At 43.2% G+C, this 56,245-nt stretch carries 62 protein-coding genes and 1 other annotated feature (1 of these 63 running past the window's edge); of the genes, 39 read left to right on the top strand and 23 right to left on the bottom strand.

Annotated features, from left to right (window positions below):
• The 4 genes from AR334_RS03830 to AR334_RS29830 all read left to right on the top strand — a co-directional run.
• Positions 1 to 1,126 carry the 3' portion of a hypothetical protein gene (locus tag AR334_RS03830; protein WP_066305082.1) on the top strand. The gene continues 179 nt to the left of window position 1, outside the view, so 1,126 of the gene's 1,305 nt are visible here — the last part of the coding sequence; its start codon lies off the left edge, out of view; its stop codon occupies positions 1,124 to 1,126.
• Between the two features lie 48 nt (positions 1,127 to 1,174).
• Entirely contained in the window at positions 1,175 to 1,558 is a 384-nt protein-coding gene (locus AR334_RS03825) for a VOC family protein (RefSeq protein WP_066305080.1), read from the top strand.
• A 181-nt stretch (positions 1,559 to 1,739) separates the two neighbouring features.
• Entirely contained in the window at positions 1,740 to 1,892 is a 153-nt protein-coding gene (locus tag AR334_RS29365; RefSeq protein WP_156431165.1) for a hypothetical protein, read from the top strand.
• 43 nt (positions 1,893 to 1,935) lie between these two features.
• A complete protein-coding gene (locus tag AR334_RS29830; protein WP_172799147.1) occupies positions 1,936 to 2,082 on the top strand; it encodes a hypothetical protein in 147 nt (48 codons plus the stop codon).
• A 429-nt stretch (positions 2,083 to 2,511) separates the two neighbouring features.
• Here AR334_RS29830 and AR334_RS03820 read toward each other — a convergent pair whose 3' ends face one another.
• Entirely contained in the window at positions 2,512 to 2,868 is a 357-nt protein-coding gene (locus AR334_RS03820) for a response regulator transcription factor (protein WP_066305078.1), read from the bottom strand.
• A 287-nt stretch (positions 2,869 to 3,155) separates the two neighbouring features.
• Complete coding sequence (locus tag AR334_RS03815) at positions 3,156 to 3,977, bottom strand: hypothetical protein (protein ID WP_066305074.1); 822 nt, start codon at positions 3,975 to 3,977, stop codon at positions 3,156 to 3,158.
• 195 nt (positions 3,978 to 4,172) lie between these two features.
• Between AR334_RS03815 and AR334_RS03810 the strand changes: the two genes are divergently transcribed.
• The 9 genes from AR334_RS03810 to AR334_RS03765 all read left to right on the top strand — a co-directional run bounded on the left by AR334_RS03810 (position 4,173) and on the right by AR334_RS03765 (position 14,009).
• Positions 4,173 to 4,928, top strand: coding sequence for an HAD family hydrolase (locus AR334_RS03810; RefSeq protein WP_066305073.1), 756 nt, complete (start codon positions 4,173 to 4,175; stop codon positions 4,926 to 4,928).
• A gap of 240 nt (positions 4,929 to 5,168) precedes the next feature.
• Positions 5,169 to 5,858 carry a Na-translocating system protein MpsC family protein gene (locus AR334_RS03805; protein ID WP_253701173.1) on the top strand — a complete coding sequence of 230 codons (690 nt, stop codon included), beginning with the start codon at positions 5,169 to 5,171 and terminating at the stop codon, positions 5,856 to 5,858.
• A gap of 122 nt (positions 5,859 to 5,980) precedes the next feature.
• Positions 5,981 to 7,819, top strand: coding sequence for a PAS domain S-box protein (locus AR334_RS03800; RefSeq protein ID WP_066305071.1), 1,839 nt, complete (start codon positions 5,981 to 5,983; stop codon positions 7,817 to 7,819).
• A 312-nt stretch (positions 7,820 to 8,131) separates the two neighbouring features.
• Positions 8,132 to 8,509 (top strand): fluoride efflux transporter CrcB, encoded by a 378-nt coding sequence (gene crcB / locus AR334_RS03790; RefSeq protein WP_066305063.1) that lies wholly within the window; start codon positions 8,132 to 8,134, stop codon positions 8,507 to 8,509.
• The gene (crcB, locus tag AR334_RS03785; protein WP_066305061.1) at positions 8,506 to 8,871 is read left to right on the top strand and encodes a fluoride efflux transporter CrcB; all 366 of its coding nucleotides are present in this window, start codon (positions 8,506 to 8,508) and stop codon (positions 8,869 to 8,871) included. Before crcB (AR334_RS03790) ends, crcB (AR334_RS03785) begins: the two co-directional genes overlap by 4 nt.
• Before the next feature lie 72 nt (positions 8,872 to 8,943).
• Positions 8,944 to 10,281 carry a glycosyltransferase gene (locus AR334_RS03780; protein WP_066305058.1) on the top strand — a complete coding sequence of 446 codons (1,338 nt, stop codon included), beginning with the start codon at positions 8,944 to 8,946 and terminating at the stop codon, positions 10,279 to 10,281.
• A gap of 90 nt (positions 10,282 to 10,371) precedes the next feature.
• A complete protein-coding gene (locus AR334_RS03775; RefSeq protein WP_066305056.1) occupies positions 10,372 to 11,538 on the top strand; it encodes an MFS transporter in 1,167 nt (388 codons plus the stop codon).
• Positions 11,539 to 11,651: 113 nt separating this feature from the next.
• Entirely contained in the window at positions 11,652 to 12,521 is an 870-nt protein-coding gene (locus AR334_RS03770; protein WP_066305053.1) for a proline iminopeptidase-family hydrolase, read from the top strand.
• A 234-nt stretch (positions 12,522 to 12,755) separates the two neighbouring features.
• Positions 12,756 to 14,009 (top strand): ATP-binding protein, encoded by a 1,254-nt coding sequence (locus tag AR334_RS03765; protein ID WP_172799146.1) that lies wholly within the window; start codon positions 12,756 to 12,758, stop codon positions 14,007 to 14,009.
• Positions 14,010 to 14,064: 55 nt separating this feature from the next.
• On the opposite strand, the gene AR334_RS03760 is transcribed toward AR334_RS03765, so the two are convergent.
• The gene (locus AR334_RS03760) at positions 14,065 to 14,328 is read right to left on the bottom strand and encodes a hypothetical protein (protein ID WP_066305048.1); all 264 of its coding nucleotides are present in this window, start codon (positions 14,326 to 14,328) and stop codon (positions 14,065 to 14,067) included.
• A gap of 267 nt (positions 14,329 to 14,595) precedes the next feature.
• Here AR334_RS03760 and AR334_RS03755 point away from each other — a divergent pair, with 267 nt between their 5' ends.
• Positions 14,596 to 15,930, top strand: coding sequence for an MDR family MFS transporter (locus tag AR334_RS03755; protein ID WP_066305046.1), 1,335 nt, complete (start codon positions 14,596 to 14,598; stop codon positions 15,928 to 15,930).
• A gap of 397 nt (positions 15,931 to 16,327) precedes the next feature.
• Here the strand turns inward: AR334_RS03755 and AR334_RS03750 are convergent, their stop codons facing one another.
• On the bottom strand, positions 16,328 to 16,783 hold the full coding sequence (locus AR334_RS03750; RefSeq protein ID WP_066305044.1) for a YndM family protein: 456 nt from the start codon (positions 16,781 to 16,783) through the stop codon (positions 16,328 to 16,330).
• Positions 16,784 to 17,000: 217 nt separating this feature from the next.
• Here AR334_RS03750 and AR334_RS03745 point away from each other — a divergent pair, with 217 nt between their 5' ends.
• The 4 genes from AR334_RS03745 to AR334_RS03730 are packed head-to-tail and all read left to right on the top strand — an operon-like array spanning position 17,001 to position 20,200.
• Positions 17,001 to 17,786, top strand: a complete 786-nt coding sequence (locus AR334_RS03745) for an ABC transporter ATP-binding protein (RefSeq protein WP_066305043.1) — start codon at positions 17,001 to 17,003, stop codon at positions 17,784 to 17,786.
• Positions 17,770 to 18,531 carry an ABC transporter permease gene (locus AR334_RS03740; RefSeq protein WP_066305038.1) on the top strand — a complete coding sequence of 254 codons (762 nt, stop codon included), beginning with the start codon at positions 17,770 to 17,772 and terminating at the stop codon, positions 18,529 to 18,531. The genes AR334_RS03745 and AR334_RS03740 overlap by 17 nt, the downstream gene beginning before the upstream one ends.
• Before the next feature lie 25 nt (positions 18,532 to 18,556).
• On the top strand, positions 18,557 to 19,567 hold the full coding sequence (locus AR334_RS03735) for an aliphatic sulfonate ABC transporter substrate-binding protein (protein WP_066305036.1): 1,011 nt from the start codon (positions 18,557 to 18,559) through the stop codon (positions 19,565 to 19,567).
• 60 nt (positions 19,568 to 19,627) lie between these two features.
• Positions 19,628 to 20,200, top strand: coding sequence for an SCO family protein (locus AR334_RS03730; RefSeq protein WP_066305032.1), 573 nt, complete (start codon positions 19,628 to 19,630; stop codon positions 20,198 to 20,200).
• A gap of 41 nt (positions 20,201 to 20,241) precedes the next feature.
• Here the strand turns inward: AR334_RS03730 and AR334_RS30565 are convergent, their stop codons facing one another.
• A complete protein-coding gene (locus AR334_RS30565; RefSeq protein WP_301337147.1) occupies positions 20,242 to 20,370 on the bottom strand; it encodes a hypothetical protein in 129 nt (42 codons plus the stop codon).
• Between the two features lie 268 nt (positions 20,371 to 20,638).
• On the opposite strand from AR334_RS30565, the gene AR334_RS03725 reads away from it, so the two are divergent.
• Positions 20,639 to 21,178 (top strand): dihydrofolate reductase family protein, encoded by a 540-nt coding sequence (locus AR334_RS03725; protein WP_066305031.1) that lies wholly within the window; start codon positions 20,639 to 20,641, stop codon positions 21,176 to 21,178.
• A 57-nt stretch (positions 21,179 to 21,235) separates the two neighbouring features.
• On the opposite strand, the gene AR334_RS03720 is transcribed toward AR334_RS03725, so the two are convergent.
• The gene (locus tag AR334_RS03720) at positions 21,236 to 21,748 is read right to left on the bottom strand and encodes a gamma carbonic anhydrase family protein (protein WP_066305028.1); all 513 of its coding nucleotides are present in this window, start codon (positions 21,746 to 21,748) and stop codon (positions 21,236 to 21,238) included.
• 114 nt (positions 21,749 to 21,862) lie between these two features.
• On the opposite strand from AR334_RS03720, the gene AR334_RS03715 reads away from it, so the two are divergent.
• The 3 genes from AR334_RS03715 to AR334_RS03705 all read left to right on the top strand — a co-directional run bounded on the left by AR334_RS03715 (position 21,863) and on the right by AR334_RS03705 (position 26,175).
• Positions 21,863 to 23,461: an amidohydrolase gene (locus AR334_RS03715; protein ID WP_066305026.1), complete on the top strand. Its 1,599-nt coding sequence runs from the start codon at positions 21,863 to 21,865 to the stop codon at positions 23,459 to 23,461.
• A 247-nt stretch (positions 23,462 to 23,708) separates the two neighbouring features.
• Positions 23,709 to 23,970 (top strand) — a binding site (T-box leader).
• 73 nt (positions 23,971 to 24,043) lie between these two features.
• Positions 24,044 to 25,309, top strand: a complete 1,266-nt coding sequence (gene ilvA, locus AR334_RS03710; protein WP_066305022.1) for a threonine ammonia-lyase IlvA — start codon at positions 24,044 to 24,046, stop codon at positions 25,307 to 25,309.
• Between the two features lie 146 nt (positions 25,310 to 25,455).
• Complete coding sequence (locus AR334_RS03705) at positions 25,456 to 26,175, top strand: YebC/PmpR family DNA-binding transcriptional regulator (protein WP_066305020.1); 720 nt, start codon at positions 25,456 to 25,458, stop codon at positions 26,173 to 26,175.
• A 35-nt stretch (positions 26,176 to 26,210) separates the two neighbouring features.
• Here AR334_RS03705 and AR334_RS03700 read toward each other — a convergent pair whose 3' ends face one another.
• Together AR334_RS03700 and AR334_RS03695 are read right to left on the bottom strand one after the other, a co-directional pair.
• The gene (locus AR334_RS03700; RefSeq protein WP_066305019.1) at positions 26,211 to 27,122 is read right to left on the bottom strand and encodes a DMT family transporter; all 912 of its coding nucleotides are present in this window, start codon (positions 27,120 to 27,122) and stop codon (positions 26,211 to 26,213) included.
• A gap of 42 nt (positions 27,123 to 27,164) precedes the next feature.
• Entirely contained in the window at positions 27,165 to 27,953 is a 789-nt protein-coding gene (locus AR334_RS03695) for a GNAT family N-acetyltransferase (RefSeq protein ID WP_066305018.1), read from the bottom strand.
• A gap of 288 nt (positions 27,954 to 28,241) precedes the next feature.
• Between AR334_RS03695 and AR334_RS03690 the strand changes: the two genes are divergently transcribed.
• Positions 28,242 to 28,745 (top strand): YbaK/EbsC family protein, encoded by a 504-nt coding sequence (locus AR334_RS03690; RefSeq protein WP_066305015.1) that lies wholly within the window; start codon positions 28,242 to 28,244, stop codon positions 28,743 to 28,745.
• A gap of 165 nt (positions 28,746 to 28,910) precedes the next feature.
• Positions 28,911 to 29,051 carry a YrzI family small protein gene (locus AR334_RS28700; protein WP_082692770.1) on the top strand — a complete coding sequence of 47 codons (141 nt, stop codon included), beginning with the start codon at positions 28,911 to 28,913 and terminating at the stop codon, positions 29,049 to 29,051.
• Between the two features lie 103 nt (positions 29,052 to 29,154).
• Here AR334_RS28700 and AR334_RS03685 read toward each other — a convergent pair whose 3' ends face one another.
• Complete coding sequence (locus AR334_RS03685; protein ID WP_066305013.1) at positions 29,155 to 29,580, bottom strand: GNAT family N-acetyltransferase; 426 nt, start codon at positions 29,578 to 29,580, stop codon at positions 29,155 to 29,157.
• A gap of 97 nt (positions 29,581 to 29,677) precedes the next feature.
• On the opposite strand from AR334_RS03685, the gene AR334_RS03680 reads away from it, so the two are divergent.
• Positions 29,678 to 31,084 carry a PLP-dependent aminotransferase family protein gene (locus AR334_RS03680; RefSeq protein WP_066305012.1) on the top strand — a complete coding sequence of 469 codons (1,407 nt, stop codon included), beginning with the start codon at positions 29,678 to 29,680 and terminating at the stop codon, positions 31,082 to 31,084.
• Between the two features lie 322 nt (positions 31,085 to 31,406).
• Here AR334_RS03680 and AR334_RS03675 read toward each other — a convergent pair whose 3' ends face one another.
• Complete coding sequence (locus AR334_RS03675) at positions 31,407 to 32,297, bottom strand: alpha/beta hydrolase (RefSeq protein WP_066305010.1); 891 nt, start codon at positions 32,295 to 32,297, stop codon at positions 31,407 to 31,409.
• 287 nt (positions 32,298 to 32,584) lie between these two features.
• On the opposite strand from AR334_RS03675, the gene AR334_RS29355 reads away from it, so the two are divergent.
• The gene (locus AR334_RS29355) at positions 32,585 to 32,863 is read left to right on the top strand and encodes a hypothetical protein (protein WP_156431163.1); all 279 of its coding nucleotides are present in this window, start codon (positions 32,585 to 32,587) and stop codon (positions 32,861 to 32,863) included.
• Between the two features lie 116 nt (positions 32,864 to 32,979).
• Here AR334_RS29355 and AR334_RS03670 read toward each other — a convergent pair whose 3' ends face one another.
• Positions 32,980 to 33,387, bottom strand: coding sequence for a hypothetical protein (locus tag AR334_RS03670; RefSeq protein ID WP_172799145.1), 408 nt, complete (start codon positions 33,385 to 33,387; stop codon positions 32,980 to 32,982).
• A 165-nt stretch (positions 33,388 to 33,552) separates the two neighbouring features.
• Here AR334_RS03670 and AR334_RS03665 point away from each other — a divergent pair, with 165 nt between their 5' ends.
• The 3 genes from AR334_RS03665 to AR334_RS03655 all read left to right on the top strand — a co-directional run bounded on the left by AR334_RS03665 (position 33,553) and on the right by AR334_RS03655 (position 36,913).
• Complete coding sequence (locus tag AR334_RS03665) at positions 33,553 to 35,145, top strand: long-chain-fatty-acid--CoA ligase (protein WP_066305007.1); 1,593 nt, start codon at positions 33,553 to 33,555, stop codon at positions 35,143 to 35,145.
• A gap of 109 nt (positions 35,146 to 35,254) precedes the next feature.
• Positions 35,255 to 36,391, top strand: a complete 1,137-nt coding sequence (locus AR334_RS03660; RefSeq protein ID WP_066305002.1) for an acyltransferase family protein — start codon at positions 35,255 to 35,257, stop codon at positions 36,389 to 36,391.
• A 3-nt stretch (positions 36,392 to 36,394) separates the two neighbouring features.
• A complete protein-coding gene (locus AR334_RS03655) occupies positions 36,395 to 36,913 on the top strand; it encodes a hypothetical protein (protein ID WP_066305001.1) in 519 nt (172 codons plus the stop codon).
• Between the two features lie 436 nt (positions 36,914 to 37,349).
• Here the strand turns inward: AR334_RS03655 and AR334_RS28695 are convergent, their stop codons facing one another.
• A complete protein-coding gene (locus AR334_RS28695) occupies positions 37,350 to 38,009 on the bottom strand; it encodes an IS200/IS605 family accessory protein TnpB-related protein (protein WP_172799144.1) in 660 nt (219 codons plus the stop codon).
• A 1,093-nt stretch (positions 38,010 to 39,102) separates the two neighbouring features.
• Here AR334_RS28695 and AR334_RS03640 point away from each other — a divergent pair.
• Positions 39,103 to 39,351: a hypothetical protein gene (locus tag AR334_RS03640; RefSeq protein WP_156431161.1), complete on the top strand. Its 249-nt coding sequence runs from the start codon at positions 39,103 to 39,105 to the stop codon at positions 39,349 to 39,351.
• A 271-nt stretch (positions 39,352 to 39,622) separates the two neighbouring features.
• Complete coding sequence (locus AR334_RS03635) at positions 39,623 to 40,060, top strand: GNAT family N-acetyltransferase (RefSeq protein WP_066304992.1); 438 nt, start codon at positions 39,623 to 39,625, stop codon at positions 40,058 to 40,060.
• A 13-nt stretch (positions 40,061 to 40,073) separates the two neighbouring features.
• Here AR334_RS03635 and AR334_RS03630 read toward each other — a convergent pair whose 3' ends face one another.
• Entirely contained in the window at positions 40,074 to 41,129 is a 1,056-nt protein-coding gene (locus AR334_RS03630) for a potassium channel family protein (RefSeq protein ID WP_253701180.1), read from the bottom strand.
• A 143-nt stretch (positions 41,130 to 41,272) separates the two neighbouring features.
• Between AR334_RS03630 and AR334_RS03625 the strand changes: the two genes are divergently transcribed.
• Both AR334_RS03625 and AR334_RS03620 read left to right on the top strand, forming a co-directional pair.
• Positions 41,273 to 41,731 carry a hypothetical protein gene (locus AR334_RS03625; RefSeq protein ID WP_066304987.1) on the top strand — a complete coding sequence of 153 codons (459 nt, stop codon included), beginning with the start codon at positions 41,273 to 41,275 and terminating at the stop codon, positions 41,729 to 41,731.
• Positions 41,732 to 41,885: 154 nt separating this feature from the next.
• Positions 41,886 to 42,383 carry a GNAT family N-acetyltransferase gene (locus AR334_RS03620; RefSeq protein ID WP_066304986.1) on the top strand — a complete coding sequence of 166 codons (498 nt, stop codon included), beginning with the start codon at positions 41,886 to 41,888 and terminating at the stop codon, positions 42,381 to 42,383.
• 210 nt (positions 42,384 to 42,593) lie between these two features.
• Here AR334_RS03620 and AR334_RS03615 read toward each other — a convergent pair whose 3' ends face one another.
• From AR334_RS03615 to AR334_RS03595, 5 genes are all read right to left on the bottom strand, one after another.
• Positions 42,594 to 43,211 carry an RraA family protein gene (locus AR334_RS03615; protein WP_066304982.1) on the bottom strand — a complete coding sequence of 206 codons (618 nt, stop codon included), beginning with the start codon at positions 43,209 to 43,211 and terminating at the stop codon, positions 42,594 to 42,596.
• 105 nt (positions 43,212 to 43,316) lie between these two features.
• A complete protein-coding gene (locus AR334_RS03610) occupies positions 43,317 to 43,550 on the bottom strand; it encodes a hypothetical protein (protein WP_066304978.1) in 234 nt (77 codons plus the stop codon).
• 23 nt (positions 43,551 to 43,573) lie between these two features.
• Positions 43,574 to 43,807, bottom strand: a complete 234-nt coding sequence (locus tag AR334_RS03605) for a hypothetical protein (RefSeq protein WP_156431160.1) — start codon at positions 43,805 to 43,807, stop codon at positions 43,574 to 43,576.
• Entirely contained in the window at positions 43,804 to 44,040 is a 237-nt protein-coding gene (locus AR334_RS03600; RefSeq protein WP_253701172.1) for a hypothetical protein, read from the bottom strand. Before AR334_RS03600 ends, AR334_RS03605 begins: the two co-directional genes overlap by 4 nt.
• 224 nt (positions 44,041 to 44,264) lie before the next feature.
• Positions 44,265 to 44,942: an SOS response-associated peptidase gene (locus AR334_RS03595; RefSeq protein ID WP_066304976.1), complete on the bottom strand. Its 678-nt coding sequence runs from the start codon at positions 44,940 to 44,942 to the stop codon at positions 44,265 to 44,267.
• Between the two features lie 63 nt (positions 44,943 to 45,005).
• Between AR334_RS03595 and AR334_RS03590 the strand changes: the two genes are divergently transcribed.
• Positions 45,006 to 45,791, top strand: coding sequence for an arylamine N-acetyltransferase (locus AR334_RS03590; protein ID WP_066304974.1), 786 nt, complete (start codon positions 45,006 to 45,008; stop codon positions 45,789 to 45,791).
• A gap of 262 nt (positions 45,792 to 46,053) precedes the next feature.
• On the opposite strand, the gene treR is transcribed toward AR334_RS03590, so the two are convergent.
• The 3 genes from treR to treP all read right to left on the bottom strand — a co-directional run bounded on the left by treR (position 46,054) and on the right by treP (position 49,934).
• Positions 46,054 to 46,767 carry a trehalose operon repressor gene (treR, locus tag AR334_RS03585; RefSeq protein WP_066305250.1) on the bottom strand — a complete coding sequence of 238 codons (714 nt, stop codon included), beginning with the start codon at positions 46,765 to 46,767 and terminating at the stop codon, positions 46,054 to 46,056.
• A gap of 13 nt (positions 46,768 to 46,780) precedes the next feature.
• Positions 46,781 to 48,448: an alpha,alpha-phosphotrehalase gene (gene treC, locus AR334_RS03580; RefSeq protein ID WP_066304972.1), complete on the bottom strand. Its 1,668-nt coding sequence runs from the start codon at positions 48,446 to 48,448 to the stop codon at positions 46,781 to 46,783.
• A gap of 61 nt (positions 48,449 to 48,509) precedes the next feature.
• Positions 48,510 to 49,934 carry a PTS system trehalose-specific EIIBC component gene (gene treP, locus AR334_RS03575; protein ID WP_066304970.1) on the bottom strand — a complete coding sequence of 475 codons (1,425 nt, stop codon included), beginning with the start codon at positions 49,932 to 49,934 and terminating at the stop codon, positions 48,510 to 48,512.
• Between the two features lie 573 nt (positions 49,935 to 50,507).
• Between treP and AR334_RS03570 the strand changes: the two genes are divergently transcribed.
• A complete protein-coding gene (locus AR334_RS03570) occupies positions 50,508 to 51,059 on the top strand; it encodes a GNAT family N-acetyltransferase (RefSeq protein ID WP_066304969.1) in 552 nt (183 codons plus the stop codon).
• 39 nt (positions 51,060 to 51,098) lie between these two features.
• Positions 51,099 to 51,506: a VOC family protein gene (locus AR334_RS03565; RefSeq protein WP_066304968.1), complete on the top strand. Its 408-nt coding sequence runs from the start codon at positions 51,099 to 51,101 to the stop codon at positions 51,504 to 51,506.
• Between the two features lie 184 nt (positions 51,507 to 51,690).
• Here the strand turns inward: AR334_RS03565 and AR334_RS03560 are convergent, their stop codons facing one another.
• Together AR334_RS03560 and AR334_RS03555 are read right to left on the bottom strand one after the other, a co-directional pair.
• Positions 51,691 to 52,083: a thiol-disulfide oxidoreductase DCC family protein gene (locus AR334_RS03560; RefSeq protein WP_066304966.1), complete on the bottom strand. Its 393-nt coding sequence runs from the start codon at positions 52,081 to 52,083 to the stop codon at positions 51,691 to 51,693.
• 241 nt (positions 52,084 to 52,324) lie between these two features.
• Entirely contained in the window at positions 52,325 to 53,425 is a 1,101-nt protein-coding gene (locus tag AR334_RS03555) for a DUF4236 domain-containing protein (RefSeq protein ID WP_066304962.1), read from the bottom strand.
• A 21-nt stretch (positions 53,426 to 53,446) separates the two neighbouring features.
• Between AR334_RS03555 and AR334_RS03550 the strand changes: the two genes are divergently transcribed.
• The 3 genes from AR334_RS03550 to AR334_RS03540 form a co-directional block, all read left to right on the top strand.
• A complete protein-coding gene (locus tag AR334_RS03550; RefSeq protein WP_367576350.1) occupies positions 53,447 to 54,643 on the top strand; it encodes an NAD(P)H-dependent flavin oxidoreductase in 1,197 nt (398 codons plus the stop codon).
• 32 nt (positions 54,644 to 54,675) lie between these two features.
• On the top strand, positions 54,676 to 55,323 hold the full coding sequence (locus AR334_RS03545) for a phosphatase PAP2 family protein (RefSeq protein WP_066304961.1): 648 nt from the start codon (positions 54,676 to 54,678) through the stop codon (positions 55,321 to 55,323).
• Positions 55,324 to 55,741: 418 nt separating this feature from the next.
• On the top strand, positions 55,742 to 56,245 hold a 504-nt coding region (locus AR334_RS03540), incomplete at its 3' end, for a transposase (protein ID WP_172799143.1).

Here is a 56,245-nt window from a genome sequence, read left to right as displayed (position 1 = left end):
ACCGGAAACGATTGCTTACCGAGTGTGGTTTGATTTTGTGAAAAGTTTAGAGCGTGAGGGAGCGATCGTTAATCCGGGCTTTACTAGATTTACGAAATTGTCGGGAGACGAGAATTCTTTTGTCGCAGCGGTTGTTTTTCAAGTAGAGATCCCGGAAGGAACACAAGAAATCGATTACGGTTGGGGAAAGATGGAGGAAAATAGAGTAGTTCCTAACATCGTTTGGAAACTGACGATCAATAAGGAAGAGGAATTAACGTACACCTTAACTAAGATTGAAAGAACAACGGATACGGAAATTGGTTTGCCGCCTGTTGAGTCTCTGGAAGAATATCGCAAACAGGCCGGTATGGAGAAACCTTCGAAAAATATTAGGTATGAAATGAAGGATGAAACGCTTAGGGTCACCTATGATAATGGAAAAAACTGGCGGGATGTTCCTGCTCATGTTGGGGAATTATTAGGCAGTGAATCCACTGTTACTAAACAACAGTTAATCGACGGCAGCTATGTGCTTAAACCGGAGATAACAGCGTTTGTATTGAACGGAGGGTCGCGGGTCCTGGTCAGTACGGATAAAGGGAAATCTTGGCATGATGCCGTCGTTTCGGATCAGCTGCCATTTTTACGCTTCCTTAAATTAGGGTTCACTTCTGCCCAGGATGGGTACCTCATAGTGACCGGCGATAAAACAATGAGCAGTGAGGCGCACTTTATTTTTAAAACCAACGACGGCGGGAAGTCCTGGGCAAACGCTGGCCCGGTGAAAGACGTCTATTCCTTAGTGACCGACGGCGGGTTTATTAACGCTCAGCTAGGCTTCATGTCCTTTGGTGAATTGCGCTATGAAGCTCAGCCCCCTGTTCCAAACCTATATCGGACTGCCGATGGCGGAGCGAACTGGGAACGCGTAGAGGTTCCGATACCCGAGGAGTATCAGGGCTATTTCACGATTGCGGAGGTTCCTATTTTTAATGGAAATGAAGGCACTTTGTTAGTTAAACAAGGACCAGATGGTGATTACTTGGGCGGAAAGGTATTGGCCAAGTTTACCTCGGCCGATCAAGGGAAAACATGGTCATTTGCTGGGTTGGTCGATCCGAATGGGGTGCTTCGAACGAAGTAGGGCGACTCAAAAGCCAAGTAGTATAAATATTAAAGGAGACAGAACAAAATGAATATCATTGTTACTAGTTTATTCGTACAAGACCAAGATAGGGCACTGGAGTTTTACACAGAAAAGCTCGGATTTGTAAAAAAACATGACGTTCCGATGGGGAAATTCAGATGGATTACGGTTGTTTCTCCTGATGCTCCTGAAGGTACCGAGCTTGTGCTGGAACCGAATGAGCATCCTGCCGCGCAGGAGTATCAAAAGAAGTTATTTGCTGATGGCATTCCCGCAACCATGTTTGGCGTTGCAGATCTCAATCAAGAATATAAACGATTATTGGAAAACGGCGTGAAGTTTACGAAGGAGCCAACCAAAATGGGCGAAGTCACAATAGCGGTCTTCGATGATACTTGCGGCAACCTTATTCAAATTATACAGAAATAACTGATGCACCAGACCCTTGATTTCGGATAATCAAGGGTATTGTTTTTTGCCTATTTAATTATGAGGTTTTTCAAAAAAAGTCTTAGAAAAAAGGATAGCCACCCAATATTTCTATACAAATGTTCGCATAGTTCCCCGCTGCTTAACGAATAATATGACAGTTAGAAAAGGGGAGATCAGAATGCCTAACGATGGGAAAAAACAGGATGTTGTCGAGCAGCCATTAATGTCAACCGGTACGACTGAGCCTGGGTTTAAAGTGGATCCTGAGAAATCAGAACCAGTCAACCAGCCTAAAATTGGTGACACGGTTATTGGAAACCAGGGTAAATGAAAGTTCATGATAGGACAAATTATTTTTTAGGAGATGAATGGCAATGGAAAAAAAGGATGATTTCTTAAAAGGGGCAAAAGTCACCAACGATAATCAAATTTACGGGACACCGAATAGCAAGAGTAAAAATGGAACTGGTGATTCGCCAAATGATAACGGGGGCAGGACAAAAGGGATTCCGAACAACTGATCCATCAACCAAGAGCTACTTGGTTGATTTTTTCTGCGGACATTTTGTGATGAATTTGGATGGGTTTTGTCCGCAGGAAGCGGTTCAGCATTAATCATCTTAAAATAATGGCTCCGTTATTATTAATTGCTGATTTTTGTGCAGATAAGAGAATTCATAAGCGGAGAATTTCCTGCTAATGTATATAGGGGAAGCCTAAGAAGCGGATTTAAACGGAGATATTCCGGTTAATGGCTCTAAATAAGGCGAAATTCAAAGATTTGAATAAGATAAGCGGAAAAACTCCCCTTATTTTTAAGGAAATATGGATATTTCCCAATTTAGCCGGAATTTCTCCGTTTATTTTTCAAACACGGTGAAATCAACACTCAGCTATAACAGATCTTAAATAATAGTAAAACAGAGCAGCCGCAATGGGTGCTCCGTTACCTAGGAATTTGACAATACTTCTTTAATTTTGGAAACCACCTCGCCAGGACTGAATGGTTTAGAGATAAACCCGCTAGCTCCTAATTCCAATGCACGCATTTGGTCTTCTTCTCCGCTTTGCGCCGTTAGCAAAATAACAGGAGTTTCTTTGAGTTTTCTGAGTTCTTCCAGCACCTGGAATCCATTCTTCCCAGGCATAAAAACATCTAAAAGGATCAAATCATAATCTTCGTTTAACGCATTATTTAAGCCGTCTTCGCCGTTATGTTCCACATTGACATGCCAGGATTCCCGTTGCAAATAAATCTTTAAAAGGTTACTGATTCTCGTCTCATCTTCTACAATCAAGATTTTCAATACTAGTAGTCCCTCCAAATTATTTCCTTATTTCTATAATAGCAAGGGTTTTCCCTTTGTGCATAGTGAAAAACACAGTTAGTTTTAATTTAATATATTTTTATATGGGTATTTTGGTAAATTATTATAAGGATACAAAATTTATTGATTTAGAAGCTCATCAAGAAGGAGACTTTTTAAATGAAAGAATTGCCAAAAACATCACGCCAAATGAAAAGGATTTTTTGGGTTAGTGACCTTCACTAATAAACGCCCAGGACTCTGGGCGTTTACCATTTACAAATGGGTTACGTATTAAACAGCGTCCCATTCAATGCCGCAATATACCTGTCCGCCGACTTTTGGACGGACAATTTCGCATTCTCTTTCACAATGCCGTGAAAAGCATTATATATTCGGTCAAACTGAAATCCGGCAGTGGTAGCTGCCATTTGACGCACTTTTGCTGCCGGCAGCGGGATCAAATTAGGGTAGCTATACATGAAACTGACCCATTTTTGGTCGGCGACCACCTGGATGATATCCCCTGTTAATAGAATGCCTTTTTGCTCATTTCCGTCTTTCCATTCTAAAACAGACCCGCCTTTAAAATGCCCGCCTAACCGATGGATCACTAGACCCTTATGCAATTCGAGAGACTCGCCAGACCAGAAAATGATTTTGTCACTTGGCCGCATGACCCATTCACGATCGTCTTCATGGATATAAATCGGCACATTGAAGGCCTCGGCCCATTCAACCTGCGTCGAGTAATAATGCGGGTGGGATAGTGCAATCGCTTGAATTCCGCCTAATTCGTTGATCCTGGCAACTGTCCGTTCATCAATATACGTAATGCAATCCCATAACAAATTGAAGCCGCCGCTCTGGACAAGATAAGCCGTTTGGCCAATTCCAAACTTTGGCGTGGTTTTTATGCTGAATAACCCTAGTTCTTCAAAATGAAAAATGTTCTTGTATTCGCCATTAACCAATTCCTCCAAGGTTGTCCAAGCCTGCCCGTTTGGGTTTATGTATTGGCGTTCTTCATCACAAATTAAACAATGTTCCGGTTCTTCCATCGCAAGTTCGTACTGGACCCCACAAGTCTCACAAATATAGTTCTCCATATATCCCCCAACCCTTCCAAAATATGTATACGGATGTTGTTATCATAACAAATGGAAAATAGATTTTAAACTTAAAAGTATTAGAGTTTTTTACTACAACTGGACTATTTTTAAAAAGGGATTGGCTGTTGTGGCATTGAAACAAGATTCATCCATATAATTGTTCTACACCATTATTGAAGGGGGATTGGTTTCATGAATCAACAAACCTTGATATTGGATTTGGATGATACGCTGATTCATTGCCATAAGTACTTTAAGGAGTCCCAGAACAAATTTGGACTATTAATGCAAAAGTGGTTTAAGAAATTATCGAAACAGGAATTGATCCAGAGGAAGACCGAAATTGACATTCGAAATGTGGAGGATTACGGTCTGCATTCCGTAAATTATCCTGTTTCGCTTGTCGAGACTTATTTATACTATTGTAAAAAATACAAAAAGAAGCTGGATGAAAAGAAAGTCGCGCAAATTCGGGAAATTGGCCAAAGTGTCTTTGAACGGAACGTGGAGCCCTTTCCCCATACCTTTAACGTGCTCCGCAGGCTACAAAGTGATGGACATCGATTGTGCCTGTTTACTGGCGGGGATATTGCTAATCAACTTCGGAAAATTACCCAATTAAACCTTGAACAGTTTTTCGATGGAGGGGTGTTTATTTTTGAAAAAAAGGATAAATATGCCTTAAGGAAAGTCTTGCACCAGTTGAATGGTGATAAAAAATCGACGTGGTTGATTGGGAATTCGTTGAGGTCAGATATCAAGCCGGCCATTGAGCTGGGCATCCATGCGGTTCATATACCGTCAGAGATCGAATGGTGTTATAACATTGTCGATGTTGAGATCGAGCCGAGCGGCACGTTTGCCGAACTTCCATCCCTTCAAGAACTCCCCGGCTATTTACAAGAACATTGCTTTCATTATAAAGTCATCAGGGCTGGCACCCAATAACCCTCCGCTTTAAAATAATTCCATCGTTATTGTAAAAAAACGACTAGTCACAAACGATTAGTCGTTTTACCATTCCCTTATGATAAAAGTCATAGAATATTCCCTTGATTCAAGGAATATTTTTTTAACATTTGTCAATGGTAAATAGTAGAAATGTGTTGATTATTTTTTCAGAAAAATATAAAATTAAAGCGGGATAAAAGAAATAACGCTTTTATCTTACTAAAGGATGGTCTTTTTTTGGAAAAGAAACAAGTTCAAATGGAACTGGCCAGCTATATTGGCCGGACACTCCGCGAAAATTTTGGCAAAGGTCCCGAATCTGTTTTTGTTTCATTGGGGGATTCGATATTAACGGTGTACCTAAGGAATTTTAGCACCCCAATGGAAAATGTTCTGCTAGGGCAGAAACAAGATATGTTGGTTCAGCGAACAAGGGACATTTTGATGGGGACATTGATTCCTGAATTTAAAGCGTACATTAAAGTTCTCACTGGAGTGGAAGTAAAAGAATTTTATTATGATTGGAGCTTGCAGAATAACAGCGGTGTTTTTGTCTGCATTGGGTCAAATTTCAATGATCGTGATTTTGACGAAGATTTTCAAGGCAAACAGGCTGTTGAGGAAGAGATTCGGCTTATTAGCATACAGGCTCAGAAGGAACCTGATAAGATATTCTCGTTCCGATTAAATGACAGAACACTGGTCGTCTTCCGAAAAGGGATTCTTGTCCCGATTGAAAAAGAACTAATCATGTTAGGAAACTCTGAAGCGTTAAAGTTGGCGAAGCGAAATCTGGAAAAACGGTTACTCCATAATAAAAGGACTTTTGAGGGGATTCTTCAATCAAAAGTGGTTGATATTTTTGTGGATTGGGATTTTCAGCTTGATAAAAGTGCCATCGTACTGATTTTGTCTCCAACAGCATAGAGGCGGAAGTGAGTTAGACAATTACTATTGAGCTAAACACAAGCCAAGATGGGATTTTTTGTCCTGTCTTGGCTTTTTTTATAGTGTTAGAAGATTATGGGGAAAGGAACTGAGATAGAGAGATGAACAGTCCTGTAGAGAATTTAAAGAGCGAGAAACAATTGTTATTAAAGAAATATGCTGATGAGAGGATTAGCAACAATGAAGTCCTAATTAATGAGAATAAGGATGCCATTTGCTATTTGGATTTGGAAGGGTATGTGGTGAAGGTTAATCCGACATTTGAAAAATTAACCGGGTATAGCGCTGCAGAAGCGCTGCATATGAAAAAGCAGCAGTTTTTTTCGCTGGATTGCCTTGATCGATTGTTCCATGCTTGTCATAAAGCGACGCTGGGCCGGGTGCAAAACTTTGATTGTCAAATGCAGACCAAAGACGGAGCATTTGTCGATGTCAATGTCACCAACATCCCCATCGGTGCCGATAATAAAATTATCGGAATTTGCTTGGTGGCTAGAGATATTAGCCATATAAAAAAGAAAAAGGCAGAGGTTAGGGAGATTGAAGAGTTCCATCGGGTATTAACCGAAAACGTGCTCGATGTAATCGTCTGTACGAACCTGCTGGGAAAGATCGTCTATATTTCACCCTCCTGTGAAATGATTTCTGGTTTCACGCCTGAGGAGGTTGTCGGCAAATCCTATTCCGAACTGATTTATCCTGAGGATTTGGACCTAGCTAACACGAATCATAATATTTCAATGACACTACTAGAAAACACTCGCGGCAACTACCGCGTCCGCAAGAAAGATGGAGAGCTTATTTGGATTGAGACACTAAGTAAGCCGATTGTCGATCCGGAAACGAACACTGTCGTTGAAGTCGTGTCTGTGTTTAGGGACATTACCGAAAGGATCAAGGCTGAGGAAGACCTATGGAGCCGAAAACGGGCGTTTCGCGACTTAGTCGAGCATTCACCCGATGCTGTCGTAATCACGGATTTTAATGATATCCTCTTTATTAACGAAACCGGATTTGAGTTATTAGGTGCGGAAACAAGTGACGAGATTTTGGCCAAAAGGTTCTTGGATTTTATACATCCTGTAGACCATCGAAAAGCCAGAGAGATGATTGAAACCGTTCATAACGGTGATACTATCGATTTTCAGGAATATAAGATTACCAGAATGGATGACACTTTTTTTGACGCAGAGATAAAAGGAATACCTACGTATTTTAATAATCAATCAGCCCAGCACATCATTATTCGCGATATCACCGAGCGGAAGAAAACTCAGGATCTTCTGCTTCATTCTGAAAAACTGTCGGTTGCCGGACAGTTAGCGGCGGGAATTGCCCATGAGGTTCGAAACCCATTAACCGCGATTAAGGGATTCCTCCAGCTAATGGAGGTGCAATTGGATAACAAAGCGTACGTGGAGATTATCCAGTCGGAGATAGAGCGAATTGAGCTGATTCTAAGTGAGCTTTTAGTTCTGTCAAAACCGCAGGAATCAAAAATAGAAACGGTCGACTTGATCTTGTTGATTGAAGAAATTAAAACGCTAATCGATACGCAGGCAATTATGAACAATGTGCTGATTTACATAGAAACAGATTTCAAACAACTGTTGGTTAACTGCGATAAAAACCAGCTTAAACAAGTATTTATCAATTTTTTTAAAAATTCGATTGAGGCGATGCCGGACGGTGGAACTGTTACCGTGGAATTAAAGAGAGTAGGTACGGACAAGGTGAAAATTTTCTTCAAGGATACCGGAGTCGGCATCCCGCCGCACGTATTAAAACGGATTGGGGAACCGTTCTTTACGACAAAGGAAGGCGGCACCGGTTTGGGGATTATGATTTCCAAGCAAATTATTGAAAACCATCACGGCAGCGTCCATTTCTGGAGCGACGACCAGGGCACGATTATTGAGGTCATTTTGCCGGTGGGATAAGGTATCTACTCGGGTGGAGTGGGGGAAATGGCGGGTTCGCGGATATATTTGATTTATCGCGGATATATCGAATTTATCGCGGATATATTTCAAATATCGCGGATAAAACCTTCAAACCCGCGGATATATTGGATTTTGCCGCGGATATCCTTAGGGTGTGACAATCAGATTCGCTTTTTGGCCAAAAAAATGCAACAGAAACATTCTTTTTTGAAAGTTTTAAAGGGTATAATATCTATAATGGAGTAATGTTTGAGCTCCTGCCGGCTTTTTTGCTGCCGGCAGGGTTTTTTTCGTTGGGGGAATGTTTCGATGGTGTACATCTATGTCGGGATTGCCGGTTTTTTGGGCGCTTTGTTAAGATATTTAATCGGTTTGGGACTGACGGGGGAGAGCAGCTTGTTCCCTGTGGCCACCTTGACCATCAACCTTGCCGGAAGTTTCCTTTTGGCTTGGTTGACGACTGTCGTTTTTAAAAAAATATCCTTGTCCGATTCAATTAAGACGGCGATTGCCACGGGCTTTGTCGGTTCGTTTACTACTTTTTCAACTTTTAGTGTCGAAACGGTCAATTTATTCAGGGAGGACGAGTTGTTTTTCGCGCTTGCATATGTTCTACTCAGTTTTTTCGGAGGCTTGGCGATGAGTCGGCTTGGATTTCGTTTTAGGAAAGGCGGGGCAAGCGAATGACATTTTTACATATGGTTTTGGTCGGTGTTGGCGGATTTTTTGGCGCGATTTCACGATTTTCCCTTAGCCGATTGCTTAACCGCTGGTTTCCATCCAAGATTCCGGTCGCCACTCTGACGATCAATCTGGCAGGTTCCTTTTTGCTGGGGATGATGATCGGGGCGGGCATGAACAAATTCGGATTCCTCTTGCTCGGCACCGGGTTCATGGGAGCGTTTACCACGTTTTCCACGTTCAAACTGGAGGGTGTCCAACTCTATGCGGACGGGAAACGCAAAGAATTTTACCTGTATAATGGATTGAGCTACGGATTTGGAATTTTATTGGCCTTCCTGGGCATGATGTTGGGCGGTACTTTTTAACATTGGATTTGGGGAATTTCGTGCTTGTTTTAGTAAACAATATGAATTAAAACATCTTGAAAGGCCTTTTTAATGGATAAAGAAACCGAATCTCCCTTCTACTCGAATAAAAGACGTTACATTCCGGTATTATGGAAATTTTGGCTCAGTCATGGCGTTGCCTTGATCTGGATGATCGTATCGATCGTGATATCGATTCCCTGGGTAAAAGAACTGGGGGAGCTGGTCACGGTTCCGCTTGCGATTGCGATCATTGCTGGTATCGCCTACATTCCAGGATATTTAAATGCCTTTCTTGTGGTAAGTCTGCTTTTTGACAGGCAGCCGAGCTTTAAAATTGATACCCCGACCGAACCAGTTTCGGTTTTAATCGCCTGCTGGAATGAAGAGAAAGGCATTGTCGAGACCCTAAAGCAAATTGCCAAACAGGATTACCGCGGTAACCTCCTTGTTTATGTGATTGATAATAATTCCACCGACCGAACGGCTCAAGTGGCAAAGCAGTTAGGCGCCGAACTGGGATTGAACGTGACGGTTCTTTTTGAAAAAACACCAGGGAAGAATTTTGCTTTAAATACGGGCCTGAGTCACGTTAAAACGAAATATGTCATTACGCTAGACGCCGATACATTGCTGCACCCGCAGGCGGTCCGCCGGTTGATGGCAAGGATGGCGTCTTCTCCTGATAACGTCTGCGCAATTGCCGGGGCCGTCCTCGTCCGCAACAGCCGGGAAAACTGGCTGGCCCACATTCAGGAATGGGATTATTTTTTGGGAATTGCCTCGATTAAACGGCTTCAGGGGCTGTATCAGGGAACGCTTGTGGCACAAGGAGCTTACAGCCTTTATCTCGCTGACGTGATTAGAGAAGTGGGGGGCTGGCCAGATGCAATCGGTGAGGACATTGTGCTAACATGGGCCTTCTTAGAAAAACACTATAAGGTTTATTTTGAGCCGACGGCTGTCGCTTTTACTGATGTTCCAATCAAAATCAAACACTTCGCCCGTCAGCGCAGCCGCTGGGCCCGGGGGATGATTGAAGCGTTGAAGCGAGTAAAGCCGTGGCAGCATCCGATGATTTTCACTCGCTACTTGACTGGGTCAAACCTATTGATGCCATATCTTGATGTCGTGTATACATTTGTTTGGATTCCAGGCCTCCTGTTATGCTTCTTCGGTTATTTCTGGATTGTCGGACCTCATACACTCTTTGTCCTGCCGCTAACTTTGCTGACCAACTATATTTTGCTGCGGTTCCAGAAAAATGTATTCAAGACTTTGAACTTGCGGATTCGAAAAAATTGGGCCGGGTTTATTCTGTATGTTTTGTGTTATCAAATCATAATGGCACCGATCTCTGTTTGGGGTTATGTTCAGGAATTAATGCACCTGCGCAGGGTGTGGAAGTAACTATGGGATTTTTCAAAAACTTTTTGAAAAATCCTTTTTTATTGAGCGGAAATTGCTGTAAAATTGAGAGGTCATAAGGAGGAATTTTACTTGCATAAACGACCAATCATCTATTTGTCTATTTTTCTATTTTTTTATCATTCATCCAATACCCTTATCGGGACATTTCTGCCGCTGTATTTTCAGGACAAAGCATTAACGGGGACTGAAATCGGCTGGATCATGGCGATCGGCCCGTTTACCTCGCTGTTTTTTCAGCCGTTTTTTGGGTATATGAGTGATAAATACAAAACGATTAAACGGATGTTATTTATTTGTTTAATCGGGGTCATCATCAGCAGCTTGGTCATGTTTCAGGTGCAGGGATTTTTGTTGCTGCTGTTAGTCTGCGGCGTTTTCTTTTCGCTGTTTATTCCAATCGGAGCGTTAGGGGATAGCCTCGCGCTAAGCACAGCCCTCACGGCTGGCGCTTCCTTCGGCAGAATCCGAATGTGGGGGTCGGCGGGCTTTGCCGTCACCTCGTTCCTTGGCGGGCAGATTCTTTTAAAAATCGGCATTGGAAATCTGATGTATCCATATTTATTATTTGCGCTACTCACGTTCGCGGTTTGCTGGAAATTGACGGATGTGAATGTCCCAGCCGATCCGGTCAATTTAAAAGGGGCTGTTTCGGTGGTGCTTCAGCCGCGGTTTGTTGCCTTTTTGGTGTTTATCATGTTTGTGACGATCGGCCACAGGACAAATGATATTTATTCTGGTTTGTACATAAAAGAGCTGGGCGGGAATGAGTCGTTGGTCGGCTTGTCGTGGTTTGTCGGTGTTACGTGTGAGGCGTTGATCTTTATGTTAAGCCCGGTTTGGATTCGGTGGTTTAATGAAATGACCTTTATGGTCATTGCCGCTGCCTTATACGGGCTGCGCTGGATTCTGATTTCGGCCGCCTCGGCGCCGCTTGAGGTAGTTTGGCTGCAGGCGTTGCACGGAATAACTTTTGGTGTTTTTTACTTATGCGCCTTCCAATATGCAACAAATTATTTTCCGGCTAAATTCCGTTCGACCGGCCAGCAGGTATTTATTTCAGTATTCTTCGGCCTCTCGGGGATCATCGGCTCATTAGCGGGTGGCATGATTTTCGATCATCTGAGTGGAGTAGCCCTGTACAAGTTGATTAGTTACAGCGCCTTCGCGGGCTGCGTAGGCCTGGTGTTGTATCATTCATTTGTGAATAAAAACAAGATTGGAATTACACATGGGTGATGTTTTTAGTTACCTTCTTTTGGGGAATTAGAGGGTAACTTCGGTCAAATTGGGATGAGAAAAAGGTAAAACTGTCCTCAACAAAAACAAAACCAACAAAGGGGAGAATAGATATGCTAGAAGAAGGACTTATCGAAGTAACTGGGGGAAGGGTTTATTATCAGAAGTACGATAAAGGAACGGGTAGGACGCCGGTAATTGTGCTCCACGGCGGACCGGGTTCATCCTGCTATTCACTCGAATGCTTGCAGGCACTTCAAGAAGAACGCCCTGTCATCCTGTATGACCAATTGGGATGTGGGCGGTCGGAACGTCCAACCGACCCATCATTATGGCAGATCGACCGCTTTGTCGAAGAGTTGGGCCAAATCAGACAGGCGCTAAGTCTTAATGAAGTGCATATTCTTGGCCACTCTTGGGGGACAACGCTTGCGGCGGCGTATTGCTTAACAAAACCGAGCGGCGTGAAGAGTGTTATTTTTTCAAGCCCTTGCTTAAGTGCACCAATATGGGAGCAGGATCAAAAGCGCAATCTGCAAAAGCTGCCGGCAGAGATTCAAGAAATTATCCAGCGCTGCGAAGAAAACGGCACAACCGATTCAGAGGAATTTGAAAAAGCAATAGAGGTATTCGGCAATGAATTCGTCTGCCGGATTCCAAGGCCAGAGCACCTCAAACTCAACCGACACTACCGAAATCCGGAGATTTACAATATTATGTGGGGGCCGTCGGAATTTACCGTAAAAGGTAACTTAAAAGAGTTTGATTGCACGTCACGATTAAACGAAATTACATGTCCGACGCTGTTCACTTGTGGCCGTTATGATGAAGCAACACCAGAATCGACGCAGTATTTCAGTTGTCTGGCACCAAACTCCAACTTCCACGTGTTTGAACAAAGTGCCCATCTGCCGTATATTGAAGAACCAGAAGAGTATTTGCAGGTGGTCAGCGAATTTTTGAAGTCAGTCGATAGCCGATAAGCGTTATAAAAAAGTCCATCTAAAAAGATGGATTTTTTTAATGGGGATGGCCCTTGCCGCACCGCCTAAAACTCCAAATCAGGGAAAATAAACGCCATTATCCATTGCAGAATAGGTAAAAGAAAGGGAAGTAAGTTTACATAATATAATTATCGGGTAATTATAATTTTTGAAGGAAATCGATAGTTTCTGTCGAACTAATAATTTAAATACTATTTCACAAGAGGGATTATTATGAAAATATGGGGTCAGATTGCCCTCGTGAGCATTTCGATACTGTTTACCGCTTATCAATGGCTAATCCATCAGGTTCCTATTTTTACTGTCGACTTTGTTATTTTTACGATCATTGCTTGGATTGTCGGCTGGCAGTATGACAGGGCCCGTCATTTCGAAAAAAAGGCAAGGGCCAGCGAGGACAGCTACAAACAATTGCTTGATGCGATGCCGGAAACGATTTTTATTTATCATGACGATAAGATTGTATATGCCAATCTTTCTACCTTGAGGATGATTGGCGCTGGCAGCTTGGATGAGGTGCTTGGCCGCTCTGTTTTTGAATTTCTGGACAACGAATATGAGGAACGCCTAAGAGAAAGAATCAAGTTGATCAAGAAGGAAAAACGTCCTTTGACTAATATTGAATATAAACTTAAGCGGCTTGACGGTTCAAAGTTTTTCTTTGAAGCATCTTCGTTGTTGATTGTTTTTGGGGGAAAAGAGTCTATTTTAACAGTTGGAAAAGATGTGACTGAAAGAAGGGAACAAACCGACAGGCTGCTGCAAAAATCGGAAAAATTAGCGCTGCTCGGGCAAATGGCGGCAGGGATTGCCCATGAAATTCGCAATCCGCTTACGTCAATCCGAGGGTTTATTCAGCTATTTAAACACAATCAACTTCAAGAAGATTATTATGATATTGTTTTGACGGAACTTGACCGCATCAATAACATTGTTGGCGAGTTTCTGGTTCTGGCCAAACCGACGGCAGCGGCCTTCACCGAATTGGATGTAAAGAATTTGATCAAGGATGTCGTGACCTTTTTTAATACGCAATCGATCATGAGCAATGCCCAAATTTTCGTAGAATTTGACAGCGAGTTACCCAAGGTAATGGGGGAAGAGAACCAGCTTAAACAGGTGTTTCTCAACCTTCTTAAAAATGCTGTCGAGGCAATGCCAAACGGTGGAAATATTGATGTGACGGTGACCGTGAAGGAAGAAGGAAAAATTTCAATCCAGGTCTGCGATCAAGGGGTCGGAATTCCGGTCGAACGGATTCCAACACTTGGGGAGCCGTTTTATACGACAAAGGAAAAGGGTACCGGCCTAGGGCTGATGACTTGTTTTAAAATCATTGAAAGCCACAGCGGTGAGCTAAAGATTCAAAGTGAAGAGGGATCAGGAACAACTGTTGAGGTGACCTTGCCAACAATAACGCAGCCGTTACTGAAGCCGCGGGAAATGAGCTATTCAGCGACGGATTAATATAGGGAAAATAGTCCGAACATGCTAATGCAGCATGTTCGGTTGTTTTTTGCAGTTAATTTGAAGGGCATTCACCCTTAAAGACTAATACATTAGATGTTTTTCCGTTGGCGATGCTAGGACTTCCATCTGAAATATGCACATTTTCATGGAACTTATGATACCCCCCATGATTTGGGTCAGCAATTGAAGTTTGTCCTTTAGCTATGTTACAGATGGTTTTCCCCGGGGTAACGAGATAATGTTCATGCGCGGCAAATGCCGGAGTTGCTGATACTAAACCTATGGCTGTACAAAGCACTAATATTTTCTTTTTCATGTTAATGCACCTCTTTAGGAAAATTTTCACACATCAATAAATGTATTTTATTGAGAACGGAAATATTTATAGATTTATTCGACAAATTTCTGGCCAAATTCAGACTTTGGTTGGAGAATTATACGATTAAAAAGTAATTAGTAGGTGGTAAATTCCGTTAAGACTATAAAAGAATAGTAGTTATATATGTAATTTGCTATAATGTTTAAGTGCTGAAAATCATATGTAAAAAATAGGAAATTATTAAAGGGTTTTGTGGGGGTTTTTATGGGGAAAAATCGATATGTATTATGGGGTCTCGTGATTACGACCCTTATTTCGGCTCTGGATGCCAATATTATGCAGACGGCCAGCCCGACAATCGTGAAGCAGCTTGGCGGCAGTGAACTGTTTGCTTGGATTTTCGTTGTCTATATGCTCGCGAGTACCGTCACGGTCCCGCTTTACGGGAAACTTGCGGATATGTACGGTCGGAAAAAGCTTCTGATGATTTCGGTGGCTATGTTTACTTTAGGATCGATCCTTTGCGGGATGGCGGATTCGATGGTACAGCTAGTCATTTATCGCGGCGTTCAAGGTCTGGGTGCCGGCGGAATGGCACCATTATCGATGATTATCGTCGGTGATTTGTTTTCAATTGAAAGGCGTGGAAAAATTCAAGCGGTGTTTAGCAGTATTTGGGCCATATCTTCGATTGTAGGCCCGGTATTGGGGGCTTTTTTCGTCGAGACATTGACCTGGGAATGGATTTTTTATATCAACATTCCAATCGGCATTGCCACTGTGCTTTGCTTGCTTCCTTATAAGGAACAGATGGAATTTAAAAAGACGTATATTGACTATAAAGGGTTCTTTTTGTTTGGGACTTCGATTACGCTGCTGTTGCTGGCGACCAACGTTAAACAGCCGTTATGGTATGTGGTTTTTGGCGTCATTGGCTTGATCGTGTTTGCATTGGTGGAACGAAGGGAAGCTCAGCCGTTCCTGTCCGTTTCGTTGTTTAAAAACAAAGGGATTTTTCGAGCAAACCTGTTTATGCTGTTCTATTGTTTGTCTTTCTTTGGGACCTCGAATTATATTCCATTGTTTTTGCAGGAAGGCTTCAATATGAGCATTTATAAAAGTGGCCTGATTCTGCTCAGTATTTCGGCCGGCTGGATGTTCGGCAGCACGCCGGCTGGGAAATGGATTATCAGGTTTGGCTATAGGAAACTGTTTGTTGTCGGCAGTTTTATCACGGCACTATCAGGTGTGGCGCTGTATGCATTTATTGAACATATTTCCTATATGAATTTGTTTATTATTTTGGCCGTTCAGGGGTTCTCATTTGGGCTTTTGTTTGCGGTGGGAACGATTGCCTCACAGGAGTTTGCTGAACCAGGCATCAAGGGCTTGTCGACGTCGCTGCAAATGTTTGTGCGTAACATCGGAACTTCGGTTGGCGTGACCATCATGGGGGTAATCATGAACCAGGCCGCCAATGTCGTGGTGGGGATGCAAAATGTGTTCCTATATGCGTTAATCCTAAGCTTTGTTACGGTAGGGTTAAGCTTTATTATCCCGGACGAATCGAAGGTTTTAGTTGCGGAGAATGCATCTTAGGGTTTAGCGGGGGAAGCTTTTGATGCGGCTATGGTGGTTATAATTATATTATGTAAACTTTTTGAGCCGGGCAGGATGATTCTTGCCCGGTTTTTTGTGTGATTTCTATTTTAGTTTCCTTTTTCTGGAATACTAAAGACAAAACGGTCCTCGAAAGGGGGAAAACTGTCTTTAGGACGGCCTCTTAAGGACAAAACTGCTTAAAAAACGGTGAAAATGTCTTTAGGATACCATTTTCTGGAATAACAAAGACAAACGGCCTTCCTAAAGGAGTAAAACTGTCTTTGATACCGCCTCTTAAGGGCCTCGAAAATGAAGAAACTGTCTTTGATATAGGACTTTCTGGAAGTATGAAGGCGAAACGCTTGCCAAGGCTAAAAAAAGCTACATTACCCGTTTATTCGTTCCTATCCTCCGGACTCCGCACATCTGGCCTAACCGGTGTCAACTCCTCAGATGCCTCAGTTTGAAATTGTGGGCGCGGCTGGATCTGGCTGCGGGTAGTAGTTTGTTTATGATCCTTGACGACCAGGAACTTATGGAAGAAGTATTCGAATCCTGCTACCGCCAATGCCGAAATCAACGAAGCTGAAAAGAGGTCATCCTCAATCGTCAGCGCCCGCCCCATAAACCATACCACCAAAAATGCTAAAGCAAAGTCTGCGGCAGTTGCCATCACATTATTGGTAGCTCGCAGCAGCATTAAATCACCCAAAATATAACTCACGATTCCCAACACAGCGGTGATCGCCAAAACATCTCCAAAACTAAAATCATAAAACATACCAAGAATAATACCGAGCGCCACGAGACAAGCAATGAATTTAATCACTAATCTCAATACATGCTGCATAGTAGCTCAACCTCCTTTTTTGGCTAGTTTGCCCAATTTCCACTATATATACATGGCAATGGGTGTCAGGCACCATGTGAAAATTTCACATACTCACGCACACAATCTTATCTAAAAAAGTAATTGACAATAACAGGATTAAATTTATAATAAATGTTATTAATACAATTAATCCGATAAAACTAATGTGAATTTAGGGGAATTAGGTGATAACAAAATGTTTCTTCACATTAACAATGTAAATAAGCAATTTTCCAATCAAAATTCGACGAGTACGGTTCTGTCAGATATTAATCTTGAAATTAAGGAAGGCGAGTTCGTTTCGATTCTCGGGCCATCGGGATGTGGGAAATCCACGTTGCTTTCCATTGTCGCAGGTCTCACCAAGCCATCAAAAGGAGAAATTCTGCTCAACGGACAGAAAATCACCAAGCCGGGCAAAGACCGCGGAATGGTTTTTCAACAGGCGGCCTTATTTCCATGGCTGAATGTCGAGGACAATGTGATGTTCCCGCTCCGAAAAGAGATGAAGAAAGCGGAAGCAAGGGAAGTCGCCCATCGCTACCTAAAAATGGTGCAGTTAAGCAACTACACCAAACATTCGGTCCACGAGCTTTCCGGCGGGATGCAGCAGCGGGTGGCCATCGCCCGGGCGCTATCAATGAACCCAAAGGTGTTATTAATGGATGAACCATTTGGAGCCCTCGATGAGCAAACCCGTTCCCGCTTGCATCATGAGCTTGAAAAAATATGGCTGGAAACCCGTAAAACGATTCTGTTTGTGACCCATAGCATCAGCGAATCTATCAAACTATCGGATCGCATTGTCGTAATGGGAACAAGGCCGGGAATCGTTCTGGAAGATATCCAAGTCAAGATTCCTCGACCACGGGCAAACCACCCGCAAGCTGTAACAAAGTTGGAAGAGAAAATCATGGGATTGCTGCAATCCGAGATTGATAAAGTTGTGAAAGAGGAACTGGCCTATGCAGCAAACAATTAAACGGATCATATTCTTTTCCTTGCTGATTATCGGCTGGCAGGCGGCAGTGAGAATCCTTGAAGTATCACCGGCGCTGATGCCGGCGCCAACTGACGTCATCGAGGAACTGGTTAAAGGTTTTTCTGATAAAACCTTAATCTATGACGTTCTGGCCAGCTTCAGAAGACTGGCGATTGGCCTGGGCGCTGCCATCATTATCGGCGTCGGGCTGGGCATTCTTTTAGCAAAAAATAAAACCGCCGATGAAACCTTGGGAACAATGGTGCTGGCGTTACAGAGTGTACCCAGTATCGTATGGCTGCCGATAGCTATTATGTGGTTTGGACTTAATGAAAAGGCGGTTACTTTTATAGTCATCCTGGGGGCAACCCTCGTGATCACCATCAATATGCGAATGGGGATCAAGAACGTTTCGCCGTTGTACATCAGGGCAGCACAAACGATGGGTTCTAAGGGGATTGACTTATTTGTGAAGGTTATTTTTCCGGCATCGATTCCATATGCTGTGACGGGAATCCGCCTGGGCTGGGCCTTTGCGTGGCGGGCACTGATGGCCGGGGAGATTCTAAGCACCGGTCCGGGGCTTGGTTATACGCTAAAGTATGCCTCCGATTTCGGAAACATGAAGATGGTTATTGGGATTATGATCATCATCGGAGTCATTGGAACCATTGTGGATATTCTTTTCTTCCAAAGGGTGGAGCGAAATGTTCTGCGCCGCTGGGGATTGGAAACAAATAATTAATTTTTTTAAAAGAGGAGAAAAAAAGATGAAGAAACAGGCTACAATTATTAGTTTCATATTCTTATTGGTAGTGGGGGCATTGGCAGGCTGCGGAACCGACAAAGCAAGTTCAGGCTCTGGCACTGAAAAGGCAACTGAAAAAGTGGTAATCGGCTATTTCCCGAACATTGATCACGCCCCAGCGATGGTCGCTCGTGAAAAAGGGCTTTATGAAAAAGCTTTAGGCAAAGATGTTAAAGTGGAATACAAAACATTCCCTGATGGCGGCGCGTTTATGACAGCGTTAAAAACGGGTGACATTGATGCCGGGTTGGTTGGACCTGGTCCTGTTATGAACAACTTTACCAATGGTGCTGATGTCAAGATTATTGCCGGCGCGTCTTCTGGTGGTACGGCGATTGTCGCGAGCAAAAAAAGCGGTGTGAATTCTATTGAAGATTTCAACGGAAAAACTTTCATTACACCAGGTGTCGGCTGCACACATGACGTTCAAATGGAAACATTTTTACAGGATTACGGTGTAACTTCTGCTCGTATTGGCGGCACCTTGAAGCACGTAACCGGCAACCCGGCGCAATATGGAAACATGTTTGAAACTGGCAAGGTGGATTTGGCTGCTGTTCCAGAGCCATGGGCATCTCAGTTAGTGAAGGATGTCGGCGCGAAGATTATCGTCGACAGCTCCAAGATCTCTTTTGGAAAAACATTGCCAAATACTATTCTGGTTTCAAGCGGCAAGAAAATTAAAGCGGACAAAGCAATTATTGAAAAAATCGTGAAAGCTCAGGAAGAAGCCATAGCGTTTATCGAGAAAAATCCTGAAGAGGCCAAGGAAATCACCATCAAGAGCATCAAGGATATTACGAAGCAAGAGCTTGATAAAGATGTCATCGACACTGCTTGGAAAAATATCCGTTTCACCACAGAAGTAAATAAAGATGTCATTCAAGAGTTTGCCAACTCTTCAGTTGAATTGAAATTCTTGAAAGAGCAGCCTGATTTTGCGGCGTTAATCGATTCTTCTTTTATCAACTAAATTAATAGATGGTGCTGGGCGAGTTGGCTCGGCACTTTTTTCATAAGGTGGGGTGGTTTAATGAAAAAAATTTTGTGGTTGCTGCTTTGTGTCGCAGTTCTAACGGCTTGTTCTGAAAAAAAGGAAGAGGTTGTCTTTCCGCTTGAGATGAAGGTGGAGAAGTTTGCGGGAGTTAACCAAGATGGAGTGCCCATTACTTTATCCAATTTGAAAGGGAAGGTTTGGGTAGCGGATTTTGTGTTTACTCATTGCGATACGGTTTGTTCGCCGATGACCGCGAATATGGTTCAGCTGCAGGAACGGTTGGCAGACGAAGGGGTTAAGGCACAGCTGGTATCGTTCAGCATTGATCCGGTACAAGATCAACCAGACGTATTGAAAGATTACGCTAGCATGTTTCAGGCTGATTTTTCAAACTGGGATTTAATCACAGGGTATGATCAGGAATTTATCGAAAGCTTCGCCAATAGGTCATTCATGGCCCCAGCAGCAAAACTTGAGGGCTCTAATCAATATGTTCACAGTACTTCATTCTATTTGGTCAATCAGGAAGGGGTTGTGGTCCAAAAGTATGAAGGGGCCGCTGAGCAGCCTTTCGACCAGATCATCAAGGATATTAAGTCTCTTCAGTAAATTTGTTAAGGGTAACCGATTAAACGGTTACCCTTAACATGTTATTTTCTAGCTTCTCGAGCTGCTTTCTTTCTTGCCTTCTTGGTTAAATTGGTTTCCGAACCGAATTCGGTGTCAGCTTTGCTGCTTCCCGTATGGGGCTGGTTTCGATTGTCATTGCGGTTTGTCATGCTCATTCGCCTCCTCAAATTTTTTTGATTTGCTACTTAATACATGCAAAAAGCCGCCAATTCTAGAACACCCTCATTCAACGTTTCGGGAGCATCTTCCAGCAGCTATTAATAGGATGTGTTAAATATGGGTTATTATTCCTAAGTGAATACCTTAACGCTTCATGGCCCCATGCAGGGACAAGAAGCTTTTCCAGTAATTGTTAAAATATGTTAAACTACCTATGTAATTTATTTATTTTGAAAAAAGGACGAGGAGGTAAGCATTATGGGCAACGATCGCAAATTGGCATTATTTATTGCTTCAAGTCTGGATGGATATATCGCAACAAAGGACGAGTCTCTAGAATGGCTTTTTCGTGTTGAAGGCGAAGGGGACAATGGCTATTTAGAGTTTTATGATACGATAGATACGGTTGTAATGGGAAGAAGGACATACGATTGGATCATGAACCAAGAAGAAAATAGACAGGAATTTCCTTATAAAAACAAAGACTGCTATGTGTTCACAAGGTCGTCTATTGAAGATACTGAAGATGTGAAATTTGTTAATGGTGATGTAACCAAGTTTGTAAAGGAAATAAAAAGGAAAGATGGCAAGAACATTTGGATAGTGGGCGGGGGAGAATTGTTACAACATTTTTTGCAAGAAAAATTGGTGGACGAAATCATCATAACAATAGCTCCAACTATACTCGGAAGCGGGATTCCAATGTTTCGGGCAGGGGACTATCAATTAGATCTTATATTAAAAAGAATGAGGAGCTTCAATCAGTTTGCAGAGCTGCATTATGAAGTGAAGAACTAAAGCAATACCGTAAACGAACCCCGTTCCATTCTTGGAACGGGGTATTTATTCGGATGCTTATTTAAGAATCTCCCTAAAGTCCTTCCCTTTTTGTACATAATGGGTGCTCGACATTTGCAGCATTTGTAGGTCTTTTTCCGTTAGTTCGCGGACGACTTTCCCAGGAGAACCAAGCACCAGCGAGCGCGGCGGGATTTTAATTCCTCCGGCCAGCAGCGTATTGGCACCGATAATGCATTCCTCGCCGACCTCCACGTTATCAAGCAGGGTGGAGCCCATGCCGACAATCGAGCGATTGCCGATTTTACAGCCGTGGAGAATCACGTTGTGGCCAACCGTGACATCGTCGCCAATGATGACTGGAAATCCCTCATATAAGTGAATAGTAGAGTTATCCTGAATACTGCATCTTTCGCCGACAATGATTGGGCCGTCATCTGCCCGAAGCACGGCGTTAAACCATACCGTCGAGTCTTTTCCGATTTGAACATCGCCAATTAAATAGGCACCGGGCGCGACAAAGACAGAATCATGAATTTCAGGGGATTTACCATTATAGGGAATTTTCATACATTTTCCTCTAATACTGTCAGATAATTTATATTATTATAACATTTATAAGAGGAAGATAGTGTATTAGAGTATTGGATTTTGCTATTATTGAAAAAAGGGAGGCAAAATAGAATGGCGAGAACAATTTTTACAAATGGAAAAATCTATACGTTTGATGCAGACCATCCGCTGGTTGAGGCGGTTGTGGTTGAGAATGGAAAAATCGTAGAAACAGGAAACCACAAGGATATGTTGCTGCAATGGGGGAGAGACGGTTCTAAAATCATTGATCTGGCTGGGAAAATGGTGACACCGGGACTAATTGATAGCCATTTGCACCTATCCGGGGTTGCCTTCAATTTCTTAGAATTGGATTTGATAGGGGTAAGTTCCAAGGGAGAAATGCTTGAAAAAATAAGGGGAAAAGCAGAGACCCTGGCACCGGGGACATGGCTGGTCGGCATGGGCTGGAATGAAAACCTGTTCACGGATGGAACCATTCCAACGATAGAAGAGTTGGATCACGTTGCCCCGCACTGCCCGGTATATTTGAAACGGGTTTGCCATCATGCGTTTTTGGTCAATTCAAAGGCGTTGGAGATTAGTCAATACCACCCTTCAATTGAAGTACCTGCGGGCGGAACGGTTGTGCTTAACACGGATACCGGCAAACCAACGGGTCTATTGCTCGAATCAGCCTCAAAACTGATTTCAACGCACATCCAGGACAGAACCTATGAGGAACTAAAGCACGGGTTGAAGCAGGCGATGGAGTTTTCTGTGAAAAAAGGGTTAACGAGTGTACATAGTAATGATCCAGCATGGCTGGGTGGTCTTGAGCAAACATACAGAATGTACGATGAACTGATCAATCAGGAAGGCCAAGGTTTGCGCTGTAATTTGCTTATTGATTATACATTTTTAAAAAATTTGAAGGAAATCGGCATGTACACCGGATACGGAAATGACCGGCTGCAAATTGGGGCGATTAAGGTTTTCGCTGACGGGGCATTCGGCAGAAGGACGGCACTTCTGTCAGAGCCATATTCGGACGCACCACGGCAATTTGGCGATGCGATGCTAGATCAGGAGAAATTATATGAGATTGTCAAACGAGCACGCGAACATTCCATGCCGATTGCGGTTCATACAATTGGCGATCAAGCGTTGGAGAATGTCTTAGATGTGTTGGATCAGTTCCCGTCAGTGGCGTACCGAGACCGTTTGATTCATGTTTCCTTGGTTCGGGAGGATCTGATTAAGCGGCTCCAGGATCCAAGCAGAGTTGCCGATATCCAGCCGCGATTTGTTGTCGGCGATTATCCGTGGATATTGGACAGGCTTGGGTCTGAGCGGGAATCCCACTTATACGCATGGAAAAAGATGCTCCATGCCGGCGTGTTGTGTGCCGGCGGTTCAGACGCACCTGTTGAACCGGTCGACCCATTGCTCGGCCTGCATGCGGCCGTCACTCGCAGGGCTCCTGGCGACAATCATGAGGGCTGGAATGCGAAGGAAAAGCTGTCGATGCTTGAGGCATTAAAGCTATTTACCGTTGGCGGTGCCTATGCCACGAACGAAGAACACCTAAAGGGCACGCTGACACCAGGCAAATTCGCCGACATGACTGTTTACTCAGAAAACCTGCTCGAAATGGACGACCCGGATGGGCTGCTTAACACAGATATCGAAATGACCATTATCAACGGAGAACTACAATATACAAAGTGAGAATAGTGCTATGGGTGTCAGGCACCAATAGCTGACAATTCACTGTGGTAATGGTGCTATGGGTATCAGGCACCAATAGCTAATAAACCACAGTGAAAATGGTGGAATTGCCCCCACCTGACATCCTTAAAATGGCAGGAATGCAAAAAGGTGTAATGAAAGCGCTTTATTAATTGTCTAAATATATAAAATAGTCAAAAAATATTGACACGGTGTTTTTTCGGTGGTAACCTTATAAAAAATTGATGTGAAATCGATGACGAGAAGAGTAGGTTTAGTTCCTTGTCCGTAGAGAGTCGGCAGTTGGTGGGAGTCGATGACGGGGCTATTCTGAAGATCATCTCCGAGATGCAGGGCTGAACATTCCAAGTAAGCCATGCCGGAAAGTCCGCCGTTAAAATGGAACTCGTACATTCGAAGTGAATATGTACGTGAATCGAGAGCCGCAGCAGTCTGAGGATTTTTTTGCTGTGGAAGTAGGGTGGTAACGCGAGCAACTCGTCCCTATACCAATGGGGCGGGTTTTTTTATTTTTTTTAAAATGAATTGAAGATGTTTTAAAACACAGGAGGGACCAGTAGCATGAGTCAGCAAGTCGAGAAGAAAACGTTAAATGTGGAGGATATCATCATTGCCAGTCATACGATAAAAGATGTGATTTCACCGACTCCGCTGCAATATAACCATTTATTATCAGAGCGATATGGCGCTCATATTTACTTGAAGCGTGAGGACATGCAAAGTGTCCGTTCATTTAAAATACGAGGTGCCTATAACCGGATTAAACGGCTCAGCCCGGAGGAACTCGAGAATGGCATCATTTGTGCGAGCGCCGGAAACCACGCTCAGGGAGTGGCGTATTCCTGCCATTTATTAAAAATCAGCGGTAAAATTTTCATGCCAACTACGACCCCAAAACAAAAGGTGAACCAAGTCAAATTTTGGGGCAAGGAGGACGTTGAAATTGTTTTAATCGGCGATACCTTCGATGATGCCTCTGAACAGGCGATGAAATGCAGTATGGAGGAAAAGCGGACGTTTATCCATCCATTTGACGACTACGATGTCATTGCCGGACAAGGGACTGTCGGTGTCGAACTGCTAAATGATTGCCATGAAAAAATCGATTATCTGTTCGCTGCGATTGGCGGAGGCGGTTTGCTTGCCGGTGTCGGAACGTACCTTAAACACTATTCTCCCGAGACAAAATTAATTGGTGTGGAACCGCAGGGAGCGGCGGGTATGAAGGAATCGATTTTAAAAGGGGGAGTCACGACACTGGACCATATCGACCCATTTGTAGATGGTGCAGCAGTCAAAACAGTCGGGACCAATACGTTTAACATCATTAAGGACATTGTCGATGACATTCTCGTGATACCAGAAGGCAAGGTCTGCACGACGCTTCTTTCCCTGTATAATGAAAATGCGATTGTCGTTGAGCCGACGGGGGCACTTTCCATTGCCGCACTCGATACATATGCGGAGCAAATTAAAGGCAAAACGGTCGTTTGTATTGTCAGCGGCGGGAACAACGATATTGGCCGGATGCAGGAAATCAAGGAGCGCTCGAAGCTTTATGAAGGGCTGCAGCATTATTTTATCGTTCAATTCCCACAACGGCCCGGCGCCTTAAGAGAATTCCTGATGGAGGTCCTCGGCCCGAATGATGACATCAGCCATTTTGAATATACGAAAAAGAACAACCGTGAAACAGGCCCCGCCTTGGTGGGGATTGAGCTAAAGGACAAGGAAGATTACTCACCGTTGATTGAACGAATCAAGACTAAAGGTTTTGTATATCGTGAATTGAACAATGACAGCACTTTGTTTCAAATGCTTGTGTAAAGCGGAACCACATGGTTTCGCTTTTTTGTTTTTCGAGAATTTACAGTATAATAGTATAGATGTTATATTGAAAAAAATTATTGAAGTTATCGTTTCATGCTTTATAATAGAAAAGTGCAGAATCAAATAAGAAAGAGAGTGTTCTTATGGGTCGTAAATGGAACAATATTAAAGACAAGAAGGCAGCGAAGGACGCAAACACAAGCCGAATTTATGCAAAATTTGGCCGCGAGATTTATGTGGCGGCACGCAGAGGCGAGCCTGATCCGGATGCAAACCAGGGCTTAAAGTTTGTCCTTGAGCGCGCTAAAACATACAATGTGCCAAGACATATTATTGACAAGGCAATTGATAAGGCAAAAGGCGGTTCCGAAGAGAACTATGACGAACTTCGTTATGAAGGATTCGGTCCAAACGGTTCGATGATCATCGTTGATGCCTTGACAAACAACGTGAACCGCACAGCATCAGAAGTTCGCGCCGCGTTCGGCAAAAATGGCGGAAATATGGGTGTCAGCGGATCTGTTGCTTATATGTTTGATGCCACCGCTGTTATCGGTGTTGAAGGCAAAACAGAAGATGAGGTTCTGGAAATTTTGATGGAAGCGGATGTCGATGTCCGTGACGTAATTCCGGAAGACGACCAAGTCGTTGTTTATGCGGAGCCGGACCAATTCCATGCTGTTCAAGAAGCATTCAAAAACGCGGGCATAACGGAATTCACTGTTGCCGAGCTCACCATGCTTGCGCAAAATGAAATTACCCTTCCTGACGACGCAGTGGCCAAATTTGAAAAATTAATTGATGTACTGGAAGACCTTGAGGACGTCCAGCAGGTATACCATAACGTTAATTTAGGGGAATAAGATAAGAAAGCAGACCTTTTTGGGAGGTCTGCCTTTTATTTTTTTACTGAAGATAAGATAAAAACCGTGGCAATAATCGCCAGAGAGCCGATCCATTCGGCAGCCCCAAATGAGACTCGGAGCCATACCACAGCGAGAAATGCCGCAGAAAACGGCTCGACGCAGGCGAGCAGGCTGGCTTCCGAGGCCCGAATATATTTCAGACTTTCCATGTAACAGAAAAAGGCAATTAGTGTACCAAAAATAACAACAAAAACGACTGCTATAAATGCTGGAAACGACCATGATCCTTGGAACACCCAAGGCGGGCTGATAAAACTAAAACCGATTCCGCCAATCATCATGCCCCAGCCGACCGTAATAAGGGAACCCCATTTTGTCAGGAGCCGGCCTGGATAAAGGGTATAAAATGCAAGAGCGAACGCTGATAGAATCCCCCAAACAAAGGCTGGTACCGAGATGGACAAGGAATCTACATTACCTCTGGTTACTAGCAAAAACGTTCCGCCCAGGGCAAAGATGATCGCGATCGTTTCGTGCCGGGCCGGCGACGACTTTGCATTTAGACAAAGATAAGCAGCAATGATCACAGGCGCCAGGTATTGCAGCACCGTTGCAGTGGCCGCGTTTCCGTGCTGAATTGCGGCAAAATAAGTATATTGAACCCCAAGCATTCCGATGATCCCAAAGATCACCAGCCGCAGGACGTCCTGTTTATTTTTCCAAACGCTCCAGATATTTTGTTTTCCGGCCGTGTGGGCAAACAGCAATAAGCCAGCCCCGGAAAACAGCAGCCTGATGACCACCAGCCAGCTGGCGCTAAAGCCTTGCTGATGGAACAGGTATTGCGCCACTGTTCCGGAAACACCCCAAGATGTTGCGGCAATCAGGACAAGAATAATTCCTTTTGTCCGTGGATAGGACATCGTGGCGCCGTGCGTAGTCATGTATGTATCCCCCCAATGAATCTGTGAAACTTTTTAAAAATTTTATCCCTGTAGTTCCTTTATGCTTTTTCCGGATGTATAAGCATGCCCGGTTTTAAATTTTCCCACTGTATTAAACCCATACCTGGCATATACCTTTTCAACCCGTTCATTTATAGGGAATACCCATAAATGGTCAATTCCGCGATTTTGTACTTCTTTTTGAATAAAATAAATCAACTCGCCAATCAGGCCTTTTCCGCGGTATTCCGCCAGCGTGGCCACGCTTTCCATCCGGGCTAGGTCATTGTGCTCGAAAATGCACGCTGTTGAACAGGCGACGCCATTGTAACGGAGCAGATAATGTGTGTAGGCAGGGTGCTTGAACTCTTCCGGAAACGCTTTTTCACGGACTTCACGGCCACCGATTTCTTTAATGTTGCACTCGATCTCCAGTGCCTCATGGAAATTTTCCTCGGTGACGATCTCAATTGCAATCTGCTCGCCCGGTTGGTGGTCGGCGATTTGTTTGTTCCAGATTTGCACTGGACTAATTAACTCCTCATATTTAAACCCAGAATGATGTAATTCTTCAATCAGCATTGACTGGTTGTCAGTATCATAAATATAGAAGCGCGGTGCTAGGTTTTTATTTTTATAGAAGCTGACTACTTCTTCGATGACATCTTTGGGGTCCGCCGGGACATCAAGGATGTGGGCATGATTGGCATCGTAATAGCTTGGCTGTGCCTCATTATAAAACAATTGTCCCCAGTTCGTATCAATCCGGTTCGTAAAGGTATCTAAATAGGCGATGTCGAGCTCTAATACCTTCTTAAGTAATTCCTTCAATATAAGTTCCCCCAATAAAAGCAAAATTCACATTAATTAAACCATAATTTGTTGTATTCGTGCCATTTAAAAAGCTGATATTCCAATGAAAGTTTATATGCATCATTTAATTATCATATTGCTAGCAGAATGATAAGTTCTGTTAGCACTAGGGAAATGCATCTTATGGTGTCAGGCACCAGGAGATGTGCGCTTTAATCGTTAAAAGAACTAAAGCGTTTTGGTTGTTTAATTGTGGGAATATTGGTACTATACTCTTTAAAGTCGAAAAAGCAAGGATGGGAAGAGATGTCAATTGAAAGTGTTAGAGAGCATTTTAAACAGTGGGATCGGGAACAGGATATCATGGAGTTTGAGGTTTCGAGTGCAACGGTTGAACTAGCAGCCGCCGCAATTGGTGTCGAACCAGCCCGAATAGCCAAAACTTTGTCCTTCAGGGGCGAAGGAGAAACTGCGATATTGGTAGTAGCTGCCGGCGACGCCAAAATTGATAACAAGAAGTTCCGGCACACCTTTGGAATGAAAGCACGGATGCTGACAGCTGATGAGGTGCTCGAGCAAACCGGACATGCCATTGGCGGGGTTTGCCCGTTTGGGTTGAAAAACAAACTGGACGTATATTTAGATGTGTCGATGAAGCGGTTTGAGACGCTATTCCCGGCATGTGGAAGCACCAACTCTGCGATTGAATTAACATGTGAGGAAATTGCCCTTTATTCCTTTGCAAAGGACTGGGTCGATGTTTGTAAGGGGTGGGCAGATGAAGAAGAACTGAAGGAAAACGCAGGGTGATGCGCAACCCGATACATATTAAAAGCAATCGTCGAATACTGGCGGTTGCTTTTTGTTTTGTCAGTCTTAAGTTGTAGCCAATCTCATCCCTATTCTCGATTTCATCTCATCGGAGTCTTCCTATAATAAAGGTAAATAGAGGAAATTCTTAAGGAGGGGTTCGTGATGACCTTAAATATACTGTTTTTTACGATTGAAATCAGGAAAAGGGAAAAAAGTTTGGCGTCTGCACTTCATGATGAGCAAGTTGAAAAACTTTATGAGGAAAACAAGGACCGGCAAATTTCTGTGCATCATTTTTTATAAGAGTTAAAAGAAAAAGCAGGAAGAGATTGAACTGAACCCCTATTGTTAGACACGTATCTAACAGTTGGAGGTGCAGTTCAGATTTCCTGCTTTTTGATCAATGTCATGAGAATCTTTTTAGAAAAACATAGCTAACCTTATCGTAGTTCATTTTCTCTTGATAAAACCGATGAGCATCCACCCGCTGCAATCCCGAGGAAAGGGAAATTAACTCATACCCGTTCTCCTTCCCCCAAGCTTCGACGAAGGCCAGCAGGGCAGCGCCATACCCATTCGAGCGATTTTCGGCATCTGTCACCAAATCGCAAACCCAGACGTGTCGGCCGTTGTATAGGTTAATCGCCGGTTGATAGCCAATTACAGCCCGAACCTGATTACCTTCATAGAGAGCAGCCAGTTGATAGTCTTCTTTTTCGACCGCTTCCTCCACCAATTCTAGAAAACTTTCTTCATCGAGGTGGGTCCGCAGTTGTTTCATGACCGGGAAAGCCTCCAGCCACTCTTGTTTCGTTTTTAATTGTTTAATCATTTTCAATACCTCCTTTACCACTATTTAAGCAGGAAGCTGGTATAATCAAAAGCATCAGATTAAGAGTTTTTAATGGTACCAGAAGGAGGGAGCCAGCATGTTCGAAATTACGCCAATTTTTAAAAATGAAACTGGAATGCCTTTGTATTTGCAGCTTGTACAATACATAAAAGAAGAGATTCTTTACGGGAGAATCCATCCCAAGGAAAAATTGCCTTCCAAGCGAAAATTGTCTAAACATCTAGGGATAAGCCTCAATACGATACAGGCGGCCTATGATCAGCTGGCGGCAGAGGGCTATGTCGAAAGTAAACCGCGTTTAGGATGGTTCGTGGCGGAGATTGATGAGGACTTGTTGCCAAAGCAGGCGGTGCCCTCTGAAAAAACCGGAAGTGAACGGGAACCGTCTTCAGTCCGAATTGATTTTAATACCGGAAAAGTGGACTTGGAGCATTTTCCTTATTCTGTTTGGCGGAAGCTGACGGTACAGTCACTCTATCAGGATCAAGGGGAGATTTTTAATACTGGTCATCCACAAGGCGAGGGGCAACTGCGTCATGAAATTGCCCAGTACCTTTTTCAGTCACGAGGGGTAAGATGTACGGCCGACCAAATCGTGGTCGGGGCGGGAACCCAGGTGTTGATGGGGCTGTTATGTTTGATTTTAGGAAAGGAACGTGTCTTTGCTGTCGAGAATCCCGGGTACCACCGAACGCGCATCGTGTTGCAGGATTTCGGGGCGATGACCATCCCTGTTTCAATGGATGAAGAGGGGGTGGATGTGAGTCTTCTAAAGCAGACGAATGCAAATGTGGCCTATGTGACGCCGTCACACCAGTTCCCGTACGGCATGGTTATGCCTGTCTCCCGGAGGATGGAGCTGTTAAAATGGGCCGAAGAAATCGGGGGCTTCATTATTGAGGATGATTATGACGGGGAATACCGCTATAAGGGGCGGCCGATTCCATCGCTTCAGGGCCTTGATACGAGTGGCAGGGTTGTTTATTTGGGGACTTTTTCAAAAGCCTTGATTCCGTCGATTCGCATTAGCTTTATGGTTTTGCCACCAAAACTGTTAGACAGGTATCTTGGGCATTTTACAGTGTATAAACAAACGGTTTCCCGGCTGCACCAGGACACTTTGTTTCGTTTTATGAAAGAGGGGTACTGGCAAAGCCATTTAAATAAAATGCGGACACTTTATCGAAGAAAGCAGGCGAGTTTGCTCACGGCCATTCGCCTCTATATGGGCGAACATGTTGGGGTAATTGGGGAGAAATCCGGTTTACATATTGTTTTGGACGTTCGGGGCGGCATGACGGAGGCGGAACTTGTGGAATCGGCGCTGTCAGTTGGGGTCAAGGTGTATCCGTTGTCGGTGTATTTTGATGGGCCTCGTGTTGGGGGAGATGCAATGGTGGTACTTGGTTTTGGCGGGTTAACAGAAGCAGAGATTAATGAGGGGATCCGGCTTTTGGCTGAGACGTGGGGGATTTCACAATAGGGTTGGTGACACTTTTGGTTTTTATAGATTCGAAAATGTTGTCAATGGCAGATGGTGACGACATTTTCGGTAGAATTAGAAGGGAAAGTGTTGCCAATAAGTGGTATAGACGACATTTTTGGAAGGTTTAGAGAGGAAACTGTCGCCAATAAAGGGTATAGACGACACTTTTAAGAAATTCAGAAGTGAAACTGTCGCCAATTGCCCCTATTGACGACAGTTATTAACATTCATGACCTAAAATTGTTGTTAATCTGGAAATTACTGTAAGATACAAATCGAAAAACGCCTGGAAAAACCCCCTGGCGGATTATTACTGTTGCTATCCCAACTTACTCATAACAAATTCACCAATTTCGTCAATCGACTTCTGTCCTTCAGGGATATTAAACGTTTGGAACACATGCCACATATCTTCCCAGATTTTGAGGCTGGCTTCTACACCAGCGGCACGTGAGCGGTCAACCAAGCGGACGGAATCGTCCAACAGGATTTCGTCATTGCCGACATGAACAAGCATTGGCGGCAGGCCTGATAAATCAGCGTAGATTGGCGACACATGCGGGTAACAAGGATCCAAGTCGCGAATGTATAAAACTGGTGTCGCCCGGGAGGCTTCCGGCTTCAACCAAGGGTCGGCATCTTTTCGCGTTTCCATTGATTCACCGGTTCCAGCCAAATCGGTCCAAGGCGATAAAAGAACCGCCAGGGCCGGCAATTGGTCGCCAGCTTCTTTTAAGGACAAAAGGGTCGATAACGCCAAACCACCACCCGCTGAATCACCGCCAATGACAATATTCTTAGGAGAAACGCCGGAGTTAACTAACCAACGGTACGCTATAAGTGCGTCCTCAACCGCTGACGGATAAGGGTTCTCGGGCGCAAGCCGGTATTCTGGTAAGAGAACGCGTGTAGCTGTCGAACGTGATAGTTTGGAAGCCAGGAATCTATGGGTGTTGCAGCTTCCCATTATGTATGCACCGCCGTGCAAATAGAGAAAGACGCGGTCTTCCTTGGCATTTGGTGCTGTTAGCCACTCGGCCGGAATACCTTCAACCGTTACTTTTTCTACTTTTACATCAGGTGCAACCGGTGTGAACGCGGATAGTGCTTCTAGCCCTTGTCTGGCGGCCTCAAGATTGAATTCCTGCGTTTGGTTTGTTACTGAGGCTTTTAACATTTGCTTTACCATGATACTTTCTTGACTTGGCATGTTCCGAACCTCCTTTAATTTGGCAATACGCATAAGTACTTCTACAGAGTCCTTGTGATTTCCTCTTTTTAAAAAAAGACTCTATTACCTAAGGGTTTCAGGTCTCCCTGATCAAGGTGGAATTAAAATGTATATAAAGTTTCTTAAGAGAGAAGGTCTACGTGCCCGATTTGGCTGGAAAAAGTGAGAACAGGTCATGTATAGGCCTTCTACGTGCCCTATTCGGCTGAAAAAAGTGGGAACTGGTCACGTAGACGTGTTCTACGTGACCGATTTGGTTGGAAAAAGTGGAAACTGGTCACGTAGATGTGTTCTACGTGCCCTATTCGGCTGGAAAAAGTGGGAACTGGTCACGTAGAAGTGTTCTACGTGCCCGATTTGGTTGGAAAAAGTGGAAACTGGTCACGTACAGGTGTTCTACGTGCCCGATTTGGTTGGAAAAAGTGGAAACTGGTCACGTACAGGTGTTCTACGTGCCCGATTTGGTTGGAAAAAGTGGAAACTGGTCACGTAAAGGCGTTCTACGTGCCCGATTTGTTGGAAAAAGGGAGCAACCGGTCACGTAGCCTACTTCTACGTGACCGTAAAAGGAAAAAGTGGAAACCGGTCATGTAGCGGCCTCCACTTTGCATGCTCCAATAAAAGTTTTATAAATCAAGCTGCCTCCACCTAAATAAAACATTTACCTCGGCGTCAATGGCTTCACCGAAATGGCAGGGGAGAGGGTGGTCACGATACAGCCCTCCAACTGCTCTGGCCCCAGCAATTTCAGATCAAGAGCAGCCTTGATTTTTGTATCATCCGGTTTTTTCACGACCTGAATCAAGTCGTTCAGCTGCAACTCTTCCAATCTTTTGACCGTTTCCGCCTCGTTGTACCGCTCGGTTTTCCGGACCTGGCGCTGCAGCTTGTAGCCGCTAATGGTAATTTCCCCTTTACGGTCCGTCCCTACCAGGTTATTAAAATATGTTTGAAAAACTTCCTTTAATTCATTCATCTCAAGCTCAATTTCTTTTTTCTTCTTGTTCAGTTCGTAATACTTGACCAACATCTCTCCTGTTATCAAGGATTCATTACTTTTTAGCAACATCCTCGCCTCCCTACGAACGTATATTCTATTTTATGAGATTTTCCAAAAAATAGTACCTGCTCAAACTGATTTATTTTTTGACAAAATTTTTCTATATATTTAAAAAATGGTATGATAGAATAATTTTAGTTAGAAAATTCGAAATATTACTTAGGGGGGATTGGAATGAATGTACCTTTAGTACTGCCACAATTTTTGGACCGGGCCGTATCGTTGTATGGGGACAAGCAGGGCGTATACTGTGATGGACGCAGCTTTACTTACGCTGAGTTGAATGCTCGGGTGAACCAGCTTTCGCATGGTTTGAGAGATTTAGGTGTTGAAGCGGGCGACCGGGTTGCCTTCCTGGCACCCAATACTGTTGAGATGCTCGAAGGCTTCTACGGGGTGTTTCAACTTGGCGCGATTATGGTGCCGCTTAACATCCGGTTAAAGCCCGAGGATTATTTGTTCATTTTGAATCACAGCGAGTCCAAGGTACTCCTGGTTGATGGGGACCTTTATAATCTGATTAAGCCAATCAAAGCCGACCTCACCACAGTTGAGCATATTATTGTCCATTATAAAGACGCAGAAACAAATGAAACCGATTACGACCATTGGATCGCTCGTTATCCAGAGACAGCATTTGACCGTGCCGAGCTGGATGAGGATGACGTATGCAGCCTGCTTTATACGAGCGGCACCACTGGGAACCCAAAAGGTGTCATGCTGACACACCGCAACAATTATTTGCATGCGTTAAGTACGATGCACCATTTACGCGTCAGTGACCGTGATGTTTACCTGCATGTTCTGCCGATGTTCCATGTAAACGGCTGGGGTTCGCCGTTTTACTATACGGCGAACGGCGCAAAGCATGTTTGTTTGCGGAAAGCTTCGCCGGAGTCGATTTTTCAAGCCATTGTCGAACAGAAGGTAACGGTGCTCCATATGGCCCCGACCGTGTTGAATACGCTCCTGCAGTATTATGAAAAAAATCTCCCTGAAATTGAGCAGCAAGTGCGGGTTGTGATTGCAGGTTCGGCACCGCCGCCGGCATTTGTTACCCGGGTTGAAAAAGAGCTTGGCTGGGAGTTCGTTCAGGTTTACGGGATGACCGAATCCTCGCCATTAAGCCTTGTTTCAACCATCCGTTCGGAACTGGACATTCTCTCACCTGCAGAAAAAGCGCGGATTAAAGCAAAGGCAGGCTACCCGATGATTGGCGCTGATGTGAAGGTGATCAATGAGCACGGGGAAGAGGTCGCCCATGACGGCAAGGAAATCGGGGAGGTCGTGACGAGGAGCCACGGCGTTATGCTCGGCTATTGGAAAAATCCTGAAGCGACAATGGAGGCCATCCGCGATGGCTGGCTCCACACCGGTGATATGGGGACCGTTGATGCCAACGGGTATATCGACATTGTTGACCGGAAGAAGGATATTATCATTAGCGGCGGGGAAAACATTTCTTCCATTGAGGTTGAAGGGGCGCTGTATGAACACCCTGCCGTGTTGGAGGCTGCAGTAATTGCTGTGCCGCATGAGAAATGGGGAGAAACACCGCACGCCTATGTCGTTTTAAGGGAAGGCCAAAAGGTGAGCGAAGCCGACATCATTGCTTTTTCCCGTGAAAAGCTGGCCCATTTCAAGGCGGTAACGAGCGTTACGTTCGTGGACGAACTGCCAAAAACGGCGTCCGGAAAAATTCAAAAGGTCCATCTACGCGATGAATATTGGCGCGCCAAAGGCAATACGGGACGATTTGTAAACTAAAAAGTGCCGTCATGGGAAACCATGGCGGCTGTTTTGTGGAAAATTTTTCTTGTAGAATTTTATAGAAATCTCTACAATGAATCTAGTGAAAATTAAATGAGGGATGCATATGGGAGAAAGAAGATTTGATATTGATTGGCTACGTAATTTGGGAATTTTGTTATTGTTTCCATTTCATTCTGCAAGAGTATTTGATTACTGGGATCCGTTCTACGTAAAAAGTGCGGAACTGAGCTGGGGATTAAGCTGGTTTATTGCTGTTACTAGTTATTGGTTTATGCCGTTGCTGTTCTGGCTGGCTGGTTCGGCAAGCTGGTATGCACTGGAGCGGAGGTCGAACCGGCAATACATGAAAGACCGGGTCAATCGCTTGTTGATCCCGCTTATTGTAGGAGTTCTGTTTATCGTTCCGCCGCAGGGTTATTTTGCGCGATTAAATCATAACGGAGAGGGTGGAAACTACTTTTCTTTTTTAAAAACATTCTTTACGGATTTCAGTGATTTGTCCGGTTATTTTGGCACCTTCACGCCTGCGCACCTTTGGTTCATCTTATACTTGTTTGTGTTGTCTCTGGCCGCATTGCCGATTTTTTCATTTTTTCGAAAAAGAAACTTCGAGAAATTTAACGAGGTTTGCAGCAGGCCATCCGTTTTTATTGCCCTTTTCCTTTTATTAGTAGTAACGGAAGCGCTGCCTGCACCAGGGGGACAGAACCCGTTTTTCTTCCTTGTCATTTTCATCATGGGCTTTATTACTTCTAGCCAGCCAAGCTATCAGAAAATGTTTAACCGGGTTCGTGGGATGGGGCTTGTTGTCCTGTTGGTGACGGTCCCGCTGTGGGTTTTCTTGTTGACAAAGGATTTTCAAGGAGCCGGTTTCCTTCTGGCCGTTTTAAAAACGTTTAATCTCTGGTTAACGCTCATTGTGCTTCTGGGCTATGGTAATAAATTTTTAAATTTCAAACATAAAGCCATTCCTTATATGAATGAGGCGGCCTTCCCGGTATATATCATTCATCAAAGTGTGCTGGTTGTGATGGGATATTTTATCTTAAAATTAAACCTTGGCAACATCCTGGCGTTTTTGATCATCATGGTGTTAACGTTCGTCATTTCGCTACTAATTTATGAATTTATCATTAAGCGACTTGCGATTTTACGCTGGGCATTCGGGGTGAAGGTGAAGCCGGCTGCAGTACAAAAACAAAATATTGAAGTGAACAGGGAAATAGGAAAGGAGCTATAACATTTGTTAATACCCATGAAAAAAGAAGTTTTCGAAAACATGGATGATTCAGCGCTTGGCGCGGCATGTTTCGACCCGTTTATCCCGTCCATTCGCGGAAAAGACATCAAGGTCAAAGAAGAACTGTATCAGAAGTTGACCACGGGGCAGAAAGCGCTGTTCATGTTTAAGGCCTTTTATAACCATGCAAATAAGTCGCTGGCGGAATTTTATTGGTGGAGCGTTTATTATTATGCCCAGCCTACATCCTGGTCGGGAATCAAAAATGGCCTGAAGTACTTCGGGGCGGAAGATTTTTACAGCTTGATTCAGCAAATAGAAAATGTGTTAGTGGCAAGGGAGTTTCCAACAAGTTTGGAGGAATTTGCGGTATCCTATAATGACATCGACAAAGACCCTGGGCTTGCAGCCGCCATTGAGCCGCTCCATAAACTTTTCATTGAAATTTCGCCAGCAACATTAAAGATCATTGGCGAAAAAATCAGATCCAATCCAAACGAATTTATCAAATTTGCAGAATAAAAAAAGGAGCCATTTGGCTCTTTTTTCGATCGGAAAGACAGGAATTGAACCTGCGACCCCTTGCACCGTTCCTAAAAATATAGACATTTATTGATATTACTATCTATATGTTCTAAATGAATTAGCATTTCCATTTAGCACGCAAAACGAACAGAGCTTTTTGCGAATCGCGTTAGGGAATCACACCCTAATTCTAGAATGGATACATCCGTCTGGGAGAGTTTTTCGACCCTTCCAAACTTCATCGTGTCCGTCACAGTGCCATTTTCTTTATTCAGTCGAATGAAGTCCACGCCACAGGATACCTATTCGATACTCTAGATTGGCTGTTAGCCACGCTATTTATTACATGTAACCCTTTAAAAAATGGAGTACGTGGTCCTATTCTTCCTTGCAGGTAAATAGGAAGCGTTGCTCCAATTTCAATTGTTTTCTTTCAAATATCCGCTTTTATTATTTCAATTTTATCATGGAAATGATAATATTTTTTCCAGTATCTCGTAAGTGTCTTCCAATTGGTGTAATTTGACTTTTGTTTATCGAATTTTTGAGGGAAAGACAGAACGGAATCATATTTTGGTTTTTCCGTTTTAAAATAATAGCCTCTTCTTGCAATCATAAAGGCAGCTGAGTCATGCGAACTTAGTCCGTACCGGGCCATAAATTTCAACTGCCCGATTTGGCTCGTATAGGCGGGATTTACCTTTCTAATTCGTACTCCCGCTTTTTTTCCTTTGGATGTGATTAATTGTTGAAAGGTGGAATAGGCAAAACCTGAAAGCATCCTTGCATATTTTGTACCCATTTCTCTTAAACTGGCTTTCTTTTTGGAAAAATCCAATTTCTCGATTACAACATCCTTTTGTATGGAAAGAGCATAGGCTAGAATTTCTTTTAAAGCATCGCTTAAAGAAACTTTTACCTGTTCTTTGCTCCGGTTGTACATAGGAACATCTACCGTCCAGCTTTTGATTGGGTTGCCAAATCGGTCAATTTCACATATAGACAAAAATCCTGCATTGAGGTCGATGCCAATTAACCCATTCAGATTGGATGTACTTATTTTTGGGGTTTCTCTTTCGACAGTTGCGTTCACATACCACCCTTTTTTCTGTTTTAATAAAACGATAGGTAATGGAGGAATAGTAATATTTTTGCGGTTTGCCGTTTCGGGTATAGCCCATATAGGGAACTTTTGCCTGATCAATGAATTCTTGACCATAAGGAAATTGCACTTCTGGAAACCTGACATATTTCCCATATTTCGAAATAAAATAATTGGCCACCCGAAGGTTTAAGACGTTTTGTAAATCATAGGTGGCCGATTGGTTCCCATACGTTTCATCTCTAGAACCCACCACAAGGAACTGGGAATTTCTTGACTTAAGCCATTCTTCCTTCCACTCCCCATGATTCTTATATTTATTTTCCTTTAAATTAAATTGCTGATGGAACAACTTCCTGGAACCAAAGCATATGCGAATTTTATGATTAAGCACATCTGATTTTAATTTTTCCAATTTGTGCTGTACATTTCGGAGCCTACGCTTTTTTTGGTGAAGACAAAACTTTATATTTTTGTGTTTTTTTCTTAGTTTCGAGAAAGCTGGGCTAGTTTGGGGAATTCTCAGTAGTTTTTGCAGAAGCTTATCTTTTTGAGTGGTCTTTTTGAAGATGAATTTTTGTAAATAGGCCATTTTAGATTCTAGTTCTTGAATGTCATACTTCCTTTTTTCTAGTATAGAAGAAACTTTCCCCTCCATTTGAATCCTCAGGGAGTTGAATTGTCTGGCGGTAAGGCCGAATTGTTTGGAAAATTTCTTTTTAAGGCAAGATGTTGATATCCTTTTTATATAGGATTGAACAAATAATTTCCGCTCTAGCATGCCAAAAAAACATGCATATTCAGAAAGGTACATGTCCGATGTCAAATTATGATCCAACGGGATATTAGAAAGATTCGTTTGATATGTTTGAATCATCACCTCAATCTCCTTTCTTTCCAAAAAAAATTTAAGGAAAAATAACAAAGCAAACAAATGTTCTTGTTTAATTGTATAATAAAGGTACCAATTTGTCTAGTAATAGGTACCTTTTTAGAAAGAAACTGCTAAAGCGACCTCAAAATGCATATTATTATTCAAATTCGTCGATTATTTATATGAAAATAAGTGAAGGATTTGATGGAATTGACTAAGCAAGAAGCTTATTCCCTGATGGTGTTAATTGAAAAGGTTTACCCGATGATTACATTTAGAAATGAAATCGTCGAGTATTGGTTCCAATACTGTGCAGAAATGGAATACGAGACTATGTATGATCGGATTTCGGCCTATATCCGGTGTAGTCCATATCCTCCAAGGTTAGAGGAAATCGTCGTTTATACCAACCAACTACAAAATGAATTGTCCTTTCCAGATCCATATATTTTAAAATAGCCAAATGACACTTGTATATTTCTCCCCCTTGCAAAACTAGACGGCGCCAAAATTGATGCAGATTTCAAAAATAGCCTTTGTTTTGAAAAATATGCCAAAATCTGCACCAGGATATTTATCCAAAGAAGACTAAGACCAAGTTGTAGACTATTTATAGTCACAAAATTAAGTAGAAAAGCAGACCGGAGTAATCCGTTTTTTGCATTTAGCGCAGGAATTGAAGGAGAAATGGAGAATTTTAATTAAGAATGCTTTTTTAGGAGGATGCAGCTTGAATGTAAAAAAAGCAACAATCCATGATTTAGAAGCCGTATCAGAACTTTTTGATTTATACCGGCAATTTTATGAACAGCCGAGCGATTTAGCAGCGGCGAGAGAGTTTTTGCAGGCAAGAATGATGAATAACGAATCTGTCATTTTTATGGCCTATGATGGGGAAGAGGCGGCGGGCTTCGTCCAGTTATATCCCTCGTTTTCATCGGTCAGTATGAAACGGTCATGGGTGTTAAACGACTTGTATGTAAAAAAACAAGCCCGCGGCAAAGGCGTTGGCGAGAAATTAATCGCGAAGGCGGCTGAAATGGCGGGAGAAACCGGGGCAAAGGGATTGTTCCTGGAGACTGCCAGCGACAATCTTCCGGCTCAGAGGCTTTATGAAAAAATAGGGTTTACAAAAGAAACGAATTATTTTTACTACTTGTCCGTATAAATGGGATGCTTTTTCAAGCATCCTTTTCCATTTCTGGATTTAGCTCTTTAATGGTTTCCTTATCACAAATGACAAATAACTGGGCATCGGTTGGTATCGGCTGATCGAGCTTTTGGTTGATATGGAGATCGCCACGGTCGGCTACCAGTGTGGCCCCTTTACCCAGTAAATCCATAAACGCATCCCGATATGTTTTCCATTCAGGCTGTTTTGGAATTTCGTACATTGTCTCCCGATGCTGCGTACTCATCAATTCTGAATAGATGTTGGTGACCCCATGGGAAAACAGCGACCTTACAGCCGCGTGAGAAATCATCTCCTGTGTTGGAATGAACTCATCAACCTTAACGTGCTTAAACAATTGAATATGTTCTTGGTTGATTACCTCAGCAGTAACGTGGATTTCTTTTTTTAATTTTTCTTCAAGGGTCGTAATGGCAGTAGCAATTAGCAGGGTTTTGCCATCGACGAGGAGCGGGTCTCGATTGGCGTAGTTATCCTGGGTGATTTGGTCTGCAAAAATAATCACCCCTTTTGCTTTCGCCAGGTTGGCGTTAAACAACGTTTCTTCTTCTGTGGCATTACCTCGCACATAATATAGACGCTCTTCCATCATCGGGGCTTTTTCCAAATCGTCGATGATGACGATATCCATTTTCTTGTCCGATTTAAAAATTTCCTTAATCGCCAATTTGGATTTCGCACTCCAGCCAATTAAGATGATATGGTCCTTACCCGTATATTTCATTTTTCCTCCAACTTTCATCCGGTCAATCAGATTGACGGATTTAATCATTTTTCCAATAGAAACACTAATCAGTGCGATCCCTGTAATGTACAGGAAGATGGTATAAATCTTTCCATGGTCCGTGACAGGGGTGTAATCCCCGAATCCGACTGTTGCCAGGGTGGTTAAAACCCAATAAATCGAGGTAATATACGATTGGAATGTCTTCGGTTCAAGCAAATAAATCCCGAGCGCGGCCAGTAATATATACAACAGCACGAACGGTACAAAAATTTTATCTCTAAGTTTAATCAAGTGATAGAGCAGCTTTTTTGCTTTCATCCCCAATGTCCATCATCCCTGTAATACGTCATTCATATTCATATATTTCCCAACCTTCGCTAAAAAAGTATGACTGCTGAAAAGTATGTTTTTTTTCCTTCAAGCATAAAAAGTTCTAAGAGTATTAGAAGGGAGTCTTTTAAATGAGGGAACGAAAAAAGCGGTATGTGTTATTGCTGGTAATTTTCGTATTAAGCGCTGCTGGTTTTTTCTTGATTCATGAGAGTACCATCAAGCCCTATCAGATGTCGGGTAATGGAAATTTTGGCATCCTGTTCATGATGCCGACCGTTCCTATTTACCTTATTTTCCTATTTCAATTTGGCAGGATCATGACCAATGTAGCTCTAAAATCCAAGATTTTATTAATATTGGCTGTAATCGTTTTTAGTATATTACTATTTCTAGAAATGGCTCTGGTTGAAAATTTGGTAGCTGAGCTTGGTGGCGGACCTGAAAATCCAGCTTCAAGAATTTATCGATTTGGTTGGTTTAATCAATACACCAATACCCTCTTTTTTAATTGGGTTACTTTCTGTATGGGAATGTGCATTTCAACGTTTATTTCATCTTGTGTGAATATAGCAGAAAAGCGTGATTGAGCTTAAATATTCTTTAATAGTGGCTGCCATTTACGATGTAAAGGAGTGGCTTACAGCCAATAATATGTAAGCAGGAGACCTTTTATATTTGGCTCCTTTTTCCATTATCTGATAAAATATGAAAAGAATTTATGTTTGCCAGGGGGAAATGAAAATGGGGGAGCCATCTACTTCAACTGAAACTGTCGTGCTGGATTTTTTTATTGAAAAATATAGAAGCTATTTTGAGGATTACTTTTTATCTGAGGAACAGGTGAAGTTTACCGCGCACCCATTGGATGCCCTGCTTGCCTGTGAAAAGGATCCAACCAGATTTCCGGTTGTTATTTTTTATAATGACCTGCCGGCTGGCTTTTTTGTTTTGCATGGCTGGGAGGGTGTGAAGGAATACTGGGATAATCGATCCGCGATTCTGTTGCGGGGATATTCTGTGAATACTGCTTTTCAGGGAAGGGGAATTGCCCAAAAATCCTTAGAATTGCTGCCAGCGTTTGTGAATAAGCATTTTCCGGATCGGGATGAAATTATTCTATCGGTCAATAATAGCAATCCTCTGGCACAGCATGTCTATAAAAAGTGCGGATTTATCGATAGAGGCGTTCGGACAATGGGGAGTAAAGGGGAGTTGTATATTTATCATATGCTTTTATAATATTTAGGGATTTTTTAAAAAGAAAGGAAACATCATGAATTTCTTGTTTGAGATCATTGTCGAATTTATAATTGAGGTTGTCATTCACGGAATCATCCGGTTTTTTGCAGGAATATTTAAGTTCTTCCGTAAAATGGTTCGGAAGGTTTCGAAGCTTTTCCGGTCAGGAATATAAACAACCCCCATCCACAGCGGAAAGGGGGTTTCGTTTTATTTTCCTAATAGATGATCCAGATGCTTTAAAATTGCGTCCCGGTTTCCGGAAATCTTTGCTTCTCTTTCTTGGTCTTTTGTTAATTTTTCCAAGGCTTTTGCCAGAACCTCTTGTTCGTCGGCCTGCGGGATGACAACGATCCCATCCGCATCGCCAACGATGATGTCGCCAGGGGAAATCGGCATTCCCCCGCAGGAAATCGGGATATTGATTTCGCCGACACCGGCTTTGCCGCTAGCCGCCACAGTGGTGCCTTTGCTAAATACAGGTAAATTCAACTCTTTGATTCCCACGATATCGCGAATAACACCATCGACCACCAAACCGCCAATTCCCATTGTCTGCATCATGCCCACGACAAAGTCACCGGCAATGGCCCGGTATTGGTCGCCCTTTGCATCGACTACCAAAATATCTCCCGGTTTGGCGTTGCGGATCGCTTTAAGAACAGCTAGGTTGTCTCCAACAGGAATTTTGACTGTGAAAGCCCGGCCGGCAAGCTTGTAATCTTCCTTAAGCGGTTTGATAGATGGGTCCAGGTTGTTAAGTCCATCCATTGCGTCCGAAATGCAGGTTGTCGGCAGTTTTTTAAACTCTTGCACAAGGTTGTCCATAAAAATACCCCTTCTTTGATCATTTTCCTTCATTATACTACTATTCTGAAAAGTTGGAAAAAAATAAAAGAGGGCGTCAACAACCAATGTCGACGCCCTCAAAATTCAGATGAAACTGCTTTTCCCTGTCCAGCTATCACTAATGTCCGCATCCGCAATATACGAGATGGGGATATAGATTGGGACAAAATCGCCGTTTTGTTCCCCATAGCCTTGGTTTCGTTTGTAGGACACGAATTGGTCAATGAACAAATTGGGGCCCATATTGAGAACGGAAGCATGGTCCAGAACATTCACCTTTATGTTACCGAGATTGACAACCATCGGTGCAAATAGCAAACAACTTACCTCCCTTGAACATGTTAAATAATGCTGTTCTTGCCGGTGGCGCTGTCTGAAACATCCGGGTCAATGACATATGAAATCGGGATGTTAATCGGAGAGAGATCACCGTTTTGTTCGCCAACGCCTTGATTCCGTTTGTAGGAGGTCAACTGATCAATAAATTGATTCGGTCCTAGGTTTATAATTGAACTATTATCTACCGTATTTACCTTAAACGCCAGGAAGTTAATTGCCATTGGCGCAATATTCAAATAAATACACTCCCTTTCTTTATTGAGGGCATATCGATGATTTCATCATCAAAAGTAATATGAACAGATTGGAATATGACCAAGCCGTCGGCCATTTGCTGGCCAAAACCTTGACTTTTCTTAGCTGCAACATTGACACCATGCATGAGATTGGTACCAACAGAAACCGCACTTTTATGGTCGGGGGTGCCCAGTCTAAACTCACCAATATTGACTTTTGTGGGGATGAACATAATCATATCTCCTATAAAACATGTATTTTTAAACTATATTCGCCTGACCCACCACTTATGTACCAAAAAAAGAAAAGTGGCCAGTTACCACTTTTTAGAAGGAAAAACTTATGGGTTAGTACATCCTATGCCGGAAGGTGGACGTGCATGTAGGCAACTTGTCCGGTTTCTGAAAAAAATTTTACGTCCATGTAAGCAACTTGTCCTGGTCTGAAAAATGGGCGTCAGCAGATCTCTTGGATCAGTTCAATCGAATTATTTTTCGGTGAATTAACCAAAGAAGATACTTGATAAGCTTCCATCAGATTATGATCAAGCGGGACAAGGAATCGCGCTAATTCCTTGGGGTCGTTGATCGCCGGGTTCAGCCATGTTTTTTCATCCTCTGGCTTTAAGATTACCGGCATCCGGTCGTGGATTTCCGTCATCAGTTCATTTGGTGTTGTCGTGATAACCGAGCAGGAAAATACCGATTTTCCCTCGGGCGATTTCCATTGCTCCCAAATTCCCGCCATGGCAAACAAGTCTTCATCCTTTAATTTAATTCGCATCGGTGTTTTCGTTTTATCATCATACCGCTTCCATTCGTAAAAGCTGTCGGCGATAATTAAGCAGCGCTTTTTTTGAAAAGCCTTGCGGAAGCTTGGTTTTTCGGCAATCGTTTCGGCACGGGCGTTGATCATTTTATAGCCAATGGAAGGGTCCTTGGCCCAAGGGGGAATCAAGCCCCATTTGAGAAAACCCATCCGGTTCGCTTTACCGTCGTTAATAATTGCCAATACAGACTGTGATGGGGCAATATTGTAACTGGGAGCATAGTTTTCTTCATCTAAAAAGGCTTGAATATCAAAACGGTCAAGAATTTGATCAATTGACGCGGTTAAGGTAAAACGGCCGCACATCGTGCATCACCTCGTAAAATGGTTATGTTCATTTTAGCAAAAAACAGGACAGGAGTGAAAAGGATGGCTTCAATCGATAAATTATTCAGGGAGCGAATCGGTTTCCCGGAGCATGAACGAATATCTTTTGAAAAATTGGATGAGGTATTAGAGAAGATCGCCTTTACGGTCCCTTTCGAAAATATTTGTGTGATGAACAAAAGCTTCAAAGACATTTCGAGAGAGAATGTTGCTGAGAAAATATTAACCCGTGGGGAAGGTGGGGTATGCTATGAACTAAATACGATCTTGTATTACTTTTTGCTCGAAAATGGTTTCGACGTGAAGATGGTCGGCGGGGTGGTCTTTAATAGCAAGACCCAGGACTGGAGCGAGACGGGAAGAACGCATGTTTTGAATCTGGTGAACCATGAAGGCATGCAATATTTGGTTGACTCCGGTTTCGGAGGGAACATTCCATTAAAGCCGGTGCAGCTAAACGGTCAGGAGGTTACTTCCAGCAATGGGGAGTTTCGCGTCAAGGAAGAGGAGACAAAGCATGGCGACTTTGTCATGGAGATGAAGTTGAAGCACCGCCATGACGATTGGGCAACCGGCTATGCGTTTGACTCCACAACACCGATCACAGACGTTGAATTGAATGAAATTCAAAAAATTATTGTCGAAAGCCCGGCGTCCGGCTTTAATAAGGGTTATCTCGCAACCCGGCTTACCAGCAACGGCAGTTTAGTGTTATCGGAAACCTCGTTTACAAAGCGGATTGACGACAGGGAAGTGAAGGAGCAAATTGACCGGGACCGATTCAAGGAGTTGGCGAAGGAGCATTTTGGGTTGAAAATGGGGGACTAGGGCTCTCGTTTCACGCGAAAATGAAAATTTGCTGTTCGCGGATATATTTCAATTACCGCGGATATATTGAATTTACCGCGGATATATCCAATTTATCGCGGATATCCGTACTTTTATCGCGGATATATTCGAAATGGTCGCGGATAAAATAAAGTTCATCTCTGAAAACCTATGAAAATCTCAATTTTTATAACAAAACGGCAGAAATCCGACCAAAGATCCAACAAAAAGGAGACCTCTTTGATAAATAGAGATCTCCTTCTTAGTGCGTCCGCCTCGCAAAGTCGACAAAACGGAATTTATCAGGGCGGTGCCGTGATTCCGTATATTGAAAAAGGCTGGCGTCATCCAAATAAACAAGGTTTTTGATGACGACGATGTTGTGGAATCCGTCGAGGTCGAGGAGGGCGCGGTCTTCCTCAGTTGGTTCTTCGACGACAATTTCCTTTTTGGCAAAGCTGATCGTCAGGTTCAGCTTGCCCTCAATGTACGCATAAATCGAATCGGCGCAAATTTCTTCGGTCAATTCGGGAACGAATTTCCTGACCAAGAAATCCCGGTCCAATATGATTTTTTCGCCGCCAATCTCCCGGGTGCGAATGACCTTCCAGACCTGGTCCTTGCCGGAGAGTTGCAGCTGTTGGCGGATATAGCTGTCGGGCTTTAATAACGAGAGTTCATTGACAATTGTTTTCGGTTTCTTGCCCATTTTTTGCGCCAGCTCTTTAAAGCTGGTCAGTCCGGAAACTGGAAAATCGAATTTGGATATGTCAATGACGATAGAGCCTTTGCCTCTAACCTTTTGGATATAACCGTTTTGCGCAAGCAAGTTAAGTGCCTTGCGGATTGTTTCCCTTGAGGTGCTGAATTGTTCGGTTAATTCATGTTCGGAGGGAAGCAGTGTTCCCGGTTGAATTCCTCCGCCTTTAATTTGCTGTACAAGATGGTTATAAATGGTTAGGTATTTGTTTGTCATGAGTATCACCGTTTTACCTCTTTAGATAATAGACAACCGACTCATATGGCCGCAGCTTGATTTCACGGCCGAGCGGGGCGGAGTCCTGATAATTAGAGAGTAACACTTCAGTCGTAAAATCAGCAAGAACGAGCTGCTCTGGCAGGAAAATGGCCGTCTCCTTGCCGTAAAAATTGTTCACCACCAGCAATTTTTCCGCCCCATGGTTCCTAACAAAAGCAAAAACCTCATCATCATTTTCCAACAGCTGCTCAAAATCGCCTTCGACAATCACTTCGTACTGCTTCCGCAACTGTATCAGCTTCTGATAGTGATAGAAGATCGAGTCGTGATCGTTTAACGAGTTTTCTGCATTTATTTCCTTGTAGTTCTGTGCAACATCAATCCATGGTGTTCCACTGGTAAATCCGGCATTGTGCGTAGCATTCCATTGAACCGGTGTTCGGGAATTATCCCGTGATTTTTGTTTTAAAATCTCCAGAACTTCCCGTTCGTCCATGCCTTTGTTTTTCAAAATCTGAAACATGTTCAAGGATTCCACATCACGGTATTGGTCAATCGAGTCAAACTTCGGATCGGTCATGCCAAATTCCTCCCCCTGGTAAACGTACGGGGTACCCTGCATCATATGGAGGGCAGTGGCCAGCATTTTTGCCGATTCCTTATGATAGAACCCGTCATCGCCAAATCGTGACACGGCACGGGGCTGGTCGTGGTTGCACCAGAACAGGGCATTCCAGCCGCCGCCTTTGTTCATTTCCACCTGCCAGTCGGAAAGTATCTTTTTCAAGGCATGGAAGTCGAAGTCGGCCTTTGTCCACTTGTCGCCGTTCAGGTAATCAACCTTTAGATGATGGAAGCTGAACACCATATTTAATTCTTTACGTTCCGGTTTCGTGTATTGGATGCAGTGGTCGATGGACGTGGACGACATTTCACCGACCGTAATTACATCATATTTTGAAAAAACTTGCTCGTTCATTTCATGTAAAAACTCGTGGATTCTTGGTCCATCGGTATAAAATTTGCGGCCATCGGTATCGTCTTCCGGGAACTGCTGATTTTTCGAAATCAGGTTGATGACGTCGAGACGGAAACCATCGACGCCTTTTTTCAGCCAAAAATGCATCATCTCGTATAAGGCTTTACGCACCTTTTCGTTTTCCCAGTTCAGGTCAGCTTGGGTGACATCAAAGAGATGGAGGTAATACTGGCCGGTCGTTTCGTCAAATTCCCAGGCCGAACCGCCAAATTTGGACTGCCAGTTATTCGGCGGTTGCCCGTCTTTGCCGTCCTTCCATATATAGAAATCGCGGTACGGGTTATCCTTTGACGATTTTGCCTGCTGAAACCATTCATGTTCCGTCGATGTATGGTTGATGACGATATCCATCATGATTTTCAAGCCGCGCTCGTGGGCTTCGGAAAGGAGCTGTTCAAAGTCTTCCATTGTTCCGTATTCTTCGTAAATCTTATAGTAATCGCTGATATCATAGCCATTGTCGCGCTGCGGCGATTGGTAGATAGGGGTGAGCCAGAGGACATCTACTCCTAATTTTTTTAAATAGTCCAGTTTTTCAATAATGCCTTGAAGATCGCCGGTTCCGTTTCCAGTTGTATCTTTAAAACTTTTTGGATAGATCTGATATACTGTGGCGTTTTTCCACCAAGCTGTTGACATTTGATACACCTTCCTCGTTCTTTAATATGGAAAAGGAGGGATGCATCTCCCTCCTTCCTGATTATTTTTTAAAGGCAAATTTCTTCATGCCTGTTTTGGCAAAAATGAAAGTTAAGATAAATGGTACGACGATGGCGACAACCATTGCGACTCCAAACATGCCCATATGCTTCGCCTGGATTGACAGGATGCCAGGGAGACCGCCGACACCTATGGAGTTGGCCATAACATCAGTTCCAACTGAGATGACTGCTGCCGTCATTGAACCAAGCATCGCAGCCAGGAATGGGAAGCCGTATTTCAGGTTAATACCAAACATCGCAGGCTCGGTCACCCCAAGATAACAAGAAATCGCCGCTGGAATTGATACTTGTTTTTCCTCTTCATTTTTACGGTTGATGTAAATCATAGCCAGAACGGCAGAGCCTTGAGCGATATTAGACAACGCAATCATTGGCCATAAATTTGTGCCCCCAAGTTCGCTCATCAACTGCAGGTCGATGGCATTGGTCATGTGGTGCAAACCAGTGATGACAAGTGGCGCATAAGCAAAACCAAAGATTGCAGCAAACAGCCAGCCAAATGCAGAAGTTAAGCTTGAATACACAACATCGGAAATCCATGAACCAATTGTCCAGCCGATAGGACCCAAAATAGTATGGGCAATCAAGACAGTCGGGATTAATGCGAAGAAGGGAACGACAATCATGGAAATCGCATTTGGCACAATTTTACGCAATTTATTTTCCAAGAATGCTAATAATAGTCCTGCAAAAATGGCTGGAATAACTTGAGCCTGGTAACCAATCATTTCAATTTGAGCGAAACCAAAATCCCAGACTGGAATTTCTTTGGCACCCGCCACACCGTAAGCATTGAGTAGCTGTGGTGATACAAGGGTGATACCAAGAACGATCCCAAGAATTTGTGATGCGCCCATTTTTTTGGCAACTGACCAGGTGATACCAACTGGAAGAAAGTGGAATACCGCTTCACCAATCAGCCAAAGGAACGCGTGAACACCGGCCCAAAACTGGGATACTTCGATAATCGTTTTTGTTCCGTCTTCCATTAATTTAATATCGCCAATGACGTTTCTGAAACCAAGAATTAAACCTCCGACTACAAGCGCCGGGATGAGCGGTGTGAAAATATCGGCAAGATGCCCCATCACACGCTGCAGCCAGTTCATGTTTTGCTTTGCCGCAACCTTGGCTTCATCTTTGGTTGTTCCTTCCACATCAGCATGTTTTGTGAATTCGTTGTAAAAACTTGCCACTTCGTTTCCGATAATGACTTGGAATTGCCCGGCTTGAGTAAAAGTGCCTTTTACCAGTTTAATGGACTCTATTTCTTTAATATCGGCATTGCCAGGATCTTTTAAGACAAAACGCATTCTCGTTGCACAATGGGTAACGGCTGCGATGTTGTCTTTTCCGCCAATGTGTTCCAGCAGTTCTTTTGCCGGTTCAGTGTACTTTGACATATTGTATCTCCCCCTATGTTCAGGTTTTGAAGACCTGATTTTCTCCTTTATTTTTCAAATCATTACATGCTTAATATACAGGTAGTGTTTGCGGTTTCATTTCATTCTATGTTTAACCTGTATATACAAGTTTTGATTACGGTTTCATTCTAACTTGTATATACAGGATTGTCAATCAGGAGATTTTAGATTTATTGTTTTAAGGCTAATATTATATTTGTGTGACATTTTTCACTTTATCACTTTAAAGTGTTGTGTGAAAATTACGAAAATGATAGAATGTAATTGTTTAAATTCTTCTGAGTTTAGACCTCCTAATTTGAGAGCTTAGCAGGAAGCTAATTTCTCGCTTGGGCCTTTGACTGTAGTCGAAGGTTCTTTTTTTGTTTACTTTTAATTGGTATAATTTTGGTTTAGGAAGTGATAAGGGGGGAAATGTGATGGGATGGGCTGAACAGTTGGTATGATTCGGTCGCATTTGCGCTAGTACCTTACGCGATGCCAATGGAAGAACGGCCAAAGGAAGTCATTTTGGACAAGGAAGTTTATTTTTAGAAGGAAGGTTGCTGTCAGTTGCAAGTCAGGATTGTTGACTCATGGGACGAGGAACTGTGGAAACAGGTTTCCCGCATTTACGAGCAGGCTTTTGCTGGAAAGGGTGCCAAGCCAGAGAAAATTCTCCGAAACATGTTTCGGAAAAAGCTTTGCTTTTTGCATGTCGGCTTTATTGAGGACGAGGTAGTCGCCATGGCGTTTACGGGTGAGTTGAAAGGAGTCGGCGCGCTGTTGATTGATTATCTGGCGGTGGAAGAAGGATTCCAACACCGGGGGATTGGCCTGCAAATGGTTGAAATGATAAAGGACTGGTGCCTATCGGATGGACGATTTAATAGCATTGTCATAGAAACCGAAGCCGATCCGACTCCCGACAATCTGGCGCGTATCCAATTTTGGAAAAACTGCGGTTTCACCATAACCGATTATGTCCATTATTATATTTGGGTCGCGGAAACGTACCGGGCAATGTTTGTAAAATTGGTGCCTGATTCTGTGCTTTCGGAAAATGGGGAGGAGGTATTTCGGTTTATTAACAAGTTTCATAAGGCTTCCTACCAGGGGGCTTAAAATTTAGTCAAATACATATATGATTTGGAGTGGTTTTTGATGCGAGGACAAATTACGCCTTACTTGATGTTCGATGGCAATGCCAAAGAGGCACTGGAATTTTATCGTGATGTGTTTGGCGGAGAAATTTCTAATTTGAAAACCTATGGGGAGGCAGATTATCCAACCCCGCCGGAAGCGAATGACCGGATTATCCATGCCCAGTTTAGAAAGGGCGATTTGTTGATCATGGTGTCGGATGCATTTCCAGGCAGCAAAGTCGTCGTCGGAAATAATATCTCTTTAACTCTGGACTTTGAAAGTGAAGAGGAGATTCAAACCATCTATGATGCCCTTCGGGAAAAAGGATCCGTCCACATGGAATTGCAGGATACCTTTTGGGGAGCCAAATATGGTAAGGTCAAGGATGCCTTTGGCATGATTTGGGATTTGAATTATCAGAAATAATACCGGAAACTGGTTATGTAATCCGTATACTTGGAAAACAACCGTTACTGGTAACGTAGAGAGGTTCTACGTTACCAGTAATCAGAAAAACTACTGTTAAAGGTAACGTAGAGAGGTTCTACATGCCCGCCATCTTCAAAAGTAACATAGGAGGACACAAATAGCCTCCGCTCGACAAACCCCGTTAGTCTAAAAACCTATTTTTCCATTCCGGCAATGGAAGCATACAGCTTTCTTTTTTGCCGAACCACTTATATCGATTATTAGCGATCATCCTATATACGACATCACGAATAGGGCGGGGGATGATGAGGAAGGCAGCGAACAGTTTCCATGCTCCTGTCAGCCCCTTGCACACTTTTAACGCCGCCGTTGACTCAAGATAAACCTTCTCGTTTTCTATTAAAACAAAGCTGTTAATATCCGGATTTAACCCGAATTTATGAATCAGCTTTTGGCCAACCTCACCCTGCAAGGAAGCAAACCCAAACTGGCCTTTACGATCCCTTTTTAAAATAAATTGCACACTGCTGTTGCATAGGTTACAAACACCGTCAAATAAGATAATTCGTTCCATTTCCTCCACCTGCCTAACATTTCCACTATTTATGTATGGGTTAAGATTACCATAAATATCAAAATAACCCCACTTTTTCAAAATTTGATTGCAGGAAATAAGAAAGAGAAACCTCTATCGGAATTGATATGAGGTTTCTCTTTTTTTGGTGTGGTGTCCACCAAGGGCGGACAATTGTCCACGTTCGGTGCCTGTTCGGTGCCTGACACCAAAAGTCATTTCTACGATTGGTGCCTGACACCTAATGGATGGTCTCGCCGACATCCTCAAACCCCTGCGTCTTTTTGAATTTCATTTTGTGCGGGAAGTTGGCCAAGGCATCTGATGGGTCTAAGTTAGTAAAGTTTAGTCGGTTCAGGGTGATTCGGTCATATTTAACGGAAAGAATGGTGATGGTTTCTACGTGTCCTGTTACTGGATTGAGCCTTTCCTCAAAAGCATGTACGTAGACATAGTTGATGGGCAGCAAGGCGAGCATGTCCCGTGCGATACGGAGCGCACAGCTGCACACATAATCTTGATAAATATCATAATAGGCAGTTTTCGTTAACGCTTTCTCTGACAACTTGCCGGTTTTCGTCAATGACAACGCTTTTTCAGGGATCACGTTCCCTGCATTGACATCAAATGAGACATGAATTTCATTCGGGTTGTCTGTACCAAATTCAAAGCCACTGCCGAATTCCACCAGATCATTAAGCGGTGCAAATTCTTCAATCACTTCAAAATATGTATCGATATCGCGGTTAAGCATCTGACCGGCCACATCGTGCATCCTCTGCCAGGAAGCTATTAACTCGGCATCAGCCACTTTTGCCTTTTCAATGTCCTCGTAAAGCTTCTGTTTTTTCGACTCATCCCGGTTAAACAGCCGGTCCATTAAGCCGGGGTGGTAGGCCTGGAGCTGCTGGCGTGCCGCCAATGTATTCGGGCCCTCCTGACCGGCAAGAAATGGAGGTTCACGGTGGAGCACTTCCTGCCAGTTGATCGGATCGTCACACTCGTGATGAATGGAGCGAATCTGTTCCAAGCGATTCTCATACAGCTCCACCTGTAATCTCGCGTACTCCAATTCCTGAAGCTTTTGCTGTTCCCGCTGCATCCGAGCTAACTCATTACTTCTTTGATATGCTGGTGTCTTATACGATTTTTTGCCTGAACCGGATGTAGTCGAATAGGAAAGCCCCGAGCCGGGAATCCCGACAGTAGTGGTTCTCCTGCCGCTGCTATTGATGGAATACCGCAAACCTGGTCCACCAAAACTAACGCCAACCCCTTTTTTGCCGACATTCATCCTGACCCCTGGCGCAATTTTAAAGCTCTTTCGAAACCGTAACCCCATTTCTAAAATCCTCCTAAAAAGATGATCTTAATTAAAATTATGGCACTTGAGCCGCTGATTTTCAATTTCCTCCCAGGAATAGCTTCAATATTTCAGAGAAAAATGTTACTTTTAAAGAAACTTCAGAAAATTATGGCGGTGAAAAATATGTCGAAAAATTCATTAACCGAATTATTAAACATTCAGTATCCGATTATTCAGGCACCAATGGCCGGCGGGGTCACCTCGTCCGAGCTGGTTGCGGCCGTATCCAATGCCGGCGGGCTAGGCATGATTGGGGCAGGCTATTTGACTCCGAGTCAATTGGAAAAACAAATTAAAGAAATTCGTACGCTTACAAACAAAAATTTTGGCGTCAATCTGTTTGTCCCAACCCCATATGAAATGGATGAGAAAAAACTTCAAACAGCCAAGCAATATTTACATGAAATTTTAACAGAGTTGGAGATAAGGGATGAGCCGCCGCAGTTGCCAACCTATGAAGCTGACATAAAAACCTTCCATGAACAAGTCGATATTTTAATAGAGGAAAAGATTCCGGTTTTCTCGTTTACTTTTGGGCTTCCTTCAAAGGAAGTTGAAACGAAGTTAAAACAAAATTCGTCATTATTAATAGGAACTGCTACTACGGTCCAAGAGGCGCTTCTGAACGAAAAAGCTGGAATGGATGCCGTTGTAGTTCAGGGCGTGGAGGCAGGAGGTCACCGCGGGACCTTTCATCGGAGCGCCAATGAAAGTTTAATCGGACTAATGTCGCTGATTCCTCAAACCGCTGATCACATCTCCATTCCGATTATTGCAGCAGGAGGAATTATGGACGCTAGAGGTTTTATGGCTGCAAGATGCCTTGGAGCTCAGGCCGTGCAAATGGGAACAGCCTTTTTGGTATGCAAGGAAAGCGGAGCGAACCATCTGCACAAGGACGCCATTCTTGAAGCTACTGAAGACGAAATGGCCTTAACCAAATCTTTTTCAGGAAAAATGGCAAGAGGAATCCATAACCGTTTCATTGAGAAGTTGAAAATGGCCGAGGAGAGTCTTCCTGATTACCCATTGCAAAATGAGCTAACCAAAGCGATCAGAAAGGCTGCGGCCGTAAAAGGAAAGGCGGACTATCTTTCGCTCTGGGCTGGCCAAAGTCCACGACTGGCCAAGAAACAAACCGTAGATGAGCTTATTCAAAAAATAGTGTCCGAGGCAGAGCATCTACGAATTTGAATAAGTATTTATGATAAGAGGGGTAGGGAACAGTGAGCAGATTTACAAAAAAGCTGCCGTATTTGTTGGTCCTGTTGGTATTTCCGCTGTTAGCCGGAATATATCAATTGCTTAACAATCGGCCGAATAAAGCAGTGGTTTTGTCAACCACTTTGGACCAGGAAATTCCCTTCCTGCCAGTATTTATTATTCCATACATCCTTTGGTATGGGTATATTTTCTGCTATTTGATTTATTTTTGCTTTAAAGATACGAAGGTCTATCTTAAAACAATTTCACTGATTGTGACGGGAGAACTGATTTGTTTTCTGATTTACTTCCTTTTACAAACTCACGTCCCACGGCCGGCACTTGAGGGGGACGGTTTCATCACGTTGCTGGTTCAGTGGATTTATGACAATGACCAGCCTTACAACTGTTTTCCAAGTATCCATGTGTTAACCACGTTTGCAGTTATGCTGGCTTCGCTTCATATTAAAAATAAACATGCCCTAAACACGGCCTGCATTCATATTGTCGGAAGTATGATCATTATTTCGACACTGTTTGTGAAGCAGCATGTCATATTCGATATGATCGCATCAATGTTCCTGGTGACGTTCTTATATGGACTGACATTTGAACTGCTGTCCATTCGAGTTTTTGAAAAATCACAGGCAGCATATGTGAAAAATAAATGAAAACTCGCCGATTGGCAAGTCCGTTAGGACGAAGACAGAGGCGTAGTTGAATTTTTGCGACATAGGAAATTTGAGAAAAAATATTATACTTTCCTTTTAGCCAAATAAAAAACGGACAATCCTGTCCGTTTCAGACTGTCGACAAATCCGAAGGATTTCGGGTTTTAATCGACAGTCTTTTTTGTTTGGATACATTAACCTTGTCTGTTGATTTCCGTTCCAGGCGGCTTCGCTTTCCGCGGGCGGTTCGGTGAGCCTCCTCAGCGCTTTCAGCGCCTGCGGGGTCTCACCTGTCCCGTACTCCCGCAGGAGTCTTCGCCGCCTTCCACTCCAATCAACGGTGTGTAAAAATCAATAATGCGCACTAACACAGCCTTTTGTATAATTTAATTACAGAGAATTAATAGAGGTGAATGCAATGCTTTCTAAAAATACACAGATTAATCGTGACCAAATTGAAATGATTGCCTTAGATCAACTTGTACCGGACAATCATTTGGTTCGCAAAATAGAAGCCGCAGTGGATTTTTCATTTATCTATTCATTGGTTGAAGATTTGTATTCAACTGACCGTGGACGTTCAAGTATTGATCCTGTTGTATTAATTAAGATGGCTTTCATCCAGTATACCTTCGGTATCCGTTCGATGCGTCAAACCATAAAAGAAATCGAAACCAATATGGCGTACCGATGGTTCCTAGGATATGGCTTTTATGATAAAGTACCTCACTTTTCGACTTTTGGTAAAAACTACGAACGCCGTTTTAAGGATACAGACTTATTTGAACAAATTTTCTATCGTATATTAAAAGAAGCAGCCGATAAAAAGTTAATTAGTGAGGAACATGTATTTATTGATTCAACGCATGTTAAAGCAAGTGCAAATAAACGTAAATTTGAAAAGAAGGTAGTTCGGAAAGAA

The organism is Bacillus sp. FJAT-29814 (assembly GCF_001510715.1).
Classification (GTDB): Bacteria; Bacillota; Bacilli; order Bacillales; family Cytobacillaceae; genus Neobacillus.
This window is presented reverse-complemented; position numbering and strand designations above follow the sequence as displayed.

Excerpts from the sequence above, each read along its gene's own strand:
- AR334_RS03725 (WP_066305031.1), top strand. The coding sequence starts at position 20,639 with ATGGGCAACGATCGCAAATTGGCATTATTTATTGCTTCAAGTCTGGAT.
- AR334_RS03715 (WP_066305026.1), top strand. The coding sequence starts at position 21,863 with ATGGCGAGAACAATTTTTACAAATGGAAAAATCTATACGTTTGATGCA.
- treC (WP_066304972.1), bottom strand. The coding sequence starts at position 48,448 with ATGTCAACAGCTTGGTGGAAAAACGCCACAGTATATCAGATCTATCCA.
- AR334_RS03555 (WP_066304962.1), bottom strand. The coding sequence starts at position 53,425 with ATGGGGTTACGGTTTCGAAAGAGCTTTAAAATTGCGCCAGGGGTCAGG.
- AR334_RS03630 (WP_253701180.1), bottom strand. The coding sequence starts at position 41,129 with ATGAAAGCAAAAAAGCTGCTCTATCACTTGATTAAACTTAGAGATAAA.
- AR334_RS03625 (WP_066304987.1), top strand. The coding sequence starts at position 41,273 with ATGAGGGAACGAAAAAAGCGGTATGTGTTATTGCTGGTAATTTTCGTA.
- treP (WP_066304970.1), bottom strand. The coding sequence starts at position 49,934 with ATGTCAAAGTACACTGAACCGGCAAAAGAACTGCTGGAACACATTGGC.
- AR334_RS03745 (WP_066305043.1), top strand. The coding sequence starts at position 17,001 with ATGTTTCTTCACATTAACAATGTAAATAAGCAATTTTCCAATCAAAAT.
- AR334_RS03770 (WP_066305053.1), top strand. The coding sequence starts at position 11,652 with ATGCTAGAAGAAGGACTTATCGAAGTAACTGGGGGAAGGGTTTATTAT.
- AR334_RS03685 (WP_066305013.1), bottom strand. The coding sequence starts at position 29,580 with ATGATTAAACAATTAAAAACGAAACAAGAGTGGCTGGAGGCTTTCCCG.
- AR334_RS03780 (WP_066305058.1), top strand. The coding sequence starts at position 8,944 with ATGGATAAAGAAACCGAATCTCCCTTCTACTCGAATAAAAGACGTTAC.
- AR334_RS03815 (WP_066305074.1), bottom strand. The coding sequence starts at position 3,977 with ATGGAGAACTATATTTGTGAGACTTGTGGGGTCCAGTACGAACTTGCG.
- crcB (WP_066305061.1), top strand. The coding sequence starts at position 8,506 with ATGACATTTTTACATATGGTTTTGGTCGGTGTTGGCGGATTTTTTGGC.
- AR334_RS03810 (WP_066305073.1), top strand. The coding sequence starts at position 4,173 with ATGAATCAACAAACCTTGATATTGGATTTGGATGATACGCTGATTCAT.
- AR334_RS03670 (WP_172799145.1), bottom strand. The coding sequence starts at position 33,387 with ATGTTGCTAAAAAGTAATGAATCCTTGATAACAGGAGAGATGTTGGTC.
- AR334_RS03800 (WP_066305071.1), top strand. The coding sequence starts at position 5,981 with ATGAACAGTCCTGTAGAGAATTTAAAGAGCGAGAAACAATTGTTATTA.
- AR334_RS29830 (WP_172799147.1), top strand. The coding sequence starts at position 1,936 with ATGGAAAAAAAGGATGATTTCTTAAAAGGGGCAAAAGTCACCAACGAT.
- AR334_RS30565 (WP_301337147.1), bottom strand. The coding sequence starts at position 20,370 with ATGACAAACCGCAATGACAATCGAAACCAGCCCCATACGGGAAGCAGC.
- AR334_RS03700 (WP_066305019.1), bottom strand. The coding sequence starts at position 27,122 with ATGACTACGCACGGCGCCACGATGTCCTATCCACGGACAAAAGGAATT.
- AR334_RS03755 (WP_066305046.1), top strand. The coding sequence starts at position 14,596 with ATGGGGAAAAATCGATATGTATTATGGGGTCTCGTGATTACGACCCTT.
- AR334_RS03615 (WP_066304982.1), bottom strand. The coding sequence starts at position 43,211 with ATGGACAACCTTGTGCAAGAGTTTAAAAAACTGCCGACAACCTGCATT.
- AR334_RS03750 (WP_066305044.1), bottom strand. The coding sequence starts at position 16,783 with ATGCAGCATGTATTGAGATTAGTGATTAAATTCATTGCTTGTCTCGTG.
- AR334_RS03690 (WP_066305015.1), top strand. The coding sequence starts at position 28,242 with ATGTCAATTGAAAGTGTTAGAGAGCATTTTAAACAGTGGGATCGGGAA.
- AR334_RS03760 (WP_066305048.1), bottom strand. The coding sequence starts at position 14,328 with ATGAAAAAGAAAATATTAGTGCTTTGTACAGCCATAGGTTTAGTATCA.
- AR334_RS03595 (WP_066304976.1), bottom strand. The coding sequence starts at position 44,942 with ATGTGCGGCCGTTTTACCTTAACCGCGTCAATTGATCAAATTCTTGAC.
- AR334_RS03765 (WP_172799146.1), top strand. The coding sequence starts at position 12,756 with ATGAAAATATGGGGTCAGATTGCCCTCGTGAGCATTTCGATACTGTTT.
- AR334_RS03730 (WP_066305032.1), top strand. The coding sequence starts at position 19,628 with ATGAAAAAAATTTTGTGGTTGCTGCTTTGTGTCGCAGTTCTAACGGCT.
- AR334_RS03705 (WP_066305020.1), top strand. The coding sequence starts at position 25,456 with ATGGGTCGTAAATGGAACAATATTAAAGACAAGAAGGCAGCGAAGGAC.
- AR334_RS03550 (WP_367576350.1), top strand. The coding sequence starts at position 53,447 with ATGATCTTAATTAAAATTATGGCACTTGAGCCGCTGATTTTCAATTTC.
- treR (WP_066305250.1), bottom strand. The coding sequence starts at position 46,767 with ATGACAAACAAATACCTAACCATTTATAACCATCTTGTACAGCAAATT.
- AR334_RS03680 (WP_066305012.1), top strand. The coding sequence starts at position 29,678 with ATGTTCGAAATTACGCCAATTTTTAAAAATGAAACTGGAATGCCTTTG.
- ilvA (WP_066305022.1), top strand. The coding sequence starts at position 24,044 with ATGAGTCAGCAAGTCGAGAAGAAAACGTTAAATGTGGAGGATATCATC.
- AR334_RS29365 (WP_156431165.1), top strand. The coding sequence starts at position 1,740 with ATGCCTAACGATGGGAAAAAACAGGATGTTGTCGAGCAGCCATTAATG.
- crcB (WP_066305063.1), top strand. The coding sequence starts at position 8,132 with ATGGTGTACATCTATGTCGGGATTGCCGGTTTTTTGGGCGCTTTGTTA.
- AR334_RS03600 (WP_253701172.1), bottom strand. The coding sequence starts at position 44,040 with ATGTTCATCCCCACAAAAGTCAATATTGGTGAGTTTAGACTGGGCACC.
- AR334_RS03825 (WP_066305080.1), top strand. The coding sequence starts at position 1,175 with ATGAATATCATTGTTACTAGTTTATTCGTACAAGACCAAGATAGGGCA.
- AR334_RS28700 (WP_082692770.1), top strand. The coding sequence starts at position 28,911 with ATGACCTTAAATATACTGTTTTTTACGATTGAAATCAGGAAAAGGGAA.
- AR334_RS03720 (WP_066305028.1), bottom strand. The coding sequence starts at position 21,748 with ATGAAAATTCCCTATAATGGTAAATCCCCTGAAATTCATGATTCTGTC.
- AR334_RS03565 (WP_066304968.1), top strand. The coding sequence starts at position 51,099 with ATGCGAGGACAAATTACGCCTTACTTGATGTTCGATGGCAATGCCAAA.
- AR334_RS03665 (WP_066305007.1), top strand. The coding sequence starts at position 33,553 with ATGAATGTACCTTTAGTACTGCCACAATTTTTGGACCGGGCCGTATCG.
- AR334_RS03735 (WP_066305036.1), top strand. The coding sequence starts at position 18,557 with ATGAAGAAACAGGCTACAATTATTAGTTTCATATTCTTATTGGTAGTG.
- AR334_RS03560 (WP_066304966.1), bottom strand. The coding sequence starts at position 52,083 with ATGGAACGAATTATCTTATTTGACGGTGTTTGTAACCTATGCAACAGC.
- AR334_RS03590 (WP_066304974.1), top strand. The coding sequence starts at position 45,006 with ATGGCTTCAATCGATAAATTATTCAGGGAGCGAATCGGTTTCCCGGAG.
- AR334_RS03740 (WP_066305038.1), top strand. The coding sequence starts at position 17,770 with ATGCAGCAAACAATTAAACGGATCATATTCTTTTCCTTGCTGATTATC.
- AR334_RS03620 (WP_066304986.1), top strand. The coding sequence starts at position 41,886 with ATGGGGGAGCCATCTACTTCAACTGAAACTGTCGTGCTGGATTTTTTT.
- AR334_RS03660 (WP_066305002.1), top strand. The coding sequence starts at position 35,255 with ATGGGAGAAAGAAGATTTGATATTGATTGGCTACGTAATTTGGGAATT.
- AR334_RS03675 (WP_066305010.1), bottom strand. The coding sequence starts at position 32,297 with ATGCCAAGTCAAGAAAGTATCATGGTAAAGCAAATGTTAAAAGCCTCA.